The 55674-nt window shown below is 59.5% G+C and carries 53 protein-coding genes and 10 pseudogenes (1 of these 63 cut by a window edge); 22 read left to right on the forward strand and 41 right to left on the reverse strand.

The window, feature by feature from the left end; genetic code table 11:
- Positions 1 to 6: 6 nt before the first annotated feature.
- Complete coding sequence (gene nifH, locus HCN50_RS00470) at positions 7 to 891, reverse strand: nitrogenase iron protein (RefSeq protein ID WP_171707691.1); 885 nt, start codon at positions 889 to 891, stop codon at positions 7 to 9.
- Between the two features lie 420 nt (positions 892 to 1311).
- Between nifH and HCN50_RS00475 the strand changes: the two are divergent.
- From HCN50_RS00475 to HCN50_RS00485, 3 genes and pseudogenes are all read left to right on the forward strand, one after another.
- A pseudogene (locus tag HCN50_RS00475) lies at positions 1312 to 1745 on the forward strand (response regulator).
- A gap of 9 nt (positions 1746 to 1754) precedes the next feature.
- Positions 1755 to 2165: an ArsC/Spx/MgsR family protein gene (locus tag HCN50_RS00480; protein WP_171707692.1), complete on the forward strand. Its 411-nt coding sequence runs from the start codon at positions 1755 to 1757 to the stop codon at positions 2163 to 2165.
- A gap of 376 nt (positions 2166 to 2541) precedes the next feature.
- Positions 2542 to 2747 (forward strand): annotated as a pseudogene (locus tag HCN50_RS00485) (transposase); the annotation flags it as partial.
- A 369-nt stretch (positions 2748 to 3116) separates the two neighbouring features.
- Here the strand turns inward: HCN50_RS00485 and HCN50_RS00490 are convergent.
- From HCN50_RS00490 to HCN50_RS00500, 3 genes are all read right to left on the reverse strand, one after another.
- Positions 3117 to 3635, reverse strand: a complete 519-nt coding sequence (locus HCN50_RS00490) for an Mpo1 family 2-hydroxy fatty acid dioxygenase (protein WP_171708389.1) — start codon at positions 3633 to 3635, stop codon at positions 3117 to 3119.
- A gap of 198 nt (positions 3636 to 3833) precedes the next feature.
- The gene (locus HCN50_RS00495) at positions 3834 to 4025 is read right to left on the reverse strand and encodes a hypothetical protein (protein ID WP_171580784.1); all 192 of its coding nucleotides are present in this window, start codon (positions 4023 to 4025) and stop codon (positions 3834 to 3836) included.
- A gap of 462 nt (positions 4026 to 4487) precedes the next feature.
- Entirely contained in the window at positions 4488 to 4907 is a 420-nt protein-coding gene (locus HCN50_RS00500; RefSeq protein ID WP_210264731.1) for an MFS transporter, read from the reverse strand.
- Between the two features lie 723 nt (positions 4908 to 5630).
- Between HCN50_RS00500 and HCN50_RS33030 the strand changes: the two genes are divergently transcribed.
- Both HCN50_RS33030 and HCN50_RS00510 read left to right on the forward strand, forming a co-directional pair.
- Positions 5631 to 5855 (forward strand): hypothetical protein, encoded by a 225-nt coding sequence (locus tag HCN50_RS33030; RefSeq protein WP_210264732.1) that lies wholly within the window; start codon positions 5631 to 5633, stop codon positions 5853 to 5855.
- 793 nt (positions 5856 to 6648) lie between these two features.
- Positions 6649 to 8253 (forward strand): S10 family peptidase, encoded by a 1605-nt coding sequence (locus tag HCN50_RS00510; RefSeq protein WP_171707693.1) that lies wholly within the window; start codon positions 6649 to 6651, stop codon positions 8251 to 8253.
- An 88-nt stretch (positions 8254 to 8341) separates the two neighbouring features.
- Here the strand turns inward: HCN50_RS00510 and HCN50_RS33275 are convergent.
- A pseudogene (locus tag HCN50_RS33275) lies at positions 8342 to 8662 on the reverse strand (transposase); the annotation flags it as partial.
- 1001 nt (positions 8663 to 9663) lie between these two features.
- On the opposite strand from HCN50_RS33275, the gene HCN50_RS00515 reads away from it, so the two are divergent.
- The 5 genes from HCN50_RS00515 (at position 9664) to HCN50_RS34630 (ending at position 15974) form a co-directional block, all read left to right on the forward strand.
- Positions 9664 to 9939 carry a hypothetical protein gene (locus tag HCN50_RS00515; protein ID WP_171580781.1) on the forward strand — a complete coding sequence of 92 codons (276 nt, stop codon included), beginning with the start codon at positions 9664 to 9666 and terminating at the stop codon, positions 9937 to 9939.
- Positions 9940 to 10296: 357 nt separating this feature from the next.
- Entirely contained in the window at positions 10297 to 10485 is a 189-nt protein-coding gene (locus HCN50_RS00520) for a hypothetical protein (RefSeq protein ID WP_171707694.1), read from the forward strand.
- A 919-nt stretch (positions 10486 to 11404) separates the two neighbouring features.
- Positions 11405 to 13705: a S9 family peptidase gene (locus HCN50_RS00525; protein WP_171707695.1), complete on the forward strand. Its 2301-nt coding sequence runs from the start codon at positions 11405 to 11407 to the stop codon at positions 13703 to 13705.
- A 1055-nt stretch (positions 13706 to 14760) separates the two neighbouring features.
- Positions 14761 to 15498 (forward strand): OmpW/AlkL family protein, encoded by a 738-nt coding sequence (locus HCN50_RS00530; RefSeq protein WP_376700235.1) that lies wholly within the window; start codon positions 14761 to 14763, stop codon positions 15496 to 15498.
- 323 nt (positions 15499 to 15821) lie between these two features.
- The gene (locus tag HCN50_RS34630) at positions 15822 to 15974 is read left to right on the forward strand and encodes a PhnA domain-containing protein (protein WP_376700236.1); all 153 of its coding nucleotides are present in this window, start codon (positions 15822 to 15824) and stop codon (positions 15972 to 15974) included.
- Positions 15975 to 16056: 82 nt separating this feature from the next.
- Here the strand turns inward: HCN50_RS34630 and HCN50_RS00540 are convergent, their stop codons facing one another.
- The gene (locus HCN50_RS00540; protein WP_065749064.1) at positions 16057 to 16404 is read right to left on the reverse strand and encodes a (2Fe-2S) ferredoxin domain-containing protein; all 348 of its coding nucleotides are present in this window, start codon (positions 16402 to 16404) and stop codon (positions 16057 to 16059) included.
- A 75-nt stretch (positions 16405 to 16479) separates the two neighbouring features.
- Positions 16480 to 16683, reverse strand: coding sequence for a BolA family transcriptional regulator (locus HCN50_RS00545; protein WP_376700237.1), 204 nt, complete (start codon positions 16681 to 16683; stop codon positions 16480 to 16482).
- Between the two features lie 255 nt (positions 16684 to 16938).
- Here HCN50_RS00545 and HCN50_RS34145 point away from each other — a divergent pair, with 255 nt between their 5' ends.
- Positions 16939 to 17067, forward strand: coding sequence for a hypothetical protein (locus HCN50_RS34145; RefSeq protein ID WP_283812034.1), 129 nt, complete (start codon positions 16939 to 16941; stop codon positions 17065 to 17067).
- A 1397-nt stretch (positions 17068 to 18464) separates the two neighbouring features.
- Here the strand turns inward: HCN50_RS34145 and HCN50_RS00550 are convergent.
- The 17 genes and pseudogenes from HCN50_RS00550 to HCN50_RS00630 form a co-directional block, all read right to left on the reverse strand.
- The gene (locus HCN50_RS00550) at positions 18465 to 18914 is read right to left on the reverse strand and encodes a Rieske (2Fe-2S) protein (RefSeq protein WP_171707697.1); all 450 of its coding nucleotides are present in this window, start codon (positions 18912 to 18914) and stop codon (positions 18465 to 18467) included.
- A 367-nt stretch (positions 18915 to 19281) separates the two neighbouring features.
- Positions 19282 to 19437, reverse strand: a complete 156-nt coding sequence (locus HCN50_RS00555; protein WP_171707698.1) for a hypothetical protein — start codon at positions 19435 to 19437, stop codon at positions 19282 to 19284.
- 75 nt (positions 19438 to 19512) lie between these two features.
- Positions 19513 to 20646: a DegT/DnrJ/EryC1/StrS family aminotransferase gene (locus tag HCN50_RS00560; protein ID WP_311966975.1), complete on the reverse strand. Its 1134-nt coding sequence runs from the start codon at positions 20644 to 20646 to the stop codon at positions 19513 to 19515.
- Between the two features lie 65 nt (positions 20647 to 20711).
- Positions 20712 to 20981 carry a DUF6129 family protein gene (locus HCN50_RS00565; protein WP_171707700.1) on the reverse strand — a complete coding sequence of 90 codons (270 nt, stop codon included), beginning with the start codon at positions 20979 to 20981 and terminating at the stop codon, positions 20712 to 20714.
- A gap of 34 nt (positions 20982 to 21015) precedes the next feature.
- Positions 21016 to 21375, reverse strand: a complete 360-nt coding sequence (locus HCN50_RS00570) for a DUF3024 domain-containing protein (protein ID WP_171707701.1) — start codon at positions 21373 to 21375, stop codon at positions 21016 to 21018.
- A gap of 15 nt (positions 21376 to 21390) precedes the next feature.
- Positions 21391 to 21630: a nitrogen fixation protein NifZ gene (locus HCN50_RS00575; RefSeq protein WP_171707702.1), complete on the reverse strand. Its 240-nt coding sequence runs from the start codon at positions 21628 to 21630 to the stop codon at positions 21391 to 21393.
- A complete protein-coding gene (locus tag HCN50_RS00580) occupies positions 21627 to 21947 on the reverse strand; it encodes a nitrogen fixation protein NifZ (protein WP_171707703.1) in 321 nt (106 codons plus the stop codon). The genes HCN50_RS00575 and HCN50_RS00580 overlap by 4 nt, the downstream gene beginning before the upstream one ends.
- Complete coding sequence (locus HCN50_RS00585; RefSeq protein WP_171707704.1) at positions 21944 to 22717, reverse strand: 4Fe4S-binding leucine-rich repeat protein; 774 nt, start codon at positions 22715 to 22717, stop codon at positions 21944 to 21946. Before HCN50_RS00585 ends, HCN50_RS00580 begins: the two co-directional genes overlap by 4 nt.
- A pseudogene (locus HCN50_RS00590) lies at positions 22707 to 23241 on the reverse strand (hypothetical protein). The gene HCN50_RS00585 and the pseudogene HCN50_RS00590 overlap by 11 nt, the downstream one beginning before the upstream one ends.
- Complete coding sequence (locus HCN50_RS00595) at positions 23238 to 23579, reverse strand: HesB/IscA family protein (protein WP_235976679.1); 342 nt, start codon at positions 23577 to 23579, stop codon at positions 23238 to 23240. Before HCN50_RS00595 ends, HCN50_RS00590 begins: the two are co-directional and overlap by 4 nt.
- A 26-nt stretch (positions 23580 to 23605) precedes the next feature.
- The gene (locus HCN50_RS00600) at positions 23606 to 23818 is read right to left on the reverse strand and encodes a 4Fe-4S binding protein (RefSeq protein WP_171707705.1); all 213 of its coding nucleotides are present in this window, start codon (positions 23816 to 23818) and stop codon (positions 23606 to 23608) included.
- Between the two features lie 11 nt (positions 23819 to 23829).
- Positions 23830 to 25329, reverse strand: a complete 1500-nt coding sequence (gene nifB / locus HCN50_RS00605) for a nitrogenase cofactor biosynthesis protein NifB (RefSeq protein WP_376700247.1) — start codon at positions 25327 to 25329, stop codon at positions 23830 to 23832.
- Positions 25330 to 25670: 341 nt separating this feature from the next.
- Positions 25671 to 26534 (reverse strand): SIR2 family NAD-dependent protein deacylase, encoded by an 864-nt coding sequence (locus HCN50_RS00610; protein WP_171707707.1) that lies wholly within the window; start codon positions 26532 to 26534, stop codon positions 25671 to 25673.
- Positions 26531 to 26755, reverse strand: a complete 225-nt coding sequence (gene nifT / locus HCN50_RS00615; RefSeq protein WP_171707708.1) for a putative nitrogen fixation protein NifT — start codon at positions 26753 to 26755, stop codon at positions 26531 to 26533. Before nifT ends, HCN50_RS00610 begins: the two co-directional genes overlap by 4 nt.
- A gap of 4 nt (positions 26756 to 26759) precedes the next feature.
- The gene (gene nifS, locus HCN50_RS00620) at positions 26760 to 27944 is read right to left on the reverse strand and encodes a cysteine desulfurase NifS (RefSeq protein ID WP_376700238.1); all 1185 of its coding nucleotides are present in this window, start codon (positions 27942 to 27944) and stop codon (positions 26760 to 26762) included.
- Positions 27945 to 27955: 11 nt separating this feature from the next.
- Positions 27956 to 28246, reverse strand: coding sequence for a NifU family protein (locus HCN50_RS00625; protein WP_171707710.1), 291 nt, complete (start codon positions 28244 to 28246; stop codon positions 27956 to 27958).
- A gap of 16 nt (positions 28247 to 28262) precedes the next feature.
- Positions 28263 to 28586 carry a HesB/IscA family protein gene (locus tag HCN50_RS00630; protein WP_171580763.1) on the reverse strand — a complete coding sequence of 108 codons (324 nt, stop codon included), beginning with the start codon at positions 28584 to 28586 and terminating at the stop codon, positions 28263 to 28265.
- Between the two features lie 278 nt (positions 28587 to 28864).
- Here HCN50_RS00630 and HCN50_RS00635 point away from each other — a divergent pair, with 278 nt between their 5' ends.
- Positions 28865 to 29455: a hypothetical protein gene (locus HCN50_RS00635; protein WP_171707711.1), complete on the forward strand. Its 591-nt coding sequence runs from the start codon at positions 28865 to 28867 to the stop codon at positions 29453 to 29455.
- A gap of 15 nt (positions 29456 to 29470) precedes the next feature.
- On the opposite strand, the gene HCN50_RS00640 is transcribed toward HCN50_RS00635, so the two are convergent.
- From HCN50_RS00640 to HCN50_RS33280, 4 genes are all read right to left on the reverse strand, one after another.
- Positions 29471 to 29878 carry a Rieske (2Fe-2S) protein gene (locus HCN50_RS00640; RefSeq protein ID WP_235976680.1) on the reverse strand — a complete coding sequence of 136 codons (408 nt, stop codon included), beginning with the start codon at positions 29876 to 29878 and terminating at the stop codon, positions 29471 to 29473.
- A 693-nt stretch (positions 29879 to 30571) separates the two neighbouring features.
- On the reverse strand, positions 30572 to 30739 hold the full coding sequence (locus HCN50_RS00645; RefSeq protein ID WP_171707624.1) for a hypothetical protein: 168 nt from the start codon (positions 30737 to 30739) through the stop codon (positions 30572 to 30574).
- Positions 30740 to 30999: 260 nt separating this feature from the next.
- The gene (locus tag HCN50_RS00650; protein WP_171580754.1) at positions 31000 to 31203 is read right to left on the reverse strand and encodes a hypothetical protein; all 204 of its coding nucleotides are present in this window, start codon (positions 31201 to 31203) and stop codon (positions 31000 to 31002) included.
- A gap of 1112 nt (positions 31204 to 32315) precedes the next feature.
- Complete coding sequence (locus HCN50_RS33280) at positions 32316 to 32588, reverse strand: type II toxin-antitoxin system MqsR family toxin (RefSeq protein WP_235976682.1); 273 nt, start codon at positions 32586 to 32588, stop codon at positions 32316 to 32318.
- A 180-nt stretch (positions 32589 to 32768) separates the two neighbouring features.
- Here HCN50_RS33280 and HCN50_RS00660 point away from each other — a divergent pair, with 180 nt between their 5' ends.
- Together HCN50_RS00660 and HCN50_RS00665 are read left to right on the forward strand one after the other, a co-directional pair.
- Entirely contained in the window at positions 32769 to 33674 is a 906-nt protein-coding gene (locus HCN50_RS00660) for a hypothetical protein (RefSeq protein WP_171707713.1), read from the forward strand.
- A gap of 14 nt (positions 33675 to 33688) precedes the next feature.
- Positions 33689 to 34018, forward strand: coding sequence for a HigA family addiction module antitoxin (locus HCN50_RS00665; RefSeq protein ID WP_171707714.1), 330 nt, complete (start codon positions 33689 to 33691; stop codon positions 34016 to 34018).
- Between the two features lie 244 nt (positions 34019 to 34262).
- On the opposite strand, the gene HCN50_RS33285 is transcribed toward HCN50_RS00665, so the two are convergent.
- The 5 genes and pseudogenes from HCN50_RS33285 to HCN50_RS00685 form a co-directional block, all read right to left on the reverse strand.
- Entirely contained in the window at positions 34263 to 34511 is a 249-nt protein-coding gene (locus HCN50_RS33285; protein ID WP_311966976.1) for a hypothetical protein, read from the reverse strand.
- Positions 34512 to 37355: 2844 nt separating this feature from the next.
- Positions 37356 to 37949, reverse strand: a pseudogene (locus HCN50_RS33290) (ATP-binding protein); the annotation flags it as partial.
- On the reverse strand, positions 37949 to 39226 hold the full coding sequence (locus tag HCN50_RS00675; protein ID WP_171707716.1) for a metallophosphoesterase: 1278 nt from the start codon (positions 39224 to 39226) through the stop codon (positions 37949 to 37951). The gene HCN50_RS00675 and the pseudogene HCN50_RS33290, both read right to left, overlap by 1 nt.
- Positions 39227 to 39452: 226 nt before the next feature.
- Positions 39453 to 40070, reverse strand: coding sequence for a TOPRIM nucleotidyl transferase/hydrolase domain-containing protein (locus HCN50_RS00680; protein ID WP_171707717.1), 618 nt, complete (start codon positions 40068 to 40070; stop codon positions 39453 to 39455).
- 127 nt (positions 40071 to 40197) lie between these two features.
- Positions 40198 to 41397, reverse strand: a complete 1200-nt coding sequence (locus HCN50_RS00685) for an ATP-binding protein (protein WP_171707718.1) — start codon at positions 41395 to 41397, stop codon at positions 40198 to 40200.
- Between the two features lie 962 nt (positions 41398 to 42359).
- Between HCN50_RS00685 and HCN50_RS00690 the strand changes: the two genes are divergently transcribed.
- Together HCN50_RS00690 and HCN50_RS00695 are read left to right on the forward strand one after the other, a co-directional pair.
- Positions 42360 to 42611: a helix-turn-helix transcriptional regulator gene (locus HCN50_RS00690; RefSeq protein WP_171707719.1), complete on the forward strand. Its 252-nt coding sequence runs from the start codon at positions 42360 to 42362 to the stop codon at positions 42609 to 42611.
- The gene (locus HCN50_RS00695) at positions 42611 to 43918 is read left to right on the forward strand and encodes a type II toxin-antitoxin system HipA family toxin (RefSeq protein ID WP_171707720.1); all 1308 of its coding nucleotides are present in this window, start codon (positions 42611 to 42613) and stop codon (positions 43916 to 43918) included. The genes HCN50_RS00690 and HCN50_RS00695 overlap by 1 nt, the downstream gene beginning before the upstream one ends.
- Before the next feature lie 20 nt (positions 43919 to 43938).
- On the opposite strand, the gene HCN50_RS00700 is transcribed toward HCN50_RS00695, so the two are convergent.
- The 3 genes from HCN50_RS00700 to HCN50_RS00710 form a co-directional block, all read right to left on the reverse strand.
- Entirely contained in the window at positions 43939 to 44136 is a 198-nt protein-coding gene (locus HCN50_RS00700; protein ID WP_171707721.1) for a hypothetical protein, read from the reverse strand.
- Between the two features lie 487 nt (positions 44137 to 44623).
- Positions 44624 to 45097, reverse strand: coding sequence for a hypothetical protein (locus HCN50_RS00705; RefSeq protein ID WP_171707722.1), 474 nt, complete (start codon positions 45095 to 45097; stop codon positions 44624 to 44626).
- 331 nt (positions 45098 to 45428) lie between these two features.
- Positions 45429 to 46214, reverse strand: a complete 786-nt coding sequence (locus tag HCN50_RS00710; RefSeq protein WP_171707723.1) for a YopT-type cysteine protease domain-containing protein — start codon at positions 46212 to 46214, stop codon at positions 45429 to 45431.
- 249 nt (positions 46215 to 46463) lie between these two features.
- Here HCN50_RS00710 and HCN50_RS34635 point away from each other — a divergent pair.
- The 6 genes and pseudogenes from HCN50_RS34635 to HCN50_RS34970 form a co-directional block, all read left to right on the forward strand.
- Positions 46464 to 46670: pseudogene (locus tag HCN50_RS34635) on the forward strand (HipA domain-containing protein); the annotation flags it as partial.
- Positions 46671 to 46700: 30 nt separating this feature from the next.
- Positions 46701 to 46889, forward strand: a complete 189-nt coding sequence (locus HCN50_RS00720) for a hypothetical protein (protein ID WP_171707724.1) — start codon at positions 46701 to 46703, stop codon at positions 46887 to 46889.
- 255 nt (positions 46890 to 47144) lie between these two features.
- Positions 47145 to 48617 carry a MocR-like pyridoxine biosynthesis transcription factor PdxR gene (gene pdxR / locus HCN50_RS00725; protein WP_171707725.1) on the forward strand — a complete coding sequence of 491 codons (1473 nt, stop codon included), beginning with the start codon at positions 47145 to 47147 and terminating at the stop codon, positions 48615 to 48617.
- 100 nt (positions 48618 to 48717) lie between these two features.
- Complete coding sequence (locus HCN50_RS00730; protein ID WP_171707726.1) at positions 48718 to 49371, forward strand: FMN-binding negative transcriptional regulator; 654 nt, start codon at positions 48718 to 48720, stop codon at positions 49369 to 49371.
- A 33-nt stretch (positions 49372 to 49404) separates the two neighbouring features.
- Positions 49405 to 50012 (forward strand): annotated as a pseudogene (locus HCN50_RS00735) (LysE family translocator).
- A gap of 296 nt (positions 50013 to 50308) precedes the next feature.
- A pseudogene (locus HCN50_RS34970) lies at positions 50309 to 50741 on the forward strand (transposase); the annotation flags it as partial.
- 402 nt (positions 50742 to 51143) lie between these two features.
- Here HCN50_RS34970 and HCN50_RS00745 read toward each other — a convergent pair.
- From HCN50_RS00745 to HCN50_RS34980, 5 genes and pseudogenes are all read right to left on the reverse strand, one after another.
- Positions 51144 to 51299: pseudogene (locus HCN50_RS00745) on the reverse strand (transposase); the annotation flags it as partial.
- A 28-nt stretch (positions 51300 to 51327) separates the two neighbouring features.
- Positions 51328 to 54057, reverse strand: a complete 2730-nt coding sequence (locus tag HCN50_RS00750; protein WP_235976684.1) for a DUF5695 domain-containing protein — start codon at positions 54055 to 54057, stop codon at positions 51328 to 51330.
- A gap of 477 nt (positions 54058 to 54534) precedes the next feature.
- The gene (locus HCN50_RS00755) at positions 54535 to 55224 is read right to left on the reverse strand and encodes a 50S ribosomal protein L11 methyltransferase (RefSeq protein WP_171707727.1); all 690 of its coding nucleotides are present in this window, start codon (positions 55222 to 55224) and stop codon (positions 54535 to 54537) included.
- Positions 55221 to 55437: pseudogene (locus HCN50_RS34975) on the reverse strand (hypothetical protein); the annotation flags it as partial. The gene HCN50_RS00755 and the pseudogene HCN50_RS34975, both read right to left, overlap by 4 nt.
- A gap of 113 nt (positions 55438 to 55550) precedes the next feature.
- A protein-coding gene (locus HCN50_RS34980) for a P-loop NTPase family protein (protein WP_235976686.1) crosses the window boundary here: on the reverse strand, positions 55551 to 55674 show its 3' end. Its footprint extends 194 nt past the window's final position; the window shows 124 of its 318 coding nt (coding positions 195–318); the start codon falls outside the window, past its right edge; the stop codon is at positions 55551 to 55553.

The following is a 55674-nucleotide window of genomic DNA, read 5'->3' on the forward strand; positions in this document are numbered from 1 at the left end:
TGTCCTTTACTCGGCTGCGAGTTCGGCTGCGGTCTTGCCGATGATGGTCTCGTCAACCGGCTTCATGATGCCGTGCTCCATCAGCATGTCCTCGAGCTCATCCATGGAGATCGGGGTCGGGATGATGCCCTTGCCGCCATTGTTGTGGATCTTGGTCGCGAGATTGCGATAGTGATCGGCCTGCTGGGATTCTGGCGCATACTCCAGCACGGTCATGCGGCGCAGCTCCGCATGCTGCACGACGTTGTCGCGCGGCACGAAATAGATCAGCTGGGTGCCGAGCTTCTTGGCCAGCGCCTCCGCCAGTTCCAGTTCCTTGTCGGTCTGCCGCTCGTTGCAGATCAGGCCGCCGAGCCGCACGCCGCCAGAGTTGGCATATTTCAGAATGCCCTTGGAAATGTTGTTGGCGGCATACATTGCCATCATCTCGCCAGACATAACGATGTAGATCTCCTGCGCCTTATTCTCGCGGATCGGCATCGCAAAACCGCCGCAGACGACGTCGCCGAGCACATCGTAGGAGACGTAGTCAATGTTCTCATAGGCGCCGTTCTCTTCCAGGAAGTTGATCGAGGTGATGACGCCGCGGCCGGCGCAGCCGACGCCCGGCTCCGGACCACCCGACTCGACGCAGCGGATGTCCTGATAGCCGATCTTCATCACATCCTCGATTTCTAGGTCCTCGACGCTGCCGGCATTCGCCGCCAAGCTCAGAATCGTGTCCTGCGCCTTGGCGTGCAGGATCAGGCGGGTCGAGTCGGCCTTGGGATCGCAGCCAACGATTAGGATCTTGTGGCCCATCTCGGCCAGCGCCGCCAGCGTGTTCTGCGAGGTGGTCGACTTGCCGATGCCGCCCTTGCCGTAGAACGCGATTTGTCTCAGTGAAGCCATGTTGCTCTCCATCAACCAATTTGCCAAAGATTGCGCGCTGACTCGCGCGCGAGCTTGTTTCTCTCTCAGAAACGAGGCACACGGGTTCAAGGGAAGGAGAGCAGCGCTCGTCTTGCGCGTCTGCGTGCACTCAGCCCTCACTCAGTGTTGCTGCATCCTGATAGCAACCGCCGTGCCAACCCTGTCCACGCTCTTTAAGTTTCTGATTACACTTGGAGAAATTCGCGAGCCGGTGGATGAAACCAGGTGTTTTGAACGTGACAGGATTCGTGCCGCTGTCAGAAGCCGGACAAGGATCGCTAGCATCAAATGGGAAAACGCCGGCTTTGCGCGGGCCATTTAATGCATTCATGCACGGAACGGAAATTGCTAACGCTCTTGCAAGCCGCTTTGTCGGAGCGAATTTTCAGGAGAGCAACAGTGCAGATTGGTGTCGAAACGTCGAAAGCAGTGGACCAGCGACGGGTGTTCGTGGTCGACGATGACGAGATCGCCCGCGCGGCTTTGCAATTCATGCTGCATGACGAGATCGAGACGCACGAGCTTGCAACCCCCAAAAGAGGCCTTTGCCAGCGGCATCGATTGTTAAAACTGCATGTGGCGTTGCTCGGAGCCTCTTATTTTAAGCAAGGGGGCCGCAGCTGATCGGCGAATTGGCGGCCCATGTTCCCGACGCTCAGATGCTGATCATCTGCGACAAATCCGACGAGGCCAACTCGGTCGAAACCATCAAAGCCGGCGCACACGGCGTTCTGGTCAAGCCGCTGACCTTGGAAGTCATTCGCAAGAAGATCGATACCATTCTCGAACGCGGCGGCGTCACGCCGATCGTGCAGCTCAGCGTCCTCAAATAGGCACGCGCCATGGCGACGATCATTTTCTATCACAAACCCGGCTGCGCCACCAACGAGCGCCGGATGCAGGCGAAGGCCGCGGGCCACCACGTGATTGCCAAGGATATCTTGAAGGAGCCGTGGCGTGCGGAGGAACTGCGCCGCTTCTTCGGCAATACGCCGGTCGCATCCTGGTTCAACTGCGCCGCGCGGCGCATCAAGTCAGGCGAAATCGATCCCGACATGAGCGACGCGGCGAGCGCACTCGCGCTGATGCTGAGTGATCCGCACCTGATCAGGCGCCCGCTGATCAACGCCGATGGCGCAAGATGTGCCGGATTCGATCATGGGCCCGTGCTGTCGCTGGTTGGGCGGAGCATGCAAGATGATCTCGAGCGATGCTCGCGCGAGGGAACCGGGGGACACGGCTCCAGCGGGTGAGCTGCAGAGCGCGTAGTTCCACCGAGAGGGAAGGAACGAAGTTTCCTCCGCTCCCCATTCTTGACGGGCCCGAGGACCACAGCTCGCTGAAGGCGGTCAGGGCTCTACACGCTTGTACATTTGGGAGACTCAACGGCACTTCGGGGTCCACCAGTGGTCTTGCCCCTGGAACGAGCAGGTCTCATGACGCGGCAACCCGGCTCGCGCGCAGCAACGAAATGCTGGTCGCTCCTGAGCAGCTATCCCTCTTGGAAATGCCAAACCAACCAGTCAAGACCTCTGTGTCGAGGAACCAGTCTAGCAGGTTTTGAAAAAGGCGCTCGCCGCCGACCGGCGAGCGGGATTCATTGCCTTCGATGAGATACGGAGATCGTGCATGCGCGGCGGCGACAATCGCACCGGCGAGCTGTTCAGCTACGTTGACCTGGAGCCGCGGGCGCCGAGAGATCACCGCTGCGATCATCCATCGTGAGCGAGGCGCTGTCGGCGCTTTAGCGCGAGCTTGCCGCGCTCCATTCGCCGATTGGGCGGCCGTTGATCCCGCCGGAGAAACTGCTGCGTGCTGTGCTGTTGCAGGCGTTCTGATAGGCGTCCTATTCCCTTCTGCGAGGTGTCCCAACTAGCACAGCACTCTGCGGTGGAGAAATGCGCGCATCGGCCTGCCTTTCTGCTCGATAAACCTCCGTACGCAATATGATACGAACCCCCTCGGCCTTATCGGAATGAGATCGGCGCGTCACGTGATCGGCGATAAATTCCAGCACTGCAGCGCCCAATCTCGGCAACTCGGCCGGCCACCTCAAGCCGCCGAGCGCGGCGGCCTCTGATCGCCGACAAGAGTTCGAGAACCTGTTTCAGCGGGATCGCTTCGCCGCTGAGCATGAAGCGATGTCCAGCCCGTCCGCGTCTCACGGCAACGATAAGACCTTCGGCAATGTTGCATACATCGGTTCACGACGAACTCAAAGGGCCTTGCTGACGCTCGTCGATGATGATGGCGAGATCGCGCCGAAATCCGAGCACGATAAACAATTTCGCCATTACGAACATCGGTCCGAGCAACAGATGGATCGGATTGTCGACCAGTGCCGGTCGGCGACGTTCGAACACCTGGTGCCCAATAACCTGCGATGCACTGCCAATCACAATCAGGACAGCGGTAAGCGACCACATTCCGACAGTATTTGCCTGAGCCACGATAATGGCGGCAGCTGAAAGCAATACGATCGCAGCCCCAAGGATCGCGGCTCCAAGCGCGAAGTCGAGCAGGAACCAATAGATGAGCACCGGTATGGTAGCGATGGCCGCCACACTGGTTTGGATCCCGAACGCTGCGATCGGCCATCGGCTGAGCGGAAGAACGGCAGCCAGGAACAGGAACACGATGCCGAAGACATGCATGGCGCAATTCCAGGGGGCGCGATGATACTGAACATAATCGGCAAGCTGCCGCTGAAAAAATGAACTCATGCGGCGCTCGCTTCGCCTGTTGCATCGGCAGGCTCGGCAAAGCTCATCAGGCGATCTGCTAGTCTCCGTCGTCGGACACGTCGCGGTCTCATTCAAAGCGCGGCCACATGAATGTTCGCTGCTCGTCGCAGCGCCCGACGCCGCCGCCAGCATCGAATCGTGCGCCCAATTCAGCGACTAACAGACTACAAGGCTGCATCATGAACAGGTATCCGAAATGACCGCGCGATGCGCCGAATTTTTCTCGCAGGTGTACCATTCAGCCTCATCGTTGAGACCGCAGTTGATCCCGCCGGTCTTTAAAATCTCCGCGTTTTGCATTCGGGTCCGCGGCCGCCACGCGAGCAGCGCCGCAGTTGGCAAATCGCGACGGACAGCGAAATCGATCATCGGATCTATCCTTGGTCGTCGGCAACTCTTGCTTCTATTCGTGCGCTGCGGTCTGTCGCATTGACATGCATCAACCGACGGCCATTATTCCATAGAGACGCTTCGCAAACGCTCGCACCTGCGCGCCGTGTACGTGACTCCAAAGTTACTGGGTCCGTTATCGAGAGACACCCAGAATTTGTGGCACGCTCTTCTATGGCGGATTAGAGCCAATTCGGAATCCGGCGATGCGCGCCGCGAAGCGATTCAGCTGGCGCCGCCTCAAACCAGGCGCGCGAGCCAGATGAAATGCTCGATATGCGGGCGCCTAGAACTGGGGCGTCAGCGACGACCGCAGTGTCGTCATTAAGATTCCTTATCGCCTGCACTACCTGCGGGAATGGACCGATGCGGCATGACGAACAGCGATGCCTGCTCCGCGGCCAGGTCAGCGTCATCGCGATCGCCATAAGTTCGAGCGAATTAGGGTGATGAAGAAGCCCCAACGTGCAGCCAGCCAATGCGGTCATCGCTGTCGAAGCCGGCAAATTCGCCGATGCTGAATTTCGCGTGAAAGCCGAACATCAGCGGACGCTTCGCTGCACGTTCCAATTCGACCGCATTGACATTCTCAGGGACATCGATCGAGCCGAGCGAGGCGCCGAAGGCAACCAGCGCGGCCTCAAGCTCGAGAGGCGTACTGGCAACCGCGAGCCACGGCAGGATGAGCGCAATTCCGAAGCCGCCGATCAGGATGATCGGCTTGCTGCCGTAGCGCGCGCACAGCAAATCGCTGAAAAGCATCGAGACGACCAAGCCGACGCCCAGGCAGAGCAGCAGAAAACCGAGAACTCCATCATCGACCGCCAACCGCCCCCGCGCGAACGGCACCAGCGGCACCAAGGCCGCAATGCCGAAGCCGGCGACAAAAATGCAAGGCGCGTAGCGAGCCGGGCGGCCAGGCGATCGACGCACATCGTCGGGAAACCCATGAGCACAAGTTGGTAGTTTCGTGTTCTGACACGCAAAGGACACAACGGCGTAGCGTGAGCGGCTGCGACCGCAGTTGCAGCCGATCGAACATGCTGTTTCATGTCGCCTCACAGCAAATTGGCGGAGCGGCTGGACAGCACAGAGAAAGTGCCGAGTCCGCCCCTACAGCACCGCCCGCCGGTGATGGTGCCCCGAATGAAGCAAGCGGCGTGCCGATTTTGAAAATTGGAGGATCTACAGTCGCTTCGAACTTTGTGTGTGTGCGGCGTCACGTCGCGGGACATTGGTCTCAAAGCTGACAAACGGGAGCTCTCGTTCAGTGCGCCCGAAGGGTATCACTATCAGCGGTGTGTGATCACGTCGGGGTTGTCGACCACAATGTCGAGCAACGTGTCCTCGACCATGCGGCAACCCACGCCATTGATCCGGACGCGGCGGGCATCGCCGGACCGGGATACAACCCAATCACCGACCCTAAGGTCTAGCCGTGGAAATAGGTGCCGGTCTCCGGCTCATCCTTGAAGGCGGTCTCGCCCTTCTTGAGCACCAGGTCGACGGTGCCGTGCCAGACCGATTCCTTGATCGCGCCGGTCGACAGGATGAGCCCCCCTTGGTCTTCTCGGCTCGATGTAGATGCCGGCCAAGACCTTTGTTGTTCAGCAGCTCGATGCTGCACAGATCGCGATAGACCTCAACAGCTCGGCCTTCTGGTCCTCCGACTTCGAGTGCCGTTCCATCGTCGAAACGCGTACCATCCCTTCCCTCTCCTCCTACTCTTTCAGGATGTCTTCCATCGTGCGGGCGTTGGCGGGGAGCCTTTCGGCACCCCCTTGCGCCGATACTGGCCCCAATCTTTGAGATTACCGGACGTGATGGGGTCTATCACTTATCCAGCTCATCAAGCTTTGGCCGTAAGACGTTCGGCCAGCTTGGTGTCGATGGTGACGCTCATACCCACCTGTTTCCGAGCCAGCGGGAGCGTGCGATTCAGCGGGCATAAAACGGGCCGCCTGCGTTGCCACAAGCGGCCCGAAGTCTAGGGAGGAAACGCCCAAGGAGGGCAGGATGCAGCCTAGGACGATCGCCATCGGCAGCTCAATTGAACGCAGGTAATCGTCGAGCGTCCAAAAGGTACGACGGAACGATACGAAGGTTTATGTCGAGATCGCCAAGGGAAACGCCAAATCGTCGCTCGCCGCCGGCATCGGCCACCATATGCCCCACCTTTCGCGTTTGATGCGGAACGATACAGACCGCGATCAACGACTTGGACGCTAGGGTCGCCTGAGCTGGCATGCTCTGCGAGCGCCTCCTGTGCCTTGTGCTGAGGATTATGTTTTGGGCGTGGACCTTTTGGATCCCGTAGGATTCGTTCCAGTGCTGATTGACATGCCACTCGCGGGGGGCACAGGAATTGGTGCCCGTCAGCAGCACGGAAAGCACGACCGAACTCCTCGCCCAACTCACGTCGAAGATCATCCGGCGGGAGGGATCCAGGCAGGTTTCTGCCGCCGACAGGAAGGACCCGGCATAGCGAATGCTACCGAACTTAGTAGGTTCGTTGTTCCCCGACTATCAGCTAAGTGAGTAGAGCCGTTTTTGGCAGACACGCCTCGTGCGCGCAAAGTGCGGCCGGACCGGGAGAAACTCCATGCTGTTTGATTTGACCGCGCTGCGCCGCACCTCTCATGCGCTAGCCCTATTTGCCTGCGCCGTAATGGGCAGCGCCCGGGCCGACGACCCGCCGCCGCGCCCCGACGCCACGATGCAGGCCGGCCAGAAGGGCGGGCCCGGCGTGCGCAGCGGCAGCACGCCGAGTTCCCCAGCGTCCGCCGAGCAGCGTCGCCTGCCGCCGGATTCCACCACCAAACAGACGCTGGAGCTGCCCGGGCGGACGCTTCGTTTCATCGCGACTGCGGGCTCGATCCGCGTGTTCGACGACAAGGGCGAGCCGCAGGCCGACATCGCCTACACCTCCTATCAGCTCGACGGCACAGATCGCGCCACCCGTCCGGTGACGTTCCTCTTCAATGGCGGCCCCGGCTCATCCTCGGCTTGGCTGCAGTTCGGCAGTGCCGGGCCCTGGCGGCTGCCGATCGATGCGGAGACCGTCACGCCGTCGGCTTCGCCGGAGGTCAGGCCCAACGCCGAGACCTGGCTCGATTTTACCGACCTCGTGTTCATCGATCCCGTCAGCACCGGCTATAGCCGTTTCGTGGCGACGGGGGAGAATGTGCGCAAGCGGTTCTATTCGGTCGATGGCGATGCCAGTTCGATCGCGCTTGTGATCCGCCGCTGGCTCGAAAAGCATGAGCGGCTCTCCTCGCCGAAATATGTCGCGGGCGAAAGCTATGGCGGCATTCGCGGACCGAAGGTCGTGCGCAATCTGCAGATGCAGCAGGGCGTCGGCGTGAAGGGCCTGATCCTGGTCTCGCCGCTGTTCGACTACCGCGAGTCTAGAGACACGAGCCTTCTGCGATATGTCGCGACGCTGCCGAGCTATGTCGCGGTAGCCCGCGAAGCCAAGGGCGAAGGCAGGGGAGCAGTCAAACGCGCGGATTTCACCGACGTCGAAGCTTACGCGCGTGGCGAATTCTTGGCCGACCTCATCAAGGGCGAGGCAGACAAGGAGGCCACCAACCGTCTCGCCGACAAGGTCGCCGCCTTGACCGGCATCGACCAGGCCGTAAGCCGACGGCTTGCCGGGCGCTTTGGCATCAGCGAATTCCGCCGAGAGTTCGATCGCAAGAGCGGCAAGGTGACCGGCGGTTATGACGCCTCGGCACGCGGCCTCGATCCCTATCCGGACTCCGATGGCCACCGCTTCGGCGATCCCTCGGGCGATGCGCTGGCGGCGCCGCTGGCGAGTGCCGCCGTCGATGTCCTGACGCGCAAGCTCAACTGGCGCCCGGACGGCTCCTATGAACTGCTCAACCGCGCGGTGAGGCCGGATTGGAATTTCGGCAACGGCACCCCCCCGGAATCGCTGTCGGAGCTGCGCCAGATCCTTGCGACGGACCCGAAGATGAACGTGCTGGTCGGACACGGCCTATTCGATCTTGTCACGCCCTATTTCGGCTCCAAGCTTGCGCTCGATCAGTTGCCGCCCTTTGCCTCGGCGCCGCGGATCAAACTCGTGGTCTATCCGGGCGGCCACATGTTCTATTCACGCGACGCCTCGCGCCAGGCTTTTCGCGCAGAGGTCGAAACGATGATCAAGTACGGGTGTGTGCTCATCGATCCGGCGGCGAACTAAGTCACAAGCAGGTCCGCGTTCGCGCGCGTATAGTAGATCAAGCGTTTCTTAGTGCTAGACCGCGACTGGCACCCTACTCCACGGACGATAGATAATAGACACTGCTACGGCTGATCTTCAAAACTTCCCTGTGTTTCGTGATCGGCAGGTGGTGCCCACCGTCAACCATCGCTTTACGCTTAGCAGCCGGGCTTCGCTGAGCGCGCCTTCCTGAAAAATCGTTCTCCAGTCTCAGCTGCCCGATTTTGGCGTGCAGCGTCTCCACGTCCATCGCGCGTGCGCTCGTTCTGTTGCCAATGTCAGCACCAACTACCTGGGCTCCACTTCCTGAAGCTGGACTTCCATCGCGTGATCTGGTTCGGGTGCACGTCGAAATCAGCTGGGTCAGCTTCATCCCGCCTTTGATCAGGGCTAACGCTACCTTAGCCTTGAATGCCGGTGCGTGGTGCCGGCTCGCTCCTGCTCATCGTCTTTCCTGATTCGCGGGACAATCTTGCCTGCCGTCAAGCAGCAACTCCACTTTCAGGGCCAGCTCTCTCCTATCATGCAAGACTATATGTATCTAATTCGTGTGGTAGCGTGTTGCTATCTCAGGTATCGGATCTTCATCGACTGGCCCAACTCGAGGGGAGGACTTGACTTCTTTGCCAAAGCTCTGTCGGTCGAATGACGAATTGACATCAGCCCGCTAGTGCCGCTGCAGTGCTCTCTGACCCTCTGCGCTAGAAGGCCACCATTGATTTCCACTGTGCCCTTTTCGCGACCGCCTGGCCACCCGTCCGGCAGCACCCGCTTCGCGAGCCGGCTCGATGACCTCGGCCGCCAAACGCGCTGATGTTCATTGGACCGCCGTACACTTGTCGCTTAACGGCCCCGCTCCTCGACCTCACTTAATCCAAGATGCATAGCTATGTTCTAGGGGCAAGCGGCGGGCATCTTCGATGAGATTGGCGGCGGCGAAATGTCCCCCAGCGCAGAGCAGTCATTGATGGGCGTCGACCGGGATGCCGGCACCGCATTCGGCGTTGTCACCAGAGTGCTGTGTACGGTCTTAGATCGGGTTTGCCCAGCTCTTAAGTCATCGCCTCAAGCCAGATTGATTTACCGCAAGGCGCCGTCCGCAAGACATCCATATTAACTTCTGCAATGTGGAGGCGAAGTGGCCTCGCAGGCCATAGGCCTCCGGCCTTCCCCTCAGACATACAATCTAGCAGTTCGTGGAGTTCGATTGTTACAATGTACGCCGAAGCTTGACGTCAATGCTCCTACTTCCGGCCCTGGCTATAAGAAAGGGATGGCATGGGTTGACCACGCAACGCAATTTGCCGGCGAGAGCTGCGATGTATTGACCCTGCCCGGCGTAGGCCCGCAGCAGTTTGGTTCTCGGGCTGGCCCAGCGAATGGACCGTGATGCCCCTGCAATTCCATCGTGCCGTCGAAGACATGGACATATGGAGCGCAAGCAGCGACCACTATTCGTTCGTGATCAGCTTCCAGAGCCCCGCCGGTCCTAGCTTTCGCGGAAGGTTGGGCTACGTCGCGTCGTGGCGTCCGCTTCACCAGGGCCGTGGCGCGATCAGGGTTCTCGGCACGCCCCTCCAAAGCTTCGCTGAGGCCGAGGACGCCTGCAACAACATGCTGAAGTACCTGGAGGACGACACTGATTCCGTTCCCCAGCAGAGTTGAAGCTTCGCTAAAATGCCGCAACGCTCCACGTACCGCCCAGGATATCCGCTACGATCAACTTGCAGCGCTCAACCAGCCCTCGGTCGAGGGTGCAATCTCCGACAAGGGGGACAGAATAGCCATCTGAACTTTGCCATTGGCCGCCATTACGCGGAAGATTAGGAACGCCGCATGCAGGCGCTGACGAAGCTCGCTCGCGCCGTCGAGCCTGCGGAGGGACCGCCGCGGATCCACATAGAAAAGATCAACGGGCCGTTTCTCTCTCCATGATAAGGAGGACGCCGACCGAGTAGGCATTCATGGTCAGCACTCGGGCAGGCAGAGAGGTTCGCGGACAAACCCGGAAAGACAACGCCAATGAGGCAGCTCGAACGCATGGTAGATGCGGTGAATAAGATCAAGAACCGTCACCGCCAAGCCGCCGATCTCGAAGCTGAGCGCGCGCTGAACCGTCTGAAGACCGTTGACCCAGCGCAATATAGGGAATTCATTCGTAAACACGAGACGGACGGCTCTAGCGGAGATGGCGGTCAGGCGAACGGCTGATCAGCCCACCAGGGACAAACCATGGCCTCCTGCTCTGGCTCAGGTTTAATCGTGCCTTGATCTGTCACAACTTATTTCAGAAGTTCAGCTCTCGTGCCAGCGGCCTCAATACCGGAGGGTAGCGAATTTAAGGGTAGGCATTGATTGATCGACGAACGTGCTCGTCTGCCGCGCGGCTAGTGGCAGCTTCGCAATGCTTCATGAGCAGCTCGATGAGCCTGGGCCTGAAAGTTCGAGGTCTGTCCCGTACAAGCCCGCGCAAGGGCGTGTAGAAGCGAAATACGGCGGGTCCTGTCAGTCGTCTCAAACAGCGTGATCACCATTGAGGACTTTTCGCCAGCGGCGCGCTTCTCCGAATGGCACGAATACATTGCGGTCGAGGCGATCGCTATCATTTTAGAACTTCAGCTCTGAAGGCCGGATGCCCGCATTTCTACACCAAGGCCTACGCACGCCGCACGGCGAAATGCTGGTTGTTTCGACGAGGTCCATTTCCCATCGCCGCCTTTCTCATCCTTGACGATCCCAGCCTGAAGGCGAGCGTGCTTGGTAGAACAAGCTGGGCGATATCAACAACGAGTCAAGTGGCGTAGACGCGAGCATGGTCGATCTCGTGTCGACAGCAATCTATAACTGGCATGGGGTTTCGTGTTTGATCTTAGACGCGCGGCTTGGTTCAACATTCAACGTTCTTGTCGCCTAGATGACATCGTAATCGAGAAACACGGGGATGCGCATCGCGCCCCGTTGGCATCCATTCTGCACACCACGAGCGTTACGGAGTTGAAAGCAGCGTTCACGGCGCTCTACGCCCAGAAATCCGGTGCGGTATCTGCAGCAGACGCTAGCCGCAGCTGCACAACATTCGGGAAGTCAACACTTGTGTTTCATCCTAAACCAACAGGAGAGGTAATCGTTCATGTACAAGTTCGGCGTTTTGACGCTTGTTCTATTGGTTCAGCAGGCGTCCGCTGCCGCGGGTCCGACGGACAACACTGCAAATCAGCTGCAGCTCTCCGATTACAAGCGAGCGATGACGATCGGCGATCAATATGCAAAGCTCACTACCAATGTCCCCGACGTGCCATTCTGGCTCGCAGATGGTGAGTCTTTCGTCTATCGGCAAACAACTAAAGGCAAGCATCAGTTCATTCTCGTGAATGCTGCCACGGGCACAAAACAGCCGGCTTTTGATCACACCCGCCTCGCGGCCGCGCTGAACAGGGCAAGCCACAAGGACTATAAGGCCGACAATCTGCCCTTCGCCGGTTTCAAGATGGCCAAAGATGCTGGCAGGATCACCTTCAACATCGAGAATACCCGGTGGAGCTGCGACCTTGTAAGCGATGCGTGCACAAGCAATACCATGCCACCCCAAGCCTATCAGTACAGGTATGACCGCACGCCACCCGCGGAAAATAATCGAGAGAAGACAAGCGTCTCGCCTGACGGCAAATGGCTGGCCTATTCTAAGAACTACAACTTGTTCCTGCGCAGCAAGGATGGCTCTCGAAACATCCCATTGACCTGGGACGGATCTGAATCCAACTACTATGCTTTGTCGACGCTGAAATGGTCTCCAGACTCGCGTCACCTCGCGGGTTACCGCATCCGTCCAGGGCACAAACGGCAGGTCCATTACCTCGAATCATCACCGAGGGACCAGCTTCAACCGAAACATTGGACGATGACGTATCCGAAGGCGGGTGATACCTTGGCACTGCACCAGCCGGTGCTGTTTGACATCGTCAGCCGGCGCCAGATCGCGGTCGACAATGCTTCGTTCCCAAATCCCTACAGTCTTTCGCCGATCCTGTGGTGGAAGGATGGCCGCGGCTTTACCTTCGAATTTAATCAGCGCGCACATCAGCTCTATCGTGTTGTCGAGGTGGACGCCACCACCGGCCAGGTGCGCTCTTTGATTGATGAGGTCAGCCACACCTTTGTCGACTACCAGCCACTGGTGAATCAGCCGCGTACTGGAAAGACCTTCCGCTACGATGTTGACGACGGAAAGGAGATCATCTGGGCGTCCGAGCGCGATGGATACGAGCACCTCTACCTTTTCAATGGCCGGACCGGCGAACTCAAAAATCAGATCACCAGAGGAGATTGGGTGGTCCGCACGGTCTATTACGTCGATCCGGTCAAGCGCCAGATCTGGTTTGGCGCGAGCGGGATGAACCCAGCGGAGGACCCGTATTTCGTCCACGCCTACCGCATCGACTTCGACGGGAAGGGACTGACCGCGCTCACGCCTGAGCTGGCCAATCATCACATCGAGTTCTCGCCTGACGGCCGCTACTATGTCGACCTCTGGTCACGCATCGATGCCCCGCCCCGCTTGATGCTGTACCGAGCCAGCGATAATGCCGAGCTGATGCAGGTCGAGAGCGCCGAGATCTCCGAACTCGTCGCCGCCGGCTGGCAGCCGCCACTCAGCTTCCATGCCAAGGGGCGGGACGGTGAAACCGATATATGGGGTATCATTCACCTGCCGGTCAACTTCGATCCAAACAAGAGATATCCGGTTGTGGAGCACATTTACGCCGGCCCGACTAGGTCTTCCGTTCCCAAGTCCTTCTCGGCCTTCGTCGAGCCTCTCACGCAGCTCGGGTTTATTGTCGTTCAGATCGATGGAATGGGTACGAACAACCGCTCTCGCGCGTTCCACGACGTTGCTTGGAAAAACTTGAAGGACGGCGGCCTTCCCGATAGAATCCTGTGGCACAAGGCGGCGAGTGCGAAGTATCCCTGGTACGATATCTCGAACCTTGGCATTTTTGGCGGGTCCGCCGGCGGGCAGAACGCTATGAGTGCGCTGCTCTTCCATCCTGATTTCTACAAGGTAGCGGTCGCGAGCAATGGCTCCTATGACAACCGGATGGACCAGATCTGGTGGAGCGAACAGTGGATGGGCTGGCCAGTTGGCATCGAATATTCTCAATCCTCCGCCGTCGACAATGCTTTCAGATTGCAAGGTAAGCTGCTGCTCATTGCGAGCGAAACGGACCGCATTGTCGATCCGTCCTCTACTCTCCAGCTTGCAGACCGGCTCATTAGGGCGGGAAAATACTTCGACTGGCTTGTGGTGCCCGGCGCAGATCACGTAGCACCAAGCAGTTACAGCAAGCTCAAGCTCCTGGACTTCTTCGTTCGCAACATTCTCGGGCAAGAACCACCTAACTGGAACGCCATCGGGTCGAACTGGCGAGAATAAATTCAGGCCATGATGGGGCGGAAGAGCCATGGTGACTCGCCGCGCTCACCGACCAAGGAGTTCGCGGTGAGTTCAAAAGCCGGCGGGACAAGTACGCTAACACGCCGCGCACGGCCGACCTCCAGTTGGCAATAGCTAGAGCGTTGTGGAGCGCGCAACGACAGGGCGAGCGTTTGCGCTTGCCCTAGTCTGGCGGCGAATGCACCGCACATTCGCCTTCGGCAATCCAAGGGCGGTCGGCGCGTCCGATGCCGGCTGGTGCACTCTTAAGAGCCCTGCTCGACAACACAGAGCGTCGGGCACCGCTGTCTCCCCGTGCGCCTTAGCATTTGCGGTATCAATCGACTTCTTCAAGCTCAGCAGCTGCCCTTAATTCAGTCTATGGACGTTTCAATCGCGGTAAATCGTCCGTTCGAGTACCAAGCCATCCCAATCAGAGCGGGCCTTTTCGACTTCGCTGCGTTGGCACTTGTCTTCTTTTGGTAAATCGACAAGCAGGCAAGTTGAACGAGCACCGATTTCTTAGGCTCAAATTTGCTGACCGCCTCGTCCGCGGAGTAGAAGTCTTGGCGCATTAGAGACGCCTCATCCGCCTCGAGCCATTCAGTTGGTTGACGGAAAACGGAACGTTACTGCCTCGCAACCGTGATGAGTGAGGATGAGCAGCATGGCGTCTTCGAGATTGCCGCTTCGGCGCAGAGCGATATTGGTCGGCGATAGGTAAACCTCAGTGCAACAACAGCGTAGTTGCGAATGCAGCGCAGCCACGACTTATCTTGTACAGGTCACGAACTGTGTCGCCTCCGACCGCTCTCTGGTGGACTCAGAGCTCGCCGGCTGAGGTACAATACAGACGAATCCTGCTCAGACAAATATAGAGCGAAATGTTCGAAGAAAAGTCATTATGCTGCACGGCCAGTGATCCTTTTGCAACGCGTCGACTTAATCGCGCCATCACCCGCCCGATTTGATCCGCATCACATCATCACCAGCCCGCTTGTGGTGTGACAGAGGCGTCGCGCGACTCCCCGCGCTGACTGGGAATGGAGAATGCGATGAGAACAAGAGCAATTCTAACGATGGCGTCGCTGCTCGTGCTCGCGGCGGCGTTCGGTGGGGCCGCCATATCGGTACGGGCTGCGGATCTGGCATCGGCGTCGATCTACACCAAGGCGCCGCCGGTCGCCCCCTTCAATCCCTGGATGGTCCGCCTGCGCGTGCTCGGCGTGCTGCCGGATGCAAGAGGCAGCTTGGTCAATGTTGCCGGTATCCCGCCCCTGTCGTCGCCGAATTCCGGGCTCTCGATCAGCGATCAGGCCATACCGGAGCTCGACATCACCTATTTCTTCACCAGGAACATCGCCGCCGAACTCATTCTCGGCGTGACCAAGCATCAGATCAGCGGCACCGGGACGCTCAACGGGCTCGAGATCGGCACAGCCTGGTTGTTGCCGCCGACGCTGACGCTGCAGTATCACTTCACCGATTTCGGCGCGTTCAAGCCCTATATTGGCGCTGGCATCAACTACACCGTCTTTTTCAACCAGTCTGCGGCCAATACGCCGTTTGCCGGCCTAGCGATGACGGATCTGCACATCAGCAACCAGGTTGGCGCTGCGGTCCAATTCGGCTTCGACTACATGCTCGACAGTCACTGGGGCCTCAATGTCGACGTGAAGAAGTTGTGGCTGCGGCCGGATTATTCGGCCACCGTCAACAACGCCATTCCCGTCACCGGACGCGCCAATATCGACCCATGGCTGGTCGGCGGCGGCATCACCTACAAGTACTGACAAGAGCACGATCCGGAAGAGTGGAAACCGGTTCCAAACAAAAAGATCGAGCGAGCTGACGATTCGAAGAAGCATCATCTCTCTCAGCGCCGGGAGCCGGGCCCCGGCGCCGCATCCGTTTTGGCTGTGAGCTATTGGCGGAGCCAGCATTAGGTGACGACAGACACGATCGAATTGGTTTAAGTGCAATCGATTAAGTCATTTTCTCATGTCGGCGCGACTGGCGGAAAGCACCACATGGAGGTCAGGCCAGCTTCAAGCGGTACGCCACCAGGGTGACACCGTCACGGTGATCAAGGACTTGAAGCTCAAAGGCTCGTTCTATGCGCGGCACCGTGATCAGAAATATTCATCTCACCGAAGATCCCGACGAGATCAAAGTCCACACCGATAAGGTCAAGGGCCCGGTGTTGCGGACGGATTTCTTGAAGAGAGGCGTGAGGTCACCACCACTCATCATCCTGGCGAGCTGGTAATCCGACGTTTCAGAGACGTTCCGGTTGGACGTGTAGCTGCGCCGTACTTGACCCGCGCAGGCGGCGCTAACCGAGCTTTCGTCTAGCTCCGCTTCAACACCATTACCAGGCGGTCGACGCGTTTGCCTTCCTTGAGATGGGACTCGATGATTTCGTCGATATCGTCAGGCGTGGTCGGGCGGTACCAGACGCCATCGGGATAGATCACCATCAGAGGACCTACGTTGCAAAAACCGAGACAGCCCGCCGCCGTGAAGCCGATATCGGTGAGCCCTTGCGCTTCGATTGCCTTGCTCATCCTGTCCCATAGAACTTGCGCGCCAGCTGCACCGCAGCTGCCGTGCGGATGTGTGGGCGGACGCTGGACGTGGCAGGCAAAGACGTGATGCCTGTAGAGTTGAGGAAGCTCGAATTCCGTTTCTGAGTTCATGCGCCTGCCACGCGTTCGATTGGGTTATATGAAGAGAGACCAGGTCCGAGTGCATCGCCCCTGGGACCGCGGTCATCAGCGCGAGCGCGTGAAGTTCGTCACCCATTGTCCCCTTGAGCGCTGCATGCAAAATCTGATGCTGCTTCGGCTCTTGACTGTAAAGGCACGCGGAATGATGCGGGCGCCATAATGATCGCCTTTGCCGGCAACATCTGTCACGGACACCTCCGCCTCCGGAAAGGCCTTCCTGATCAGGGCTTCAATGTCTGGTCCCACCATCGCGATCCTCCTTGCTCCCGCTTTGCTTGCTCCGCCATCTTGCTTCTGCATGCAAGCTTCGAACCAAGATGCGCGACGCCCGCTTCCACGCCGATCCTTCTCAATCTGCCAACGTCCGACTGCCAATCATTGTCACGTTTGCTACAGCAGCGGTCTCTTTTGTTGCAGACGTGACAAACATCGAGCCGGACACGCGCGCCTCAAGCTTTTCCGCAAGCGAGGCCCAAGCTAGCCGGAGCATGCCGGTCCTTCTGGATGGCCCGGCTCTTGCAATGTCATCTCAAGGATGAAGCGATCGCCTTAACTGTCACGGAGGAGCCCATCAATTTCGGCGATCTTCCTGCTGAGATCGACGCCGTGCTGCAGCAAGGCGTGATCGCCTAACGGCATGATCCGGCGCGAACCGACCGCATCTTTCGGTGAGCGTTGGACCGTGCGACGAGGGGGCGCGTTGATCGCCGAGCGTGGATTGCGCGAGCTCGCAAGCCAAGCCGGCTAGGAGCGCGACTGGCGGCAATGGCAAACCGCAATCAGCGATGCCAGTGGCGCCGGCGCTGCGCGCTGTACACCTTGAGGCGCTTGCCTTCAACCATTCCTGGGGGGCGGAGACCTCGACTACAAGACTACGGTCAACGGATATGCCCTTTGAATTGCCTTGCGTGACTGGGATTGTTACTTCGCAGGGTTGTTCCCCCTCTCGCTGCACGCACGGCCAATCTGGTTTCAGCGAGTCTCAAGAACAACTGATACAGGATCGTTATCTCACCCTAACGGTCCTGTTACGTCTGGGCTCAACATCCCCCTCCAGCCCAGACGGAGCCCTCGGCGGCGTTGTGATTGTGACCGCCGGGGGCTTTCTCTGCTTCAAGCGCCGCCTTGGATGTAACTAGCACCTGCTCGGTCTCGGCGCCCTCCATAAGCGCGGTTGTCATCGGAAACAAAGGCCGCACCCGGCTTCACCCGACCAAAAAGTGCTGGCGTCGATGTTCACCCCCTTTGCCGGCCTGCCTCACTCCATACACAGGGCGGAACCGTGCAGCTCGCGCTCGCCGCACGCGAGTTGCGCATCTAGCAATATATGGAGAGGTAGCCGCCAATTCTCCTAAAAGGACGCCGGCGTCTTATCGCAGGCCAAGAGCGAATGGAAAGAAAAAGCCAAGCGGGACGAGGTCAGCGCCCTAGTCTTTAGGAAGCGCCGCCGTCTTTCATCATCCCGGTTTGCCCGCCTGGTTGCGCCCTCAGTCGGCCGAGCGTTGCTAGCGGGAGGTCCAATTCGGCGAGCGCGGTTTCGTTGGCAATCGTCCGAGAAATGCGGCGCAGATGCAAGCGAGCCAGCGGGGTTGAGCGCGGCGCCGCCAATGAGAAAACCGAGATGGCGCTGGCGTAGCCCTGCTCGGGCGTGTCGAGTCTTGGCCCGCCGTCCGCTCCGTGAGATAGCACTTGAACACCTGCTTGCTGCCCAGGACATCAGCCGGATGCACCGCGCCGATGATCTCCCTTTCGGGTAACGCCTCCATGCGCTATAAGAGCTGTTAACGGCCGATCGGTCCTCACAAGGCCGCCAATGCGCTCGAACATCGAAATCGCTGCGCGTCTCGTTGTTCGAGTGTCCCAGTTCCATTCATTCATGCCGGGCTACAGGATGACTTCCGCCGGCGTGCCGGCACTTTGATCTCTCACAACTTCGAAAGCAGCGACAGGCGCAGGCCTGCGCCAATCTTCATCCGAAGGACGGCGCTTTCCCGAAAGACTCCTGAGCCACGGTCATGAGATCATGCCTGTTAATCCGGATGGATCATGATGTCCATGGTTTCATCGCTGTCCTCGAACGGATCGGGAAACCCGTTGTCCTCCACCAGCTTCACGCCACATAGGCAGACGTCGCCGTCGACCACGGCGAGCGCGACCGGCTCCAGGGCTTTTGCGTTGCAGGGGCCGTCGATGCAAAGCCCGCTGTCGATCTCGAAGATCGCACCGTGCCGGCCGCATTTGATAAAGGCGCGGTCCGACGAGAAAAATTCTCCGGAGCCGATGTTGAGCCAGACACCGTCATGCGGGCAGCGGTTGAGGTAGCCGTGGTAGTCGTTTCCGAAGGTCCGCACCACGACAATCGGAAACGGCCGGCTCTCGCCGCTCTCGTCGATCCGCGACAGGCTAAAGCCCTTCGCGCCGCCCCGCTCGATTGCATCGGCGTGACAGACGGTGAACACCTCAATCTCTCGGCTGCCCATGTCGCGGTGCTCCCTTGGCTCATGCTGTCGTCACGTTTTCCTGCCTGAAGGCATCGACGGCGGCACGGGTCAGCCGAAGCGCGCCAAGTTCACCGGCCACCTCCTGGCAGGCACCGATGGCGCGCTGAGAAAACCAAAACCATCGTGCGGCCTAAGGCCGGCCTGCGCTCGCCGATCTCGACCACTATCCCGTTCAGGGACAGTGACCTGCTGCGAAATTCATTTGCCTTCCCTGCTATTTAGCGCCGAGCCTGCAGAAGCCCGAGCCGAAGCCCAAGGGCTCGATGTTCATGTCTTCGTTCCGAGCACCTTGGGCTCGCGGGCGAGCCGCAACTCGGAGCCGACGGCACCGATCGTTTTGAGCTTCTCATTCTCCACGCCCGCTCTTCGGACCTATCCTTGAGAGTTCCTTGCGGCCTTGCTGGACGTCGCAGGATCCGTCTTTGGTCTGCCCCCTGTATTTGTCCGGAATCTTCGGGTTCTGCAGCACCGCCAATAGTGATGTGGCCTGAATGACCTCCATTATCTTGTCCCACTGTGAGACCCTGACTGTCGACATTCACGCTTTCCGTTTGCGTCCCATTGATGGTTCTTCGGTTTAATAGATCGCTGCGCCAGCGCCGATGTTGATTGACGCATCCTTCACCGTCTCCACGATAAACTCGATATGGTCGCTGGTAAGATGGGTGTGAAATGGCAGTGCCAGGGCGCGATCGGCGATCTTCTCCGTGACCAGGAAATCGCCATGCCGATAGCCGAGATCAAAATAATGCCGCTGCAAATGCAACGGATGACAATAGGCGGCGGCCTCGACCTGCTCGACGCGCAGGTCATCTACGATGGCATCGCGGCTGGAGCGCGTGAAGCGCGTCCCGAGATGGACGAGATAGAGGAACCAGTTCACGACGGTCGCATCGGGAGACACATAAGGCGGCTTGATACCCTCAAAGGATTGCATATGCGCGTTGTAAAGCTGTTCGGCGAGCCGGCGCCGCTCCAGGATTTCCTCGAGGCGCCTTAGCTGCGCAAGGCCCAGCGCAGCTGTGAGATCGCTCATGCCGGCCTGGTGGGGCGCTGCGCTGCTGATGATAACGGAGGAGCGTTCATCCAGCCGATGTGCGCGATGGCGACGTAAGCCAACGGCCAAGTCGATGTCGTCGGTCACCACCATCCCGCCTTCACCGCAGGTCAGGGCCAGTGGCTGGGCGAAGTCGAACACGGCGATATCGCCAAAACGGCCGACGAGCTCGCCCTTGTATCGCGATCCGATCGCTTCGGTCGAATCCTCCAGGAGCGGCAGCTGATGGTGCTGCGCGATCGCGCGCAGCTCCGACCATGGCGCTGGATGGCCATTGGGGTTGCCACCTATAATCGCCCGCGTGTTGGCCGTGACACGCTCTTCGACCTTCGCCGGAGCCAAGGCTCCCGACCAATAGTCAACGTCGACAAATACGGCCCGCGCGCCCACTAGACTGATAGCATGCACCGTCTCGCGAAACGAATAAGGTGAGGCAATCACCTCCTGCCCGGGGCCGACGCCGAGCGCTTTTAGCGCAAGCAGAAGCCCGATCGTGCCGCTGGGGACGGCGACGGCATATTTGCGGCCAAGATAGGCGGCGAAGGCTTTCTCGAAGGCGTCAGTGATCGGTCCATTGGAGACTCGCGGCGAACACAGCAGCGCTTCAACGGCAGACAGCTCGGCGGAGGTGATATCGGGATCGGAGAGCGGAATGAAGGAAACATCGGTCTCGGCCGCGTCTGCGCCATCGTCGCGATGCCCTGCGACTCCAACGCCGGTCACGGCCCGGTACTCCTTGTCGCCAGCAGGATGCCAATCGCCCGCGCAGGATCAGTCGTGATCTGCACGCAGCGATCGCAGCCATCGATCAGATGCAGATCGAAATGCGGAAAACTCCGGAACGGCTGCTCCGTCACGTCAGAGGCATCACAGCGCGTCACGGCGAGCTGCGGAAAGCGGCGCCGCAGCTCGGAAAATGAGGTTGCATCAGGCTCCGCTGCCGCAAGCACCCGTTCGATTTCGATCAGTTCGTCTGTGCCAAGCGCCATCGCGGCTCCCATATAACTGGTTCCAAAATCAGCTTCATTGCCAGAACAGCCGCTCGGGATCGGTGTTCAATTCCTCGATTGCTGAGATCAGGCGGCAGTAAATGCTATAAAACTCCCAGATTCCGTTTGCGTGGTTCTTTCGAAACAGCTTCCACATCCCGTTCACCGTGTCATAGTGGACTAGCGCGACGTCGATGAGGCCGCCGTCCTTATCGATATTGTGAGAGCAGCAGGGACTCTCGATCAGATAGCCACCCCTCACCGGTTTCACATTCGGCGAGACATAGCGATAGCGCTGGCGCGAGCTCAAGGCACGCTCGATCCGCTTGCAATCGAGCTCGTTCGGATGAGGGTTAATTCCGACCCCTACTTTTCTCATTACCGCGGCATTCATTGCGAACGGCTCCCCTCAAAGCATTGTGATTTCTTCTTCAAGACAGCCGACGACCAGCCGCTCGCCGTACTCGACGAGATAGATTGGCACGTTCGCTTCGGTATGCCTTCCGACCTGCACGATCTCGCCGATCGCTCCGGCGCCGATCAAGAGTCCGTTCGCCGGTGCGTCCGGAAAGGAGCCGTCGTTAATGAGGTCGACCGCCGCCTTGACGCGCTGGCCCCATTGGTACTTCGGCAGCCTTGGGTCGATCACGGCGCGGCCTCTTCCGGCAACAGCAGGTCCTCAAGCTCCTCGCGCGCCAGCACCGGCTCGAGCTCCTTGCGCTTCATGCCGACGCGGTTGCCGCTTTCGAGAAATTCGACGCCATAGATGTAGAACTGCTGCAGGAAAGTGCCGATTGAGACGACGTAACCCACCTCCCCCTTTTTGGCGAGGATCTCGCCAACTTCCTTGCCGGCATAGGTTCCATCATTGCGGACGGTGCGGTTGGCCCGCACTTTTTCGCCGAAGCTGAAGAAAGGTGGCCCGGTGAGCTCGACGACTTCGCTGTCGCGAACGATGTTGCTCATGTCCCACTCTCTCTCGGTCGTTTGGGCCGGATCGCCACGCGCGCGCGGGCGACTTCCTGCACCATCGAGTCCTCGTCCTCGGCCAATTCAGCCAGCTCGTCCGTCGTAATGCGGCTTGCCACCTCATAGCGGACGCGCCAATCCGGATCGCGGCGCAGCACGCGGAGCGAATCCGGAGACAGCCGCCGTGCGATCTCGAGCCGCACGCTCGAATCGCGATCATTGACCATGCCGAGAAGCCAGTCATAGGGAATGCGGAGCGCAACCACGCGGCGCACCTCGGGTTCGTCATCGTTCATGAGAGGCCCAAGCAGCGCCGGCGCGATCCGGCTCGCCACCACCAGGCGGACGTAATAGTCCTGATCCGATAGCATCGGCGCCAGCTCCTCGCCTTCCAGCAAGGTCGCAACCCGCATCCTCACCTCCCGATGCGGGTCGCTGCGCAGCCGCAGCACAAAGCGCTTGGGAAGGCGGCGCGCCGCGTTCCAGCGCACGGTTTCCTCAGCGTCATCGAGCAGCATCGGCAGCAGGAATAGGTTAGCGTGTTTGGCCGCGATCGCGCGCACCTCGAAATGCGGATGTGTGATGTAAGCGTCGGCCAGCGCCGGATTCCAGTTGAAGAAGCGGTCGATGCGGCGGGCATAGCGGTCGTTGACGCAGGCTTGCATCAAGCGGCAGCCGCCGCTGGCCCTGAGCCCGAGATGCGTGCAGGTGCCGCAGTCAACCTTGTTGCCTAGCCAGTCGCGGGCCTCATCGATGTCATCGGTCATCGTCCTGTCCCATCCGCTCCAGCACGTCCAGGAGCACCTTGGCGCCGATCTTGTCGGTCGGGTCGAGCTCCACGAGCTTGCTGGCGGCCGCGTGTCCTTCCGAGTTCGCCGAGCCGCATCTGCAGGTAGGCGTAGGCTTTCAGTGAAGATAAATAGAAGCGCGACAGGCTGCTGTCGTAGCAATCGAAAGCAGCATCGGTCGCGCTAACCCGCCGCCAGTCGTCTGAGAGACCGTTTTCTCGCGCTGCCTTAGAAATACAGAGCTTGGCGACCTCCAACGCCTCCGACAAGCGGTTCTTGTAGAAATAGAAGCGGTAGAGTCCGATCAGGACGGCGGCGTGGCCCGGCGCCAGCGCCTGCGCTTCGTGCAGGTGTTTTTCCGCGATCTTGTCCAGGTGATAGGAGAGCCCGGCCTGCCACAGATGATCCTCGGCTTCGCGCGGCAGGCCGTCGCCGAGTAGCGTGTGCGCGATGAGGGTCCCCTCCCTCCCGGACAGCGGATCGCCTGCCACATCGAGATTCATCGGCAGCTTTCCTCTTCTAATGGGCAGCCTTTGCGGTGTTGCTGGAGCAGCACATCCGCTTCTGGGAAGATCAGCCCGGTCTGCACAGTAGTGTCGGTCAAATCGATCGTGAGACCCCCAAGCATTAGCTGGTTCTCGGCATTGAGAAGCAACTTTAGGCCGTTGCGCTCGACGCCTTGCTGACCGGGCCGAGGTGCCGGCGCAACACCCATATCGGCGGGTAATCCCGAGCAACCATCTGCCGTGACGGCGAGCCGGACGCTGGCGCCAGCGGTGCCATCGGCGCGCAGCACGAAACTCGCGAGTTTTTCAGCGGTGGGCGCCAGCGTGAAGGTCATAGGCTCGAGCCTATTTACGCCCGCGCCTAGTAGCGCGGCAATGAGGTGTCGATGACGCATGTGTTATCGACCGGGCACACCGCGACGCATTGCGGCTCTTCGAAATGGCCGATGCACTCGGTGCATTTCTTCGGGTCGATGACGGACGTCCCGCCTTTCTCCGAGATTGCGACATTCGGACATTCCTGCTCGCAAGCCGAGCAGCTCGTGCATTGCGAGGCAATGATCTTGAACGGCATCGACGTCTCCCTCAAGCAGCCGAAATCAGCGCGCTCTGCCGGATCGCCGCCTCGCCCCTGTCGACATACTGGATCTCGCCGGTTTGGACCCTCTCAAGATAGGACTTGAACCACGCGATTGCTGATTTTTCGATGAACTCATGGGCGTATTGGTCGACTGGCTCGATCCCGGCCTTCAACAGATTGCTCTTCGGACAGCCGCCGATCTTGGCCACGAACACTGCATGGCAGTCGTTGATGGCGCGGATGATGGTGGCAAGGCTCTCCTCCTCGCCATAACCGCCCCGGCAATACTGATCGACGCGGCGATGGCCGACTAATTTGGCGCCCGTAGTGGAGAGTTCGTACACTTGGAACTCCTTGGCATGCCCAAAGTGCTCGTTGATCAGGCCCGAGCCCTTCGTCGCCACTGCAACTAAGAGCTTGATGCCGCTCATCTCGCTGGCGAGCTTGGCGAGCTCTTCCTGCTCGGCAGCAACCTTGGCGACGCGTTTCTCCTCGACCTTGGCCTGATAGGCCTTGCGCATTTCCAGGTCATATTTGACGTCCATGGCCATAACCTTCTCGGTAGTGAACTCCGCGCTGCGGTCCTCGCCGAGCAGGCCGACAGCGTCGGCGCGGCACTGCCGGCAGTGCCGCATCATGTTCATCGCGCCTTTGCAGACATCCTGCAGTGCCTTCAATTCCTGCGCGGTCGGACCCCGCTGGCCGTTGAGCCCGAATACGGTGCCGTGCTCGGGCGCGGAGATCAGCGGCATGATGTTGTGTAGGAACGCGCCGCGCGATTTGACCGCCTTGTTGACCTCGACCAGATGCTGGTCGTTGATGCCTGGGATCATCACCGAATTGATCTTGCATAGGATGCCCCGCTCAGTCAGCATCTCGAGGCCTTGCAGCTGGCGGTCGTTGAGGATCTTTGCGGCTTCGAGGCCGGTGTAGCGCTTGTGGTTGTAGAAAATCCACGGATAGATTTTGGCGCCGATTTCGGGGTCGACCATGTTGATGGTGATGGTGACATGGTCGATCTTGAAGCGGGCGATCGTGTCGACATGGTCGGGCAGCATGAGGCCGTTGGTCGACAGGCACAGCTTGATGTCGGGAGCGGCCCTGGCCACCAGTTCGAAGGTCATGAACGTCTTTTTCGGATTGGCCAGGGGATCGCCAGGCCCCGCGATGCCGAGCACGGTCATCTGTGGGATGGTGGAGGCGACCGCCAGCACCTTTTTCACCGCCTGCTCCGGCGTTAGTTTTTCGCTCACCACGCCCGGGCGCGATTCATTGGCGCAATCATATTTGCGGTTGCAGTAATTGCATTGGATGTTGCAGGCGGGCGCAACCGCAACATGCATGCGGGCGTAGTGATGATGCGCTTCTTCGCTGTAGCAGGGATGGTTCTTGACCTTCTCCCAGATCTCGGTCGGCAGCTCACCCTGGCCGGCTTGCGAGCCGCAGCTCGCCTTGCCGCTGCCGCCGGACGTGCCGCAGCCCTTGTGCTCGGCGATCGCCTGCATGATCTCGCCGATGTTGACGGCGCTCCCTGCCAAGCTTGCTTCGTCCAGCGCTGATACGTCCATCCTAACCATTCTCCCTGCAGGCGGAAACTGAAATCAAGATTTGCAACTCGCGTGCCATGGCCGGAATGGCGAGCAATTTTGATCTAAGCCAAAAAAGTGAGCTCGCCTGCCGCGGTTGGCCGTGGAAGCGAAGCCTTCTGCACGACATTAGAAATGTTCGAAGTGTGACGGGCGTCTTGATCCTGACATGGAGATGAGCGCAGTCATTTCCTGGCGAAACGCAAGACAACTCGCGTGCGCCCGGCACGCGAGCAACATCGACCCATATACAAGTTCTGTCAGCCGGCGAGCAGTATCTCGATCGCGCGCGGGAGCGGGATCGCAAGCGGCGTCAGGCCCTGTTCGACCAGAAAGCGGAGCTCATTCCTGGACAGCACCTGCGGTTCCACGATGGCGTAATGAACACCGGCCGAGCGCTTGGTGAGCTGCCGCGCATAGGTTCGCAGCAGCTGATCGTTGAAGCGGCAGCCGATGAAGAGAAATCTTCGGCCATTGCGCCGCTCTTTCACCACATCGGGGATCGGCGTCTGAATGTCGATCTCGGTCAGCACCTCGACATAGTCGGCGTCAGAGATCAGGAAGTTCCTGGCAGGCAGCACGCCGCCGTGCGGCTTGTAGAGGACCGTGGTCCAGCTCTGCGCCACGGCGCGATCGACCTCTCTGCCCTCCGCATCATAGAAGCGATACCAGCGATCCTCGCCGATGCCGGCGCGGCTAATGCCCTGCACCTCGCCCCACCCCTCGTGCTTGCCAAGCGCTGCACGCATCGCGCCGTCATACCAGGCATCGACGATGACAGGCGGTGACAGCGCGGCGAGATGGTGATGCAGTGGCGTCGGCTCGACCGGCGCAGCAAAGGCCTGCGCCATCAATGCCGTCACGGTGGAGCGATGCTTGTTGCTCTCGATATGCTGCGCCGACGCCCAGACGTTGCCCTTGGCCCGGCGCGGCAGCGCGACCTTGGTAGCGAAGAAGCCAGCCAAGGCCTCCGGAGTCAAAGGCGCATCCGTTTTGGACAAATCGGCCAGGCCAGGTCCGAGATAGGGAACAATGCTGCCGGCACGCAGCCGGCTCGCGACGTCGGTAAGAATCGCCTCCGCATCGGCCGCGTTGACAAAGTCGATTTGCGGGGCCGTCTTCATCGCTCGTCCGCGCCCTCGCCACGCTTTCGGGCATTGACCGTGATCGGCAGCGGCGTATCGCTCGCCATTTCGGGCAGATCGAGCACCCAGCCATTGGCTATTCTGATCCAACCGCCCCACAGCCTCTCGTGCTCCGATTCAACGATCGGCTCCTCGAGATCTTTTTTCGGCACGTAAATCGACAGGCCTGCCTCCGGAGAGCGGAGAATCATGATTTTCATCAGATCAACTCGTGTATCGGGGCGAATTGCTGGCGGGATTGGGATGCTCTCGTGACATGGCGCGCAGGTGAGCCACGATGCCGGGCACTATTCGGACGACCTGATCGACTTCTTCGACGGTGGTTTCACGCGACAAGGAAAAGCGTACCGCGCCGCGTAGGATCCTCGCAGGCACGTTCATGGCGCGCAGCACATGAGACGGGTCCATTGAAGACGAGCTGCAAGCTGATCCGTGCGAAGCGGCAATGCCCGCGCGATTGAGATGGTGGACGATTGCTTCCCCTTCGAGATCTTGGAAGGCGATGTTAGCCGTATTCGGCAGCCGATTACCGACATCGCCGAGCGCTATGCAGCGGCAGTTGTGCAAGATCGCCTGCTCCAGGCGATCGCGCAACGCACCAATGCGAACGCGCTCCGGCTCGAGCCGCTCGGCCGCAAGCTCTGCAGCTTTTCCAAGACCGATGATGCCCGGGATGTTCTCGGTTCCGCCGCGTCGTCGTCGTTCCTGTGTCCCGCCCCAGATCAGCGGCCTGAATTTCGTGCCTTGGCGTAAATAGAGCGCTCCAATCCCCTTGGGGCCATGCAGCTTATGCGCGGACAGCGACAGCATGTCGATAGCACTGTCATTCAAGTCGATGGGCTCCCTACCTACCGCCTGTACCGCATCAGTATGAAACAACGCGCCCGCCGCACGCGCCAACCTAGCCAGATACTCCACCGGGAAAATCGTACCGGTCTCGTTGTTGGCCCACATAACCGACGCAATCGCCGTGCGTGGTCCAAGCGCCCAGCAAAAGGCCTCGACGTCAAGCCGTCCGCGCGAATCCACGGGGATCATATGCGTCTTGATGCCCCTTGTCGCCAATTGCTCCACCAGAGCTAGAATGGCGGAATGCTCGACAGAAGTTGTGACGATTTCGTCGCGCCCTTCCTGGGTCGCAAGCGCAGAAAGGATGGCGGTATTGTTGGACTCGGTCCCGCCGGAGGTGAAGACGATCTCATGATCGTGGGCGGCTCCCAGCAAATCTTGCAGGCTGCGGCGCGCCTTGCCGACCGCGCCCGCGATCTCGCTGCCGAAGGCATGGGTGGACGAGGCATTACCGAACCGCTCTGTAAAGAACGGCAACATGGCTTGCAAGACACACGGATCTGCCCGTGTGGTCGCATTGTTGTCAAGATAGATCGGCACAAACGCCTCGTTCAATGCCGCGCATTGGCAACGCCGGCGACCGGGATCAGGCGAACGAATTCACCGAGCCTTTCGACCAGCCGCGCCTGAATGCCTTCTAGCGTCGCGCTTGAAAGTCTGCAGAATACGCAGGCACCAGTCAGCTTGACCATGATCTTGCTGCCCTCGATACCGACCAGCTGACAATCGCCGCCGTCGCGTTGCAGATTGGGCCGGATCTCCTCGATCACTGCGCGAATGAGTTGCTCCCGATCGGCCGCAATGACCGGCGATTGCTTTAGTTGTTCTGGTTCCAGCAGCATGCTTCGATTTCTCTTTTCATCTACGGAAGGATTTGCCGCAGGAGCAGCTCGAGCTGGCGTTTGGGTTGTCGAAGGTGAAGCCGGAGCCCTCCAGCGCCACCACGAAATCGATCGTCGTGCCGGCGAGGTGCTCATGGCTCTTATTGTCGACGAACACCTTGATCCCGTCGCGCTCAATGACGGTGTCGTCGGACTTTGCCTCGTCGGCAAAACCCATCTTGTATTTGAATCCGTCGCAGCCGCCGGCCTCGACCATGATGCGCAGGCCGCTCGTCGGCTGCGCCGAAGCCGAGATCGCGCTCTTGAGCGCATTCACTGCGCTATTCGTCAGATTGATCATGGCACCTTTATTTTCCCAAGTCGTTTGCATGAGAATTGGCAAGTCGCATGCCAGCGCGCACGAGCTTGACAATGCTTACCTTTTTCGAAGTCGCGCCTGTTGGCTTTGCGACGCGTGTCGGGTTGCTGACAAAGGTTTTCGAGGGATCGCGGAGCTTTTAAGTGTCTTCTTTATGGATTAGCCGATGAAGCGTTACGAACGCGGCGGCAAACAATTTGCATTGCTTCTCCTGCCGCCGGAGTGTCTGGCGATTGTCTTGGATCGAGGGATGATTTTTTATGACTGCAATCGAGAACACCGCGCTAGGCCGGTTGGAGAAGGAGGGACGCCTGCTCAATGCCATATTCAAGGGCGGGACCACCAAGCAGGGCCGGTTCGGCTTTCGCGGCGATATCGCCCTAAAATTCCAGGCCCAGGTCGCCGACGAGAAGCGGCCGCCCCACTATTCAATCGAGCAGGTACTGACGGTCGTGCAGGAAGGCGAACGCAGCATTCCGGTGCTTGCCGGCTATCTGCACTGCTTCGCTTATCTTGCTGATGTCGCAAATGTTCTTGACGGCGCGCTAAGTCCTGATGGCAGCTACTTCATGTTTTGCAACAACATAGACCTGTTGGCGAAATATCGAATCAAGCTCCGCGGTATCACCTTCAACGTGCTGCCGTGCGATGAATCCACCGTTTGGAAGGAGATGATGGACCTGGTCGGGGTCGACAAAAATGACATTAAGAAGCTCGACGCGCCCGGCAAGCTCGACTACCTGCTCGACGCAACCAAGGGTGTCGATGCGTCCTATGATGAGATCTCTTACGAAGACGGGCTGAAGAGGATGGAACCCGTAAGAAACCGTAACGAGAACCGGCCGGTCTGAGCACCGGCTTCAACTTTAGCCAGAGGAATCCTCTTCCTCGACAAGCCGCACGCCGGTCGCGCAGATTTCGCCGTCCAGCACCGTCAACGCGACCGGCGTGAGACTGCTGCCCTTGCACCGGCCGTCCACACAGCGGCCCGTGCCGAGCTCGAAGGTCGAGCCGTGCTTGCCGCACATCAGCCGCATACCGAGGGGATCGAAGAACTGGTTGCGTTCCCAGTCGAGATGGACGCCAGTGTGCGGGCATTTGTTGAGATAGGCAAACACCCGCTTGCCCCAGCGCACCACGACAATGGGCCACGGCCTGTGGCCGCCGTCTTCGTCCACTATCATGAGGTGGAAGCCCATGGCGCGCTGGCTTGGAATATCGTTGAAGCCGCAGATTGCATAGGCGATATTCGACTGCGTCCCCCGCTCGTTCATGACAAGAGAACCTTCAACTGATCATCCTGCGATGACTCTTGCAAGAATCGCGCAAAGTACCGGATCGCCCTACTCTCTTTGGAGTCCGGCGCGCGTCGTCGCAAAACGAGAACCGCTCGATCATCGGACCAACGAGCTTTGTGGGATCAGGCACTTCTTGGCTGTTTAGGAATCGGATCGTAAAGCGGCGCGCTCGACCGCAGGCTCTCGCGGCTTTCCACAGCCGCTGTCCGGATGTGAACCGGTTCGTAATAAGAAATGTTCGCAGCAAAAATTGCGTTCTGGCCTTTAATCCATGGTATTCTGACAGCTGATGATATTTTCGAATCTCCCGGCAGAGCCTGCCGGGGGTTTTTTGGGTCTATGTTGTTACCTGCCGCCGGAATCGGCCTCCGGCTCCAAAACAATGCCTCTCCCTCTCGATCGGCGCCTGCACGAGTGAACCAGCGCCGCGAGCGCATTATCTCACCATTCTGAACATATAGAACGCGACGCGGTAGACTGTGATCTTCGCCATCCTTTCGGCTCCCGTCCGAGGAACCCATGTCACGCCACGCCGCGTCCGGCGGGACCGGCACTTTAGCGAGACCTCAGTTCGATTGCTGGGTGCTCACGCCCTCGGGAAGTGTCCTCGGCGAGGGCAAGCTGAACGGAAGGGTCGTGTTGGCGACGGCATCGAGCTGAGCGTTCTTCCTACAGCCGTCGCTCGACGTATTGTCTCTCCAGCTCCGTCAGCTTGGTTTGAAGCAATTGCGCGCTGCCCGTATCGGGCGGGCGAGTGCCGAAGGGGCGCTCGCCCGTACGATAGCGGTGAATGTTGTTGCGATGCGTTCGCATGCGAGCAAGGAACTCCTCGATCATCGTCGTTCACCCAGCGTTTGCTATGTCAACTCCCTTGGTGAGGGCGAGGGTGAGGGCAGTATCCGCAAGCGCTGCTTACGCAGCGCCATCACCCCACGTTGTGGACTTTCTCGGGCTGAATTGTCGTCCGAGAGAACACCGAAGACGGCGCCCCTTGTATCATATGGCCGCGTATCCGCACGCAAAGAGGACGTTGCCGCCGTCCCCGCAAGCGGCGGTGTGAGACTCTATCTCATTTTCTGCTTAGTTGTTTTCCGTTGTTAGCGCGCGAAGCACGCGGGGTCGGTTAAGCAAAAAAAGAGATCGCAGACGCCATCCAACGGGTCCTCCTCGCATTCGGGATATGACGTATCGGCTACGAGTACCTTGGTGTCGACCGGTTGCGCGGCACCCTCAGCGGCGAAAGTCGGTACCGCCGCTGCAAGCGCGACGGCGCTCGCAGTAAAAAACAGCATTTTTTTCATTCGAGACTCGCTTCCTTAGATTGGCCCCAGCCGTCCTCAATCTTAGATGACGACCGCACAATTGGTAAAATACATTCTCTTGATTGGACCTATCTACGAAATGGATCGACGAAGCGATCGCGATCATCGAGCAGATGACCGGGCTGTTTAGAGCAGAGACCGTCGGGCTCCCGTTGTGCGTGACGCGCGATCTGCAATTCCGCAAGACAATTGAAACGGCAGTGAATGACATCCTCGAACGGGTCTCGCAGATATTACGGCCGAAACGGGGCACGCTGTGGCAGCGGCTCGCATTGCTAGCGAGACCGTCGCGGCCAACCCCGCCCGATCAACCGGCCGTGTAAGCAATTGGGGGCGCGCCGGCGGGTGCTTTGGGGACGGAGCAGTCAGCGCGCTTTGAGACGTTGGCCCACGCGTTTCGTGAGTTGGCGAGCTGCGGCCGCAAATGGAACATCCCTCTTGAGAGACAAGAAGCGGATTGGAAACGCAACGCGCGTGCTTCGAAGCTGATTCAGAGACAGCCGATTTCCTTAGGGATGGACAAGCCACCGCTGGTCAAAGGCAACCTGGACTTTCTGAAACTGCCACTCGGAAAGGAAACGTTTTATCTGACGCCCGACGCCATCTTGGTCACCGCCGGCAAGACCGTGGCCGCCTTCGGCTACGGGGACGTTGAATTCACGGTTCGAGGCGCTCGCTTCATCGAGGAAGAAACGCCGCCCGCGGATGCGACGGTCGTGGACCAGACCTGGCGCTATGTAAACCGCAAGGGCGGCCCGGACCGGCGGTTCAACAACAATCGCCAGCTACCGATCTGCCTGTATGGTGAGATCGACTTTCGGTCAGTCAGCGGAGTGAACAAGCGAATTCAATGCTCGCGTGTGCACCGAGAGTTTTGTCGCGACGCTCGCTGCAATGTCATCTTAACGGTCAGGAGCTGCCCCGTTCGTTATGTCGTCGCAACGAGTCGCGTCGTAAGCCCGGTCTTTCAAAGAGCGCTCCGGGCGCACCGGCCGAAAAGGCCGAGCCTAACACTCCTTTTGCGGGCACCAGACAAGACGCTTCCCGAGATCGGCGCAGATGCCCCGGCACACTCCTTCGGCATGCGCCAGTCATTGCTGCCCGGCGCGACCGACAGTCCTCAGGCTTCTTCGAGCTCCTTGACGAGCTCGGGGTGGCGATCGAGGATCGTGATGAGTTGGACGGTCGGGCCACTCGGCTCGACATACCTGCTTGGTGCTCCGGACGACCTTGGCGATGCCGGCGCGATCGAAACCAAGGGCCGTCGCGCCGCGTAGCGCCGAGGTGGTGATGGAAAGCGTGTCCACCGTCCCGATCGCGGCCTTGATAGCAGCAAGATCGTAGGTCGGCTTCCTCTTTTCCATGAGACGTGTTTGCCACCATAATGGTGGCAAGTCATGATGGCAATTCGGCCCGCCGAAGCAGCCGCCTTCAGATCGTTTGGGCGCAACGTTTGCGCGAGCGGAAATTGGCGGCTCGAATGGACCGGAGGGATGGGTTCCATCACTTGACAAATGTCACACTATGTGTGACATTAAGGAACCATGAGATTTGACCAATTTCAGTTTCCGTTCGCAGGCAGAAGCCCCGAAACCGTCACTGTCAGCCTTCTGAACGGGACTGCCGTCCTCAGGCCGATCCATCAGGAGATGGCTCGGACGAGCTCAGCTGAATTGCTGAGCTTGATGCTGACGACGGACAGCTTGCAGAACAAGAAGCAGTTTTGGATGCTCTACCGCAATGGCCGGCCGCGCCATGCGTCAGTTTTGGGGCAACTCGTCGCTCGTGATCGCGACTTGGACGTCATCACCAACTGCAACCTCTTATTCATCTCCAAGAAGCAGATCGCGGCGATCTCTGAAGAGGTGGCGGTCTTCGCAGAGAGCAAGTTCGCCGACACCGATTCTCTCACCTTCTACGCCTATCCATTCGACGAATTCGAGTTTGAGGTTACCCGGCTTTCGGACGAGCAGCTCGAGGGCCTTGAAACGGCGCTTCGTGAAGCCATCAAACGCCGTCTTCGCTACAGTTGCAGATTTACGTTCAAGCGGAACCGAACTTCTCTCGCTCTGCAGGATGCTGCGCGCACCAACATTCATTCCTACCGAATAAACACGGGGATTTCTCCGCCCGAAGTGGATCAGCATTCAACCAGTGACAGATCCATTTCCCCAGGAGAAAACCATGTACCCGTTCACCGACGAACGGACGGCGGACATTTTCTCGGGCCGCCACAGGAAAGACGTGCCCGAAAACGTCGCAAAGAGAGCCGCACGGCAATTCGACATTCTGCTCGCAGCAACAAGGCTCGAGGACTGCCGGATTGCCGGGCGAGGACGCATCGCCAAACGGCAGAACACAGATCCACCCACCTTCTGTTGTCATACAGATGGCCAGTGGTGGGTGACGTTCCAATGGCAGTTCGATCGAGCTGTCAATATCAGGCTTGAAGACACAGGCTGAGATGACTGAGAGACGACCAAGCACCCCGGGTGAGATTCTCCGCGAGGAGTTTCTCACCCCGAACGACATCACCCAGGATGAGCTCGCGAAAGCCATGGGCGTCTCTCGTTTTCGGGTGAACGAGATCATCAACGGCCGTCGGGCAATCACGTCCGAGACGGCGGTTCTGTTGAGCAAGGCGCTCGGTACGTCCGCCCGGTTTTGGATGAATCTGCAGGTCGCAGTTGACCTTTTTGATGCCGAGCGCAAGCTTGGTGACCTGGCAGAGTCGGTTAGCTGCCTCTTGCCAGCGTCCTCGCCTGATTTCATTGTCGAGATGCCCTCGACATAATCTAGCGCGACGACGTATTCGCAATGTTCACACACCAGGCTCCGTGGCTTGGTTGAGACATCTTGTTCCGGGGTCTTTTGGCACGATCGAGCAGGAAGATATCGCTCGCGCCTTTGTCGCCGAGTTCGTTAAGAGCCCCGAACGGGATCGTCCATCTCGAAATCGAGACGATGAGGCAGAGATCGCGTGGCTCGTCCAGCATAACGATCTGATTTGAACCGGTCGCAAATTCGGTAGGTCTCCCCTAATTCGACGGGCACTCGGGGCACGTGTCGCCGATGTCGTCCAGGACCTCCCCGATCGCCGCGACGGCCTCTCGATCGGAAAGCCCTACCAGCGGATCCCGACGCGCGATCTCCAAAGCTCGTTCGCGCGCGTGTGGATCGGCGCGGTCCTGTATCCAACCGTGCTCCTCGCATTCGCGGATCGCGCCGGCTTCTTTCAGGACCGAGATGGCCCATCCCCGCGGCGGCTCCGCTTGCAAGTTGTGGATCTTTGTTGACGGCTCGACAGCTTTCGCAATCTCGCAGAGATGACGGTGATGGGTGAAGTAAACTATCTGGCCTCTGGCAGCCATTGCGGCAAGCAGGCGGAATGCCTCTTCCGCTCGGAAATCGTCGAACGTCTCCATGATGTCATCGGCAAGGAAGGGCGCTGGGGCGCGAGCTCGGGCGAACTCATGATAGCCGGCTACTCGCAGCGCCAAGTATAGCTGGAATCGGGTTCCTTTCGATAGCTCGGAAGCGATCTTCGAGCTGCCGTCAAATCCCTTCGCGATCAGGAGCTCGCTTCCGTTCGACGGCTGGGTAACGAGCTCGGAGTAGGCGCCCCGACTTATCAGCGCGAATGCCTCCGAAGCCCGCGCCATCATCGAACTTCGATGACGGTCCCGGTAGGCCCGCAGCGCCCTGTCGGCCGCCGCTGTCCCGAGCTTCAACTTGAGATATTCCAACGCCTTATCTTCTATCGTAAGCAATGTCGTCCTCCGTTTCGAATCCAGGATTGCCACGGCGCCGTCACCGCCGACGGCGGCGATCCTGTCCTCCGCCTTGTTTCGTGCGGCGAAACTGTCGCGGCTCCGACTGTCCTCATCCTCGAACCGTCCTTTCAGTTCGATCAGTTCGGCTTCCAGAGAGCCTCGGTCGATCGCATCGAGGGTCGCTTCGGCATGCTCGATGGTTTCGACCTGCATTCCTTCAAGTATTTCGTCGCGCGACTGCATCAGACGTGTCTCAAGATCTAACCTGCGAGCGAGCGAGCGCAGACAGATTTCGACTTCCGCCAAGGAACTGACTCCGAAGTGGTTGATCATGAGGCTCACTTGGCTCTGCACTTCCGCCATCTCCTCCGCGAGCGAGCGAGCTTTGTCCCGCTCGGTCGCGAGCCGCGCTTCGACCTCTTGCCGACGATCGAGCGTCTTAGTTGCGGACATGACGCCGTCTACGACGGCCTCGCAAAGCCCTAGAGCGTCCGAAGGCCTCGGGGGCAACCCGATCAGAGCGGCGAGCGCGTCGACCTCAGTCCGAAATTGGGTTTGATCACGCTGCATCTTTGCGATGCGATCGGTCAATTCCGCTTTTTTCTCCAGCGCCGAACCCAATTCAGCCAGCGCTTCCAATGTCTCTCGCACGACGGCCGTTGTAGGTAGGACGTCGCGTTCGCCGAGCCAACAAGCCGCGCAAGCTTCTCGCCAGGCCGCGCTCCATACTTGCTCTGCCAGACGGGCATCGCCGAGCCTCTTCTCGCGAGACTTCAAGTTGCGCTGTCGATCCTCGACCGCCGCGCGCAAGTTCTTGGCATCGACGGCGCGGCTTAGAGCCGCTTGGCCTGCGGCCAGCATTGCTGCGATGTCATCGCTCTGCGAAATCTCGACACCTGCCGCGCGCATCGTCCGAGCGATCCGCTCACGCGAATCGGCCGCGTCGGCCTGCACTCGCCGCCATCCTCGTTCGGCCGCCGTCAGTTTTCCTTGGGCCTCGATTGCCAGGTCGCGTTTTTGTGCCCATAGGTTCAGTCCGGCAACACCGATGGTATCGTCGAGACCGATGGCGCAAAGAGACTTCTCGATCTCCTTGGCCGTCGTCGCACGCCTCCGAAGAGTCTCTTGCAACTGTAGTCGTGCCCGTTCTAAAGCCGCCCGGACCTCAGCCCTGTCCAGAAGCGCACGGTTTAGGTCCGCTATTCCAGCGGTATGACTGGATCGCTGCTCCGTAATCAGATCCAGCTTCCGCATCGCGGTCTCGAACTCAGCGGCCGTCGTCGCGTCAAGCGCCCCCTTGTGGACGGCCCAAGCGGCTTCGCGGGCGGACCTGGCCTCGCCGGCTTCTTGATCGCTGATCACACCTGCGGCGGAGCCAAGCGCCTCAATCTTTGCTTCGAGGCGTCCTGCCTCGGCATCGAGGCGATCGAACTCGCCTTGCCGCATAGCGATGTCGCGAGAAAGGTTCGCTTCGGTCGATATCCAGTGCTGAAGTTGGTCCGGCGTCGGCACTGGAGCCGCAAGGAGTTCATCCCTACCACCGGTCCAGGGAAGTAATTCGATCAGGCGGTCGTCGAGTTCGTCCGCACGCTCCCGGCGCATGTGATCGGCTGCACGCAGTCGAGCTGCGTCGTCTGACTGGCGAGCGCTCGCGATGACTGCCGCCAATGTGGCCATCGTCGCTTCGTCGAATTCTGCACCGTGCTCTCCGATCCTAACTTTGGCCTCCGACAGGGCATCGCCTGCCTTTTCGACCTCCGCTTCGGCTGCAGCAAGGGCCGCTTCGACACCCGATCGTTGCTCCATTAGGTCGCGAAGGGCTCCTGTGACGCCGGTCGACAGGATGAGTCGTGCAGGATCCTGCTCCGAGCCGTGATCGATGTGGGTCAGAACACGTGCGACGGTTTGCTCGGCAAGCCCTAGGCGGAGGCGGCGATCAGGTAGGTCCTTCTCCGCAGTGATATACCGCGCCCGCAGGTCCACCAGCAATTCGATGCGGCTTTTCAGGCCCAAAGCCGAAGCGTTCACGATGAGCCCTTCGAGCTCACCCCGTAGATTCGCGATGGTTTCGGCCACCGCTTGCGACTGCGTCGCCAGCCTCGTCTGCCGGGTCGTCAAACCTGGGAGATCTTGATTCCACGACGAGGGAGCGTCGGGTAGTGGTGCGAGAGGAAGAAGTTCCGCGCGGAGAGCGCGAAAGGTCTGCAGTCGCGGTAGGGCGTTAATAAGGCGTTGTACTTCGTCGATCCGGGCCTGCGTTCGGCTCCGTTGAGAGAGGGCCTCGGCGTAGGCCGCGGCCGCTTCATCGCGCTCGATGACGAAGCGCGAGTATTCGGTCGCAAGCGTGTCTGTCCGCTCTCTCTCTTCCTTGAGAGCCGTCAGATTCTTCTTGAGGTCGGCAAGGATTCCCGATCGCCTACCCGGCCGGAAGAAGGCCTCCGCCTCCGCTTGTGTAGAACCGAGCCGATCGCTCAGATCGGCGAGCCCGGCGGTTGCGGAGAACAGCAGATGGCCGAGATCGCCCTTGCTGGCCAGGATGCTCTCTCCACCAGCCTCTAGCGTCTCGTCATCGAGACAGAACATCGTCTGGTAAGCGCTGCGATCGAGGCCTCCGAGTTCGCCGAGAAGCAGGGCATCGGGAACGGGATTGCCGGCATCGTCCAGCAGGCTGTTCTGAGAACGTTTGATTCGCGAGAGGCTGCGGATCCTTCCTGAGGTTTCGATCTCAGCCTCGATTCGCATGGTCGGATAAGGGTGAAGGAAGTTGAACCTGCTCTGCGACGTGATGCCGTAGATCAGATCCGTGCACGCCGACATCGCGGTGGATTTGCCAGCCTCGTTGGGTCCGTAGACGATGTGCAGGTCGGGGTTACCGACAACCCGCTCTCCAAAATCGATGAACGCGTCCGTAAACTTGCCATAGCGACGAAGTCCGAGCTTGCGGATGCGCATCAGCGTACTCCGTCCGCGTTGCTGGCGGCGAGCCGCGCGAGCACCTCTTCCGATCCTTCTCCGGCCAGTCGCCCGACGAGCAGGCTGAGGCCGGTGTCATCCGGAGCAATGCTGCGTCGGCATTCTGGCGGCAACTGCGCGAGCAGATTGTTGACGATGTCGTTCGCTTCTGCTCGGAACGCTTCGGATCCGACGATCTCGTCATTCATCATCCTTCGAAGCACGTAGACGGGGTCTGCGCTTTCTACCGCGCTGGTGACAGGCCGTCGGCAGTCGATTTCCAGCTTCTCGATCCATACGTTACCTATCGACTCCGCTCTGGCCTCGGCTTCGGTCCGCAAAAGATCAGCGTCGCGCCGGAGATTCCAAGCTATCGTCGTCGTTCCCGAAACCGCGAGTCGCGCGACGAGATGATCGGAGGCGGATCGGGTGGTAGCGTCGCCAAGCGTAGTCTCGATCCTGGCAACCAGATCGGACCATGATTCTGCTCTGGAAGCGTCGACGCTGATACGCTCGAATTGCGCCAAGCTGACGATCCGCTCGTCGAGGACAATGGAGCCGTCGTCCAGCACGCTCGCCAGCGTCACGGATTTAGGACCGCTTTCGCCGATGTCCCGCCCTTGCGGGATCCCTGGCATCACGATGGCACAGGGGCCTTCCGTCGTCGAGCGCCTATGGATGTGCCCGAGCGCCCAGTAGCGGAAGCCGGAGTTGAGGAGGTCACCCGTGCTGCAAGGCGCGTAGATATCGTGATTGGGCGAACCGTCCAAGCTGGTGTGCATCAATCCGATGTTGATGGCGCCGTCGACAGGTGGCCGGTATTTGGCGAGAAGGCTTTCGGTGGCCTGCGGCTTCGCGAAGCTGAGGCCGTGCATCACGATCGATCGTTCTCCACGGTCCCGCGAGATTTCGATTGCTTCGGCACGCCCACCGAATAGGTGCACGCTTTTCGGAAAGACAAGCTCCTTGGTGATCTTCGACAGGGCGTCGTGATTGCCCCGAATGATGAAGACTTCGATGCCTGCAGCATCCAGCCGGCGGAGTTGCTCGCCGAGAAAACGCGCTGTTTTCATTGAAGTCTGCTCGCCGTCGTATAGGTCGCCGGCGAGCAAGAGCGCGTGCACCTGTTCGTCGAGGCAGAGGTCGACGATGCGCGCAAGAACCTGTCGGCTGGCGTTGCCGATGAACTCGGCCAGCCTTGGATCGCGCAGAGCGAGCGAGCGCAGAGGTGAATCGAGGTGGATGTCGGCCGCATGGACAAAACGGTAGGCAGTCATCGTAGCAACTCACTTTTTTCGAATCAGTGAAGTTTACCGCACGTGAGAATCGTCAGCTCGCTCTCGGAGACAGCCGGAGGTCGCCGTCCTCGATATCCCCAGCGGCTTGCGGTCACCTCCTGAGAGCAGCGAGTGTGGCGCTCCGAGCAACCTCGTTGCCCTTCCGAATTTACCGGCCGTCCGATCATCGCGGATGGTCGGCCCACAGGGCGAGCGTTGTTTTAAACTACGCCTGATTGGCAAAGGTAAGGATCGTCTCGCAGAGCTGGTCAAGCGTGGCGGTATTCGCGCGTAGGTTCTGCAATTCCTTCAATCTTGCACCGATGTGCAGCGTATTCTTCTTAAGGCCGGAAACGTTGCCGTAGTTGGCAGACGCACGCGAGCCCGCAGGTTGCCAGTGCGCTCCAGCATCAACCTCTACGCATTTGCCAAGGTCATGCGGCCAGGCTGCCAGGCTCTCGGACCACACTGCATCGGCTGGAAAGGGATCCTGTTGTTGCAGGCCAGCTAAATGAAAGAGCGCACTGTTGTCACGCCGATGACTGGCTTCGATCGCTCGCTGCTGATCTGGATTGTTGTGTGTGAGCTTGTCACCATCGCAATCGAATATCACGAAAGTGGGAATCTGCAGTTCCTGGGCGATGATCAGCGGCCGGATGAGTTCGCTCTTGCCATTCACCGCGATGATGTGAGCACCTCTTGCGCGGAAGCTCTCCCAACGTTCCGATAATACCATCCAGGCATTGATGTACGCAGCGTCTTCAAGCCCCTCGACGAGAATGAGTTTGGGAGTGAAAAACATCTCACTTAGATGCGGTTGCATGACTTGATGGAGCTTGGCCAATACCCCCTCCTGAGCGGCCGGGCGGTCGCCCGTCACGGCGGCATATTGTTGTCCTAGCCTGTCGACCGAACAGGAATGTACCGTGGCCCGCCCCTCGTTCCGACGCTTCCGAACCAGACGGACGCGCTCAAAGGGTCGTGCCGTCCACGAAATAGGGGCTATGGGTCGATGCAATGACCTGCGCGCCCTTCCTACTCAGTTCCTGAAGGACTGACGCCAGGTGTCGGGCTTGCGGCGGATGCTGATATAGCTCGGGCTCTTCGATGCCGAGAAGCAGCCGCGGCCCGCCGGCGTCCGCGACAGACAGTCCCTGGAGCAGAGCGATGATGTACGAGCGCTGCATGCCGTGGCCGAACCTAGCAATCGAACCCTCGAATTCTCCGTCACCTGCCAACAGCCTAGCCACAGGCTCTTCAATCCGAATGGATGACTTCGGATCTTGGTGCCATTGCAGCTTGACGGTGGCCTCGGGGTGCGACCACTCCGCAAGTCGCGCCTGCAAGTCGCGGGAGATATCGTCGAGTGTCCCCTGCTGCAGGGCCAGCATCTCCCGGTAGTTGGCCTCGGCTTCAACGCGAAGCTCGACCAATCGCTCGGAGAAATTGACTTGCGATCGGACCGTGCGGGCGAGCAGGCGTCCAAGGGCGGTATTCTTTGCCTCCGCCTGTTCGCCGGCTGCGTCTTTCACTGCCGGGACGTATACCCACTGGACGAACTCGCGAAGTCGACCCTGGCCATGGGTTGCGCCGTAGAATTGATCCTCGCTCGGGATCGGCTTGCATTGGTCGACCCGCTCCGCCTCGTATGCGCGGAGAGCGTCAGCCATATCGCCCTTCGTTTTGGCACCAGCTGGCAGATCGGTGAATTGTTGTCTCAGCGCCGCGTAGGCGGCTTTTAACTCATCTGCTTTTGCCCCATCTCCATTCCGCTTGAAGTACGGTGCGAATTCCTCCATCGCTAGGCGATTACCGTACTGTTTGACCGTTGCGGCTCCGCTGGCGGGATCGTAGTCTGCCCGCGCGGTAACCATCAGCACATCCTGACGGTAATAATCCGCGAATGCTTCCTGCGCTTCCCGCGAAAGGTCTGCGAACGTGACCGTGATTTCGATCGGCTCCTCTACGTTACCGCGGTGGAAGTCCTCTTTGTCGAGATTGCTCAGATTGGTTGAGGTGTTCTCGATCTCTCGAAAGAAAATGTTCAGTGCGCACAGGACTGTCGACTTGCCTGCGCCGTTAGCGCCGACCAGGCAGGTGTAGTTGTCGAACTCGACAGTTTCGTCCTGATAAGCGCGCAGATTTTTAATGCGTACCGATTGGATGCGCATGCCGAATCCCCCACCCCATACGTGTTGAAACAACCACACCGTGAGGGATGACGCTAGTCGCGGTAGGACGACAACACCGCTAGAACGCTCGAAGCGCTGAATTCATTTGGCTTTTCAGGACCCTGGCGGAGGGAAGAAGATTCGATCCATCGTTCCCCTCCCCCACACGCGAAACGCGCCAATCGCCACTGATCCTGGTGCAGATTTGCATGGACGTTGCACGGGCGCGTCCGCGAAGCGGCTATGTCGCTTTCATAAGTTGCGAAAATGCTCCCTTTTGAAAGGGCTTGGTTGTTGGAGCGGGCGAAGGGAATCGAGCCTCGTATGCAGTTGGAAAGATTTGTACAAGAGCTTGGCATGCGATTGAAAACGCTTGCCTGCTAGTCCGCTCCGCTCCGACTTGCGCAATGAGGGTTCTGTTCCGACAAGGTTGGATCCTCTCTCGCCTCGCGAGAGCGTGATCCACGTGACACCACGCTTAGCGTCACTTCATTCAGAACTTTGAAGATTGGTGGCACTGCAACGCTCGACGTGAGCCAAGTGCCAAACCTTAGTTGTTGCTGGACCGAGGTGGGCTTAAGCATCCTTGTCGATCATCGCGCGCCCTGATAGGTGAGTGCCGCTATTGAGCGCCGCTAAGACCGCTATGGTGCAACTTAAGCTACTGAAATTGCTTGCTGGCGCTTTGTAGGGGATTTACGACCTGTGTAAATTCAGATCGTTGCCTGCCGGGTGGGACAATTTTCTTTCCATATGATTACCCATTAAACTATCTGCCTGGCCGTCCCACGCCCGCCCCGCCGAAGCGCCGTCGGCCAGCCCGACGGCGGCCCGCCGGCCGTCTATGCGCCATTTCCGATAAACTGATTTTATGTGATTTAGCGCATAATCTTGTTTATGTGCCGAATCCGATATTGCTATTTTATCGGAATTAGCGCATAATAGGGCCAGGAGAGTGAGCCGTGACCGACCTCGCAAGAACACCGCAGCAGATAGGCAATCTGGTACGCCGCGCCCGCAAAAAGCGCGACCTCAGCCAGACGCAGCTCGCCGACCAGGCGGGAGTGCGGCAGGAGACCATTTCCCTGATCGAGACCGGCAACCCGGCGGCAAGGCTGGAGACTATCCTCGCCGTCCTGGCCGCTCTCGATCTTGAATTTCGGATTGTGGCCCGTCGCAAGGCCGGCCCGGCGGAGATCGAGGAAATCTTCTGATGGCCCGCCGTCCTCGCCATGCACCGCTGCGTGTGCTCCTCAACAACCGACTTGTTGGCCACCTCACCAAGGCGGCAACCGGTGCTATTGAATTCCGGTACGAGGACGATTGGCTCGGGTGGGAACATGCCCTTCCCGTCTCGCTGTCGCTGCCGCTGCGCGAGGATGCCTTCCGAGGCGAAGCCGTTACGGCTGTCTTCGACAACCTCCTCCCCGACTCGGAAGCCCTGCGCCGCCGTGTGGCGCAAAGGGTCGGCGCCGCCGGGACCGACGCCTACAGCCTGCTCGCTGCGATCGGCAGGGACTGCGTGGGCGCCCTGCAGTTCGTCGCCGACGATGATGATCGCCATGGCGATGGTCACACTATCGCCGGCGACGCGGTCGATGACGAAGCGATCGAAAAGCTTCTCAAGGGGCTTGCCCAGGCTCCGCTCGGGCTCACGCGCGAAGATGATTTCCGGATTTCGGTGGCAGGCGCGCAGGAGAAGACGGCCCTGCTGCGGAACGGGGGCAAATGGCTGAAGCCGCACGGCACAACGCCGACCACCCATATTTTCAAGACGCAGATCGGGGAGCTGCCCAACGGCATCGACCTCTCGAACAGCGTCGAGAATGAATACTACTGCCTGAAACTTGCCGCCGCCTTCGGCCTGCCGGTGAACCAAGCCGAGATTGCCACTTTCGGCAAGACAACGGCGCTCGTGATCGAGCGGTTCGACCGGCGGTGGACCCGGGATGGCCGTCTGCTCCGCCTTCCGCAAGAGGATTGCTGTCAGGCCCTGTCGGTACCGCCGACGCGCAAGTACCAGAGCGATGGCGGCCCCGGCATGGTGAAGCTTCTTGGCCTGCTCAAAGGCAGCGATAACCCCTCTGAAGATCAGGCGACCCTGTTGAAGGCACAGATTTTCTTTTGGCTGATCGGCGCAACCGACGGCCACGCGAAGAACTTCAGCATCTTCATAACACCGGGCGGCCGCTATCATCTGACACCGCTCTATGACGTGCTCACGGCACAGCCCAGCCTCGACACAGGCCAAATCCAGCGCAAGCAGATGAAGTTCGCAATGTCGGTCGGGACGAACAACCACTACAGGATCGCCGAGGTGCAGGGTCGGCATTTCGTACAGACCGGCGAAGCGGCGGGCGTACCGAAAAAGCTCGTGCAGGAGTCAATCCAAGGGGTAGCCGCTGCCGCTGAAGCTGCGCTCGCCAAAATCGAAAGCGAGCTGCCAAGGGGGTTTCCAGAGGCAATTCATACTTCGGTGAAAGCGGCCGCGATGCAGCGCCTGCGTTCATTGAAAGTATAAGCTGGCAGGTCAGGGCTTCGTCAACCGCGCTGCATCTGCCGCAAGACCCGCCGCCAGTCGCTCAAGAGTGTGACGCCGTCGCGTATCGCGCTCTCGCGGATGACCAGTCGCTGGCCTTCGCGGTAGCTGGCGTCGCCGGTTCTGGCGATGTAGTCGGCATCCATCGATCCATCGCGATGGGCGAGCAGATGCCGCTGATGGAAAACATCTGCTTTCATTGGTGTTCTCCTAGTTTTGTGGTTGCGCATGCAACCGACTAGGCCCGCGACAATGAGGGGGATTGCCGTCAAGACCGGAAAGCGGCGGTTTGGTGCGGGCTGGAGCGCAGCGACGACACGGCCGCCGTTTTCCACCTGCAGCAGCGCGGAGGGCTTGGCCTTGACGGCGTGGGGGCCGCAGGCCCCAAAGCAACGGAAACGAAGTCAGCCGGAGGCTGGCCGTTCAGACTGCGTCACGAGACGCTTCCAGTCGGCGCAGGTGTGCGACGTGCTCACCTTGAATCCAGATAAAGCTGGTCAGGAGCCTCTTGGCCTCCTTGGTAGGTTGTCCGGCGTCGGTCATGCGCTCAATCAGCCTGCGCTGCCGAGCGTGGATCGTCTCCCCGTCCCGCACATGCCGCTGGACCATCTGAAGCGTGGTTTCACTGTAGCGCATGCCTGAGCATAGCAGCCTTCGGCTCTTTCCGCAGACCTGCGCGAGTGATCGTTACCGGATGGCGGAGACGGAAGCGCAGTGAGTAGAGCTCGGTCCGGACGGACGCGGCAGACTAGGATTCTTTGTGAAAGAAGATGTCGTTGACCTCTTGTAGAGCGCCTCGATCCCATCAAAAATCCCGTGCTCTGTTGGAAATGGCACATCCATGTTTGCCTGCTCCTGCCAAGCCTGCACAAACCCGGCAAGCACCTTCACGACTTTGATAGTCTTCAAATGAAGCCATCGACAAGAGAAAAGCGCGGCGCGCAGGCAACCTGATTGATGTGGGACCACAAACGTTTTTGGCTGATGAGATGCGGTTCGGTAGGCCCCGGACTTGCCCGAAACTACCGGTCCGGGGCGCAGCCGAAATGTCAGGTAAACTTTGCAATCGGGCAGATGTAGAATTGTTGAGTCCACGGCGACAGATTGCGGGCCATCATTTCCTCGATCATTCGCTGCCGAAGAGGGGCTCATCGTGGCCATCTGGGTCTTCTGTCTTGAGAGGGTGGTGCGAAGACCAACATCCTCTCAGATAGGACACCTCAGTTCAGCAGGCTTGCCTCCACTCCCGTCCAGCGGGTTCGTTCAAACGTGGGCGAGATCAAATGGGTATACCCGGGCGAGATCATCGGAATCCGCATGAACGAGCCGCTTGGCAGGTCGAGCCCGGTCGGAGCATCTTTCGGAGCCCCAATCCGGACATGCTCGAAAACCCACGGCGGTCGCAACGGGGCGTCCTGGGGCACGGTCGGTATCAGCACGACCGGCCCATTCGGGCGCGCCGGCGCCAATTGGCGGTGCCTGCAGGCCCGGCTCAAGACATTTTTCGCGTGGCAATTGATTTCAAATACAGCCCGTTGGGGTCGATATATCGGTCCGCGAGGCGTTGGAGCAAGCTATCCACCTGGTCTGATGGAACACTGAATTCTCCGTAGTTTGGATCGAAGAGCGTGGTCCTTCCATCCAACGTCGAGGTCGCAACTGTGTGTCTCCCACCTTCGACGAACTTCAAACTAAGCAAATACCTCGATCCGTCGGCAGTGATTTTGCCCAACATGCTCGAGATGCTCGCAGGGTCGTCGAAGCTGTAAACCTTCTCTTTGTGGGATGGTTGCAAACCCGCTTCCTGCAACATGGCGTATTTTGCGTCGCTGTTGGCCTGAGGAGGTTCTGCTCCCTCGTCTCGCAAGTCCCCCCTGAGATCTAGATACCGCTGCTGCCACACAGCCGCTGAGCCGTGCCCGTCCGATCCAGGTGTTAGCGCAGTCATTCGGGATCTCGGGCTGTTCTGGAGATTGCCGAGCCACTCCGCCGTCAGCCCAACGCATATGCCGTTTACATTCGCGTCAGCCAATTCGGCCGACCTGTAGTCGAACAGTGGGTCATTCGGCCTCACTGGACCGGATGTACTGGGGTTATTTGGATCCGAGACATTGGGCTTGCTGGCACAGCACCCCATGTCGGGCAAGTCCCCAGGCAGCGGGCTCCGCCGCAGCGCGAGATCCGCAACTGTTTCCATAAAGCTGTCACTATCCACCGACTGACTCGGTTCGACAGCTTGGGTCGGCGGTGTGGATAAGCCACTGATTCGATCATACATGGCCGTTCGCCTTTCCTTCAGCGTAAGTCCCTTCGCAATACGTTCGGGCTGCTCAGGGGTGCTCCGAACGATAGTCAGAAAAGCTGATCCCAAGCTGACGGCCAGGCGCTACTGAGGTTAGGAAGAGAAGACGGACGGGGCGCGCGGACCAAATCGTGCGTGTTGGCGTATCGCAGCGGCCAAGGATAGCCCACAGCCGGTCGTGCTGTCTGATTACCAGGCTGGTCGTGGCCAGGAGCGGATGATCAGGCGACGCTGCTCAGAGCGCAAATCTTCTTTTGGTTGATGGTCGCGAGCGATGGCTATGCGAAGAATTTCAGCATCTTCATCACGCCTGCGGCGCTATCATCTGACACGCTTTACGATGTGCTCACGGCACAGCCGAGTCTGGACGCCGGTCAAATTCAGCGCAAGCAGATGAAGCTCGCGATGTCGGTAGGGACAAACATTCACTAGAGGATTGCCTAAGTAGACGGCCGGCATTTCTTGCAGATAGGCGAAGCGGCGGGCGTACCGAAAACCCTTGTTCAGGAATCAATCGAACGTGTCGCCTTTACCGCTCAAGCTGCGCTCGGCAAAATCGAAAGCGAGCTGCCAAAGGGCTTTCCCGAAGCAATCCATAATTCGGTGAAAATCGCGGCTATGCAGCGCCTGAGTTCATTGAAAGTGCACTAGCAGAAACATTGCGGTTTGCTACCATGGGGCGAACCGCATTTGCGCCGCATGGCGCTTACGACCGCACCGGCCGCCGTTGACTAGTACGCACGAAGTGGTCGCCGAAACGAAGACCTGCTGGATTGGATTCTGAGGCACCCCCCGGAATAGCGCCCCCTGAGTTGCCTGCGCCGCTAACTCCTCAGAACAGCTTGGCATTCAAGGCGAATAGTCAGAGAGTGGCTTATCAAGCAAGCCTAGTTATGCGAACTTTCGATGGCACAGATCAAGACGCCCCCTGGGCACCGCACCCCGCGAATGGGAGCGCGTCAGATCTACGAAGCGCTTAGGGATCAGATCCTAGGGCGCGCGTACGGCGCCGATGGGCTGCTGCCGTCGTCCCGCGCCCTCGCCGCGGAACTCGGCGTATCTCGCGGTACGGTGACGATCGCGTATGAGCAACTCGCGGCTGAAGGCTTCATCGAGATCCGCCATGGCGCACGACCGCGCGTTATCGAGAGGGAACGCGTGCGCACTCCGTCGCGGCCGTTGTCACGGAAGGTGCGACTGTCGGGGTACGGTGAGCGTTTGAGACAGGTCGCGCCGCGCTCGGAGGAGCAATCTCGCAACCTGCTCGCAAATTTTCGATATGGGGACCTCTCACCTTCGGATTTCCCCGTGCTCGCGTGGAAAAGGGCCGTGGTCGCTGCAATGACACGGCGGCCCGCGAGATTGGCCTACAACGATCCTTGCGGCTCTCGGCGCCTGCGAATGGCGCTGCAGGCCTATCTCTGGCGTTCGAGGACCGTGCGATGCGACGTCGATCAAATCATCATCGTGAACGGTTCGCAGCAAGGGCTCGATTTGTGTGCGCGACTGCTGCTCAACTCCGACGATCGGTTCGTGATGGAAGACCCTGGCTACCTGATGGCAAGGCACGTCTTCGCGGCGAACGGGGCTGCCGCCGTGCCGATTCCAGTCGACGGCGACGGGCTGGACACGGAGCAGCTTGCAAAGACCGAAGCGCGGCTCGCGTACGTAACGCCGTCGCATCAATTTCCGCTGGGCGGCGTCATGCCGATCGCGCGTCGGCACCAGTTGCTCGGCTGGGCAAGGAAGTTCGACGCCTATGTAATCGAGGACGACTACGACAGTGAGTACCGATACGACACTAAGCCGGTCCCCCCGCTGCACGCGCTCGCAGCAAGCCAGGACGTCATCTATCTTGGGACAGTCTCCAAGACGCTCTCGCCTACGCTGAGGATCGGCTATCTGGTGGTGCCTTCTCAACTCCAGTCCCTGTTCGCCGCGGCCAAGCAGATCATGGACAGGCACACGCCGCTGATCGAGCAGGAAGCGCTCGCGACGATGCTCGAAACCGGTGCATACGACAGGCACGTCAAGCGAGTCCGACGGCGCAATGGCGAGCGGCGGCAAGTCCTGCTCGACGCTTTGCGCCGCAGATTTGGCGATCGAACCCAAATCGACGGCGCAGCCGCCGGCTTGCATGTGGTGGTCTGGTTTCGCGATCTGCCCCGAACGTCCGAAGCAGCGTTGATCGAAGCCGCTCGCGTCAAGGGCGTAGGCATCTATCCGGTCACCCCCCTCTTCAGTCCTGACCGCCGGCATCAGCCGGACGTTGTCGGGCTTGTCATGGGTTACGCCGCACTGGAGGCGCGCCAGATCGAACACGGCTGTCAGCTTCTGGCTCAGGCGGTCGATCAGCTTCGTTCGCGGCGATTGTCCTAGTCGCCATGCCCCTCCAACTGGACCATAAAAATCAGTGATAACTGGCAGTTCTAACCGAACCAGGCTCGGTCTATCTCATGAATGAGAACGGAGAACCGCCATGTATGTGCCCCCCGCCTTTAGAGATGACCAGGTCGAAAGCATCCGCGCGACTATTTGCTCCGCCGGCGTCGCCAACCTAGTCACGGCCACCGCGGACGGGCCGATTGCGACACCCTTGCCGCTCTTCCTCGATGAGACCGAAGGAGAGCACGGGGTGCTGTACGGGCATTTGGCGAAGGCCAATCCACAATGGCGTTCGGCTCCGACCGGCGAAGCTCTGGCGATCTTCATGGGTCCGGAAGCCTACGTGACACCCTCATGGTACGCCACCAAGCAACAAACCGGGAAGGTGGTGCCGACATGGAATTATATCGCCGTCCACGCGTACGGGCCGGTCGAGTTCTTCCAGGAGCCCGAACGTCTGCTCGAGGTGGTCACGCGCCTAACGAACATCCATGAGAAGGCGCGCGCGAAGCCTTGGGCCGTCAGCGATGCCCCCGCCGACTTCATTGACTCCCAGTTGCGAGGGATCATCGGAGTGCGCATTCCGGTCACCAGGTTCGAGGGCAAGCGCAAGATGAGCCAGAACCTGCCCGAGGCTGACCGCATCGGCGTCGCCGAGGGCCTTGCAGCGTGCGAAAAGCCGCAGGATCGGGAAGTGGCTTCCCTCATTCCGGTTAGCGTAGTCATCGTGTGCGAAGACCGGCCCTAGACGAACTGGTTGACGCGATTAGAGGGGTGGGCGATGCCGGACTTCCAGACGTTCATCCTGTTTTTGGCAGCGTCGCTGCTTGTGGCGATCACGCCGGGGCCAGGAATCTTCTATATCGTGGCGCGAACGCTTGTCGGCGGCAGAACGGAAGGGTTGGCATCGAGTGTTGGCCCTAGGTCTCGGCGGCCTTGTGCACGTGTTCGGCGGCGCCGTCGGCATATCTGCGCTCGTCATGGCAAGCGCCGAGGCATTCACTTTTTTGAAGATCGCGGGTGCCCTGTATCTCATCTGGCTCGGGCTCAAGACCTGGCGCGAAGCGCGCATTGTCGAGCCGACCGAGGTGCAGACGACTGGGGTGCGTCGGGCCTTCCGCGACGGCATCATCGTCGAGGCACTAAACCCGAAGACGGCCGCATTCTTTCTCGCCTTCATTCCCCACCGCGAACGTCGCCGCGCAGTTCATCGTCCTCGGGCTCATCTCGGTTGCACTCAACACCAGTGTCGATTTGGTTGCGACCCATTTGGCTGCGAGAGCGAGAGCCGGCCTTCGACCGTTAATCCTTACCAAGATGCGACAGGTGTCGGGTGCCATCATGTGCGCACTGGGAGCTACGCTAGTCTTTGCCCGTCGCGCGAGTTGATATCCGGAGGTGGCTCATATCGATCGACTTCGTGCGCTTATCTGAATGTCTTCTGTGGCTAGACCGGCCATGGCCGAGACGAAATCGACGCGAATGCCCCTTCTGCGAGTTCGGGAATGGCCGAGTTGAATCCGAAATTCGCTCCGGAGCTGACACCCGGATATTCCTGGCGCGCTGCGCGTCCCCCAAAAAGAGCAAATCGTTGATGTAGATCATTTCCAGAGACTACCAAAAATCGTATGCTGCACCTGGGAAATGACGCACGTTCTACATGGCACCGGCGTCAATAGCACAGGGAGATTTTAGCGGCCGTAAGACAGGATCCTCATGCTAGACGACTTATGAGCATCCCAGGCGTCGGTCCTCTCATCCCAGCTACCGTTCGGACATCCGTCCTGGATTCACGCGCCTTTTGCGACTGCGCGAGATTTCGCGGCCTGGGCGGGGCTGACGCCGAGGGCGCAGTCAAGCGGCGGAAAAGATCGGCTCGGCGCGATATCGAAGCGCGGAAATCGGCAACTACGGACGCTCTTGATCGTTGGTGCGACCTCGATCATCAAGCTTGCCAAACGAGGCTTGAAAGTCCCGCTCTGGATTCGGACCATGCTCCAAAGACGGCCGGTCAAGGTCGTATCGGTGGCGCTTGCCAACAAGATTGCGCGCACCATCTGGGCGTTGCTTGTCAGGGGCGGCATCTATCAGGCGCCAACTGCAATGCTAAAATCCTAATCTGAAGAGCTCTCCGGCAGAAGAAGAGGACTGCCGAGGAGGCAAGGTCTAAATCTGGGTGAACCCTGAATGACGACATTCCCGGCAGCAATCAGACCGCCTGACTCACTGCGCTTCGAGCGCGAGGAATTGATTGGGCGATTGCTTCCGCGGATATCATCGTGGCCAGCGGCCAAGTGCCGCGTTTACAGGCCGAACATATGACCGCACCGTCATCCCTTGTTCAACCAGAGAAAGATCTTCCAGCCCGGGCCGCTCCACATATGAGTCAGAGCCCCTTTTAGACGCCGATGGGGGTCCCATTCCAGTGCCGATTGATAGTCTAGAGGCGTTCTCCCGGGAGAGGGCGGCCACGGCATTCACTTTTTCCATATTTCAACGATTATTGAATTTGCCGCCGATGCCAGCCGGCACGATCATGTGGATGTGCGGATGGTGGGTCATCGCCGAACCCAAGGTATGCAGCACCGCGGCGATGCGGATACGTGCGCCGAGATGCTCGGGATTTGCGGCGATGATCGTCATCGCCTCGGAAGCCGCGAGGAACAGCAGGCCATAAGTGCCGATCGCACCCGATAATCGGCCACTAGCGAACCTGAACCCGCGGTAAGCGCGCCGCAGGCAAGCGGACGACGATCTGGCTGTCCGTGATGTCGACGACTTCCTTGCGCTTCCTCCCGTCATCGTACCGCAATTCGAACGTCACTCCCGATGCAGATGGGGCAAAGGGCTCAGGCGTAAGGCTGATCCACCCCTCCCCCAAATTCAGAATGATCGGTCGATCCGCCCGGAATCGGGCGTCGAGCAGCACCAAGTCCAGTCGGAGAGACTGTAGCCGCACGTTGAGCCGTCGCCGCACGCCATCACGTGGCCAGATACGCAGGGTGTGAGCGAATGTCTCCATGATGCCACCGTGACAAACCTGGCCAAAGATGGGATCGTCGGCAACGATCGTCGCAGCAGCGCGGACCGCCCCACAAAATCCCAGGTCGATCTCGCACGAGTAATACCACGTTCCACGGTGATGCGGCTGACCGAGCCATGTGGTCCCGCTCGGCGCCGGCTCGAAGCCGCCACCGGCCGCGCCGTCATTCTCCTCGCCCGGATACCAATAGCCATGACCGGCCGACGCAGGGCCGCTGTTCAGCAAAGCCCACGCGCTGAGTTGTGACGCATAGCCGAGACGAAGGAGCGGATGCGGGTCGTCTGCATCGTTCAGCGCATGATCAAGCAGCGCCCAGCCACCCATCTGCGCCATGTAAGTCAGCGTATAGGCGTCGCCCGCAGTCCCGCGATAATCGCTGCCCAGGTAGTAATAAGCAGGTTCCAGCCAGCCACGGCAGAACAGATTTGCAGCGATCTGACGCTCCGCGAAGGCACGCGCTGCCGCCTTCGAAACCCCCATGGCGACAGGGTCGTCAAGGGCCGAGCGCGCCAGTGCCTGCGTTGATTCGAAGGCTGTGGAATCGAACGGATATTCAGACTTGAACAGGTCCGCCTTCGGATCGACGAAGGCGCGCACCTTACGCGCCCAGTGCGCCTCCAACGTCGCCGCCTCGCGCGTCAAGCCCGCCGTCGTGAGCGCCGAAACCAGTTCGGGGATCACACATTCGTTGTAGAAGCCGGTGCGGTAGGCAGACCACATCACCACGCGCATCGGCACCGTGAACATGGCCAGCGCCGTACCGTAGGCGCGTACCAAATAATCTCGTGCGCTTTGGCGGGTGGGTATCGCGGGATGGTCACGCGCGATGCGGTGCATGGCCAAATACATCGCGAAGATGTGCGGATAGTCATAAGGCCGCCAGATATGCAGGCGGCCCTTTGGGCCGGGATCGCTGCTTTCCCTGTTCTGCTTCCAATCCGGTATGCCGTAGAGGCCGTAGGCGTATGCCTCCTGTGTGGTACGTTGCAGCCCGCCCCAGACGAACGTATCTATATACCGATCCAGCGCCGCCACTTCCGCCACATCAGGATGCTCGGCATTCTTGGTCGCGAGGTAAGCGGGCTTGCTCAGCCCGGGATCGTCGCACGTCACCTCGTAGATGCGCCAGCCCTTGATCCGGTCGTAATTGTCCGGGCCAAGCAGGACCTGCGTCTCCATATTCCACTCGCCAAACAAACTGTCGTACCATTTGGACGGGTCACGATGCTGCCGCTTCACGATGAAGGCTGCGCGCTTCTTCATCATCGTCTCGACGGGCTCGGTAGCGAAGAATTCAAGAAAGGTCTGGCGCGCACCCGGCTGGTGCAGGGTCAGCCGGTTCTCGCCCAATCGCGAAAAGCGAACCCGCCACAGTCGCCTGCCAGCCCGATCTGGCAACCGTTGCACCACCGTGTCGCCGGTAAATTCCGCTTCGATTCGCTCCACCGGAATGGAGGACGCGAGCGCGATGTCGACATGCAGGTCATTGGGAACCGTCATGCCCGGCATTACTTCCACGTCCACCAGACCGGCGTCCGCGATAGCCCTGCGCGCCGCCTCGTAATCGGCAACCCACTGGAAGCGGAGACGGTAACGCCGTTGCTCGGCCGGCGACAGGGACAGGGAATGGGTCGGCTGTCGCCAGCGAGTCCCGCCCGCCACTGCCTCGCCGGCGGCCGCCCCGCCCAAGATGTAGGCGCACCACGTCCCACTGGCTTCGGCCGAATCCTTGTGGACATCCCAATATTCCAGTGACGTGTCCGCTTCCGGTAAGAGCATGAGAAAGGGACCGGTGCTGTTTCCGCGAATCCAGAAGATGTGCGATCCATGCCCCGAGACGAAGCTGTGCTTCAAAACAGCCACCGATACAGGTTGCCCTGCCGGAAATTCGGTGTTCATCGGCATGGGCAAATAGAGGTCGCCGACCTCCACGCTCGCCATGCCGTCGTTCCGCAGCATGATCTCCCACGTCAATCCAGCCTCGTCGACTGCGAGGCGGGTCGTAAGAAGGACGCCGGCATCGCGGGCTGCTAGTTCAAGGGCCGCGCTATCCATCGGCTTCGTTGCATCAACGCCGGTTCGAAGCGTATGCCACTCGGATCCGGCACGCCGAACTCTAGCGTGAGCCGTCCCCAGCACGGCTCCAGGCAGGACATAATCCGTGTCATACGCATCATTACGATAACGCAACGAGGTAATGCCGTCTTGTGTGCACCCAACGACGAAGGGAGAGTCGGCCGCCTTCAACACCATGGCAATCTTGCGCTGCGGCCGATTGAGTGTAGGCACCGTAACGCCCCCGAACAACGCGCTACCCAAGAAGCTACTGCCCAACAGCATCGTACGACGCGTATACGTCCAGGCTTTAGACATGCCTTTGGTCTTCGTCATCAACCGTATCCGGTATCGCTACATACGGATGATCAAGGCGTGCCGTTTCCCGCCGTAAACGTCAACGCGACAAAGCGACATACGTTCTCAAGTACCCAGCAGTCGCAAGCCGGTCCTACCGGAGAACTCCCGGTGACCACCGCGAAGCCCCCCGCTGCGGCGCTAGTTGGGGGCGCGCGTCCGGGCGGCTTTGCTTCTACGGAGCTACACCACCATCAGGGAGTACGTCATCCATGTCGATGATCGCGTCCAGCCGCGAGCGCAGAAGATCGGCCTGTCCGCTGTCCCGTCGTTCCTTGGGTCGCATCGTCCCCTCCGATCCGACCACGCAATCACGACCTGCGATTCGAGGGAATCGCAAAAATGAAATTGCAAGCTTTCGGGCCTTTAACCCCAAAAAGCTTGCAATCTCAAACCTCGCTCCGTTCCGAAAATCGACTCCCGCTCAATGGCTTGGGAGGTTCTTCACAGTCGACTTTATCGAGCCGTGAGCTCCCAAACAATGCGGACGTGCCCACCTGCAATCGATGGTCGGAAAATATGCATGTCTCTGACACGCAGCCTACTCTGATCAATCAAGTTCAAGACGCGTCCAACATCTCCCTGATCGGAGAACACCACATACATTACCCCGGCGGCATTCAACCAGAGATGCGCTCCCGCGAGAGCTGAGGCCATAACTTTATGATCTTCATCATAGCAAGAGCGCTCCAGGTCGTCCTTTGCTTTCCGATTCCAATAGGGTGCGGCAAAGAGAATGACGTCAAATTTTTCTCCGGATTGCAGCGCAGAATAGATGTCGCTACAGCGCACTTCTGCTTTGTCCGAGTAACCTAATCGCTCGATGTTTATCTCCGTTGTGAGGACGGCTTGCGGATTTATATCGAGAGCCAGTAGGCGTCCTGCCCCGGCACGGAGTGCTGCAAGCCCTAGTACACCTGACCCGCATCCAAGATCTAGCACCGTTGCGCCAGGGTCGATGCGCCACTTCGACATCAAGGCATCGGGAGCGTGACTTAGGCGCGGTGACAAAACGCCAGGCAAAATGTGTAAGGGCATGCCGCTCACTTCCACGTCGTGCGGGCGTTCGCATAGTCGGAGTTCGGCCAGCATTGCATCTACGTCTGTCGTTTGGCGCCGCACAGATACGTCTACTGGGGTAGTCATTTAACTCTCCATCTTTGGGTAGCAAAGAATGAGGCGGCGAGTTCGGGGGTGTCTTGGATGCTGGACCCGTCGACCTCATCCGTAATGCCGTGCTCCATGAGCATGTCCTCGAGCTCGTCCATCGTGATCGGGGTCGGGATGGTGCCATTGCCTGCCATTGTTGTGGATCTTGTTCAAAGCGTTGCGATAGTGATTGGCCTGCTTGGAATCTGGGCGTGGTCTAGAACCGCGTTATAGGCGCCATTCTCTTCTAGGAAGTGATCAATGTGATGACACATTTCTCCGTACCGCAGACTCCACGCACCAGATATTCTGGTTGATCTGCATCACGTCATGATTTCGAGATCGTCGAGACTGCCGGGATTTATCAGCGAAGCTCGGATTCGTGTCCTGCGCTTCGCGTGTGGGATCAACCAGGTGGAATCCGCCTTCCCCCCGCGAACGAGTAGC

This window comes from Bradyrhizobium archetypum (assembly GCF_013114835.1).
Taxonomy (GTDB): Bacteria; Pseudomonadota; Alphaproteobacteria; order Rhizobiales; family Xanthobacteraceae; genus Bradyrhizobium; species Bradyrhizobium archetypum.

What these genes read in the sequence shown, in the direction of transcription:
- nifH (WP_171707691.1), bottom strand. Translation starts at nt 891, where the DNA reads ATGGCTTCACTGAGACAAATCGCGTTCTACGGCAAGGGCGGCATCGGC.
- HCN50_RS00480 (WP_171707692.1), top strand. Translation starts at nt 1,755, where the DNA reads ATGGCGACGATCATTTTCTATCACAAACCCGGCTGCGCCACCAACGAG.
- HCN50_RS00490 (WP_171708389.1), bottom strand. Translation starts at nt 3,635, where the DNA reads ATGAGTTCATTTTTTCAGCGGCAGCTTGCCGATTATGTTCAGTATCAT.
- HCN50_RS00495 (WP_171580784.1), bottom strand. Translation starts at nt 4,025, where the DNA reads ATGATCGATTTCGCTGTCCGTCGCGATTTGCCAACTGCGGCGCTGCTC.
- HCN50_RS33030 (WP_210264732.1), top strand. Translation starts at nt 5,631, where the DNA reads ATGCCGGCCAAGACCTTTGTTGTTCAGCAGCTCGATGCTGCACAGATC.
- HCN50_RS00510 (WP_171707693.1), top strand. Translation starts at nt 6,649, where the DNA reads ATGCTGTTTGATTTGACCGCGCTGCGCCGCACCTCTCATGCGCTAGCC.
- HCN50_RS00515 (WP_171580781.1), top strand. Translation starts at nt 9,664, where the DNA reads ATGCCCCTGCAATTCCATCGTGCCGTCGAAGACATGGACATATGGAGC.
- HCN50_RS00520 (WP_171707694.1), top strand. Translation starts at nt 10,297, where the DNA reads ATGAGGCAGCTCGAACGCATGGTAGATGCGGTGAATAAGATCAAGAAC.
- HCN50_RS00525 (WP_171707695.1), top strand. Translation starts at nt 11,405, where the DNA reads ATGTACAAGTTCGGCGTTTTGACGCTTGTTCTATTGGTTCAGCAGGCG.
- HCN50_RS00530 (WP_376700235.1), top strand. Translation starts at nt 14,761, where the DNA reads ATGAGAACAAGAGCAATTCTAACGATGGCGTCGCTGCTCGTGCTCGCG.
- HCN50_RS34630 (WP_376700236.1), top strand. Translation starts at nt 15,822, where the DNA reads ATGCGCGGCACCGTGATCAGAAATATTCATCTCACCGAAGATCCCGAC.
- HCN50_RS00540 (WP_065749064.1), bottom strand. Translation starts at nt 16,404, where the DNA reads ATGAACTCAGAAACGGAATTCGAGCTTCCTCAACTCTACAGGCATCAC.
- HCN50_RS00545 (WP_376700237.1), bottom strand. Translation starts at nt 16,683, where the DNA reads ATGGTGGGACCAGACATTGAAGCCCTGATCAGGAAGGCCTTTCCGGAG.
- HCN50_RS34145 (WP_283812034.1), top strand. Translation starts at nt 16,939, where the DNA reads ATGGCCCGGCTCTTGCAATGTCATCTCAAGGATGAAGCGATCGCCTTA.
- HCN50_RS00550 (WP_171707697.1), bottom strand. Translation starts at nt 18,914, where the DNA reads ATGGGCAGCCGAGAGATTGAGGTGTTCACCGTCTGTCACGCCGATGCA.
- HCN50_RS00555 (WP_171707698.1), bottom strand. Translation starts at nt 19,437, where the DNA reads ATGGAGGTCATTCAGGCCACATCACTATTGGCGGTGCTGCAGAACCCG.
- HCN50_RS00565 (WP_171707700.1), bottom strand. Translation starts at nt 20,981, where the DNA reads ATGGCGCTTGGCACAGACGAACTGATCGAAATCGAACGGGTGCTTGCG.
- HCN50_RS00570 (WP_171707701.1), bottom strand. Translation starts at nt 21,375, where the DNA reads ATGAATGCCGCGGTAATGAGAAAAGTAGGGGTCGGAATTAACCCTCAT.
- HCN50_RS00580 (WP_171707703.1), bottom strand. Translation starts at nt 21,947, where the DNA reads ATGAGCAACATCGTTCGCGACAGCGAAGTCGTCGAGCTCACCGGGCCA.
- HCN50_RS00585 (WP_171707704.1), bottom strand. Translation starts at nt 22,717, where the DNA reads ATGACCGATGACATCGATGAGGCCCGCGACTGGCTAGGCAACAAGGTT.
- HCN50_RS00595 (WP_235976679.1), bottom strand. Translation starts at nt 23,579, where the DNA reads ATGACCTTCACGCTGGCGCCCACCGCTGAAAAACTCGCGAGTTTCGTG.
- HCN50_RS00600 (WP_171707705.1), bottom strand. Translation starts at nt 23,818, where the DNA reads ATGCCGTTCAAGATCATTGCCTCGCAATGCACGAGCTGCTCGGCTTGC.
- nifB (WP_376700247.1), bottom strand. Translation starts at nt 25,329, where the DNA reads ATGCAGGCGATCGCCGAGCACAAGGGCTGCGGCACGTCCGGCGGCAGC.
- HCN50_RS00610 (WP_171707707.1), bottom strand. Translation starts at nt 26,534, where the DNA reads ATGAAGACGGCCCCGCAAATCGACTTTGTCAACGCGGCCGATGCGGAG.
- nifT (WP_171707708.1), bottom strand. Translation starts at nt 26,755, where the DNA reads ATGAAAATCATGATTCTCCGCTCTCCGGAGGCAGGCCTGTCGATTTAC.
- HCN50_RS00625 (WP_171707710.1), bottom strand. Translation starts at nt 28,246, where the DNA reads ATGCTGCTGGAACCAGAACAACTAAAGCAATCGCCGGTCATTGCGGCC.
- HCN50_RS00630 (WP_171580763.1), bottom strand. Translation starts at nt 28,586, where the DNA reads ATGATCAATCTGACGAATAGCGCAGTGAATGCGCTCAAGAGCGCGATC.
- HCN50_RS00635 (WP_171707711.1), top strand. Translation starts at nt 28,865, where the DNA reads ATGACTGCAATCGAGAACACCGCGCTAGGCCGGTTGGAGAAGGAGGGA.
- HCN50_RS00640 (WP_235976680.1), bottom strand. Translation starts at nt 29,878, where the DNA reads ATGAACGAGCGGGGGACGCAGTCGAATATCGCCTATGCAATCTGCGGC.
- HCN50_RS00645 (WP_171707624.1), bottom strand. Translation starts at nt 30,739, where the DNA reads ATGATCGAGGAGTTCCTTGCTCGCATGCGAACGCATCGCAACAACATT.
- HCN50_RS00650 (WP_171580754.1), bottom strand. Translation starts at nt 31,203, where the DNA reads ATGAAAAAAATGCTGTTTTTTACTGCGAGCGCCGTCGCGCTTGCAGCG.
- HCN50_RS33280 (WP_235976682.1), bottom strand. Translation starts at nt 32,588, where the DNA reads ATGGAAAAGAGGAAGCCGACCTACGATCTTGCTGCTATCAAGGCCGCG.
- HCN50_RS00660 (WP_171707713.1), top strand. Translation starts at nt 32,769, where the DNA reads ATGAGATTTGACCAATTTCAGTTTCCGTTCGCAGGCAGAAGCCCCGAA.
- HCN50_RS00665 (WP_171707714.1), top strand. Translation starts at nt 33,689, where the DNA reads ATGACTGAGAGACGACCAAGCACCCCGGGTGAGATTCTCCGCGAGGAG.
- HCN50_RS00675 (WP_171707716.1), bottom strand. Translation starts at nt 39,226, where the DNA reads ATGACTGCCTACCGTTTTGTCCATGCGGCCGACATCCACCTCGATTCA.
- HCN50_RS00685 (WP_171707718.1), bottom strand. Translation starts at nt 41,397, where the DNA reads ATGCGCATCCAATCGGTACGCATTAAAAATCTGCGCGCTTATCAGGAC.
- HCN50_RS00695 (WP_171707720.1), top strand. Translation starts at nt 42,611, where the DNA reads ATGGCCCGCCGTCCTCGCCATGCACCGCTGCGTGTGCTCCTCAACAAC.
- HCN50_RS00700 (WP_171707721.1), bottom strand. Translation starts at nt 44,136, where the DNA reads ATGAAAGCAGATGTTTTCCATCAGCGGCATCTGCTCGCCCATCGCGAT.
- HCN50_RS00705 (WP_171707722.1), bottom strand. Translation starts at nt 45,097, where the DNA reads ATGGCCACGATGAGCCCCTCTTCGGCAGCGAATGATCGAGGAAATGAT.
- HCN50_RS00710 (WP_171707723.1), bottom strand. Translation starts at nt 46,214, where the DNA reads ATGTATGATCGAATCAGTGGCTTATCCACACCGCCGACCCAAGCTGTC.
- pdxR (WP_171707725.1), top strand. Translation starts at nt 47,145, where the DNA reads ATGGCACAGATCAAGACGCCCCCTGGGCACCGCACCCCGCGAATGGGA.
- HCN50_RS00730 (WP_171707726.1), top strand. Translation starts at nt 48,718, where the DNA reads ATGTATGTGCCCCCCGCCTTTAGAGATGACCAGGTCGAAAGCATCCGC.
- HCN50_RS00750 (WP_235976684.1), bottom strand. Translation starts at nt 54,057, where the DNA reads ATGACGAAGACCAAAGGCATGTCTAAAGCCTGGACGTATACGCGTCGT.
- HCN50_RS00755 (WP_171707727.1), bottom strand. Translation starts at nt 55,224, where the DNA reads ATGACTACCCCAGTAGACGTATCTGTGCGGCGCCAAACGACAGACGTA.